Origin of the sequence: Motilibacter peucedani (genome assembly GCF_003634695.1) — a bacterium.
Taxonomy (GTDB): domain Bacteria; phylum Actinomycetota; class Actinomycetes; order Motilibacterales; family Motilibacteraceae; genus Motilibacter; species Motilibacter peucedani.
Genome location: NZ_RBWV01000016.1, coordinates 170,238 through 216,258 on the forward strand (window position 1 = coordinate 170,238; position 46,021 = coordinate 216,258).

The following is a 46,021-nucleotide window of genomic DNA, read 5'->3' on the forward strand; positions in this document are numbered from 1 at the left end:
GATGCTGCCGAAGGTGCCGGTCGCCGAGGCCACGGGGGAGTCGCGCACCAGGATGCGGAACCCGTCGCTCGAGGACTCGATGTAGTCGAGCAGCGCCAGCGCGGCCTGCTCGAGCAGCTCGCGGCTGCGTTCGGTCGCGGTCAGCGCGTTGGTCATCGAGCGCAGCAGGCTCTCGACCTCGCGGTCGACCACGACGGCGTAGAGCCCCTCCTTGCCGCCGAAGTGCTCGTAGACGACCGGCTTGGAGACGCCGGCCTGGGCGGCGATCTCCTCGACCGAGGTGCCCTCGAAGCCCTTGTCGGCGAACAGCTTTCGCCCGATGTCGAGCAGCTGCTCGCGGCGCTCGCGGGCGGTCATCCGCACCCGCGAGGAGGCTCGGGGCGCGCTGCGACCGGCCGCCGCGCCCTTCGCCGGCGACCCGCTGGCGCGTCGGGCGGCGGGCGGGGTCACCTGCTCATCCTCCCACCGGGGCAGGGGTGTGCGATCACCGGGACGCGGCGCGCCGGGCGAAGCCGATGACGAGAGCGGTGTCGCTGCGCACCTTGCGGGACAGGACCCAGGCACCGCCGAGCGCGAGCAGCGCGCCGCACCCCCCGAGCACCAGCTGCACGAACGCCGGCGCGGGCACCAGCGTGCCGAGCCAGGCGCCGACTCCGCACGGCACGGACACCATGCACATGACGCGCAGCGCGTTGAGCAGCAGCGGACGGCTCTCGACCTTCGCCACGCGCCCGACGTGCACGAGGGTGATGACCCAGAGGGCGGCGTAGGCGATCGAGTGCCCGATCGACACGCCGATCGAGCCCCAGGGCAGTCCGGCCAGGATCGCGGCGATGACGAACGGGCCGGTGACCAGGTAGAGCCGGAACTGCGCGCCCGGGACGCCGCGGGCGAGGTAGATCCAGTAGGCGATCTGCGACACCGCGCGGAAGAGCCCGCCGACCGCGAGCACGGCGAAGATCGGCGCGACCTCGTGCCAGCGCTCGCCGAACAGCACCGTCACCAGCGGCTCGGAGACGCCGGCGGCCACGGCGAACAGTGTCGCGGTGAGGTAGCACGCCACGAGCTGCACGCGCGCGAGGTAGCTGGCGAACACCTCGTCGTCGTGCTGGACCCGCGACAGCACGGGCAGCGCGACGTTGGTCATCGGTGCGTTGATCATGTTGAGCGGCATCATCAGCAGCTGGTAGGCCCGCGAGTAGATGCCGAGCTCGGTGGCGCCGAGGTAGGCGCCCAGCGCCACGTTGTCGACGTTGCGCGTCGCGTAGTAGATGGCCTGGGTCCCGAGCAGGCCGCCGCCGAAGCGGAAGAAGTGGCGCAGCGGGACGCCGCGCTGCCACCAGCCGGGCACCCAGCGCGTCGACCAGATGTTGACCGAGAGCTGGACCACGGCCGAGACCACCTGCTGGGCCACGATGGCCCAGAAGCCGGCGCCCGCGACGGCCAGCGCGATGGCGACGACGATGCCGGCGGCCTGCGACCCGACGTCGGAGAGGGCGAGCGAGCCGAAGCGCAGGTTGCGCGTCAGGTCGGCGCGGAACTGGGTGTTGGCCCCGCTGATGACGAAGACGCCGCACAGGCTGAACACGATGGCGCCGAGGGCCGGGTCGCCGTAGCCGCGCACGATCAGCGGCTCGCAGGCGGCCGTCGCCGCGGCCGCAGTCACGCCGAGCCCGAGGTTTGCCCAGAACAGGTTCGTGCGCTCGGCCCCCGACAAGGTCTTGGCCTGCACGGCGGCGGAGGAGAGCCCGGCGTCGCGGAGCAGGTCGGCGACGCCGATGACCGAGACGACCATCGCGATGCGGCCGAAGTCCTGCGGCGTCAGCAGCCGCGCGAGCAGGACGACCGAGCAGAGCTGGAGCAGCACGCGTACGGCCTGGGTGGCCAGCGTCATGCCGGTGCCCCGGGCGGCGGCCTTGCCGAGCGACTGCTGCGGCGGCACCGCCGCCACGGCCGGCTCGCGCGCAGCACCGTCGTCGGAACCGCCGTCTGGGCGGTCGCCAGTAGGCGTTCCGGCGCGGGGGGCCATGCGCAATGCGGCTCTTCCAAGGGGCAGGGTCAGCGGGCCGGAGGCCCCCCGACGCGGGTGTGGTGCGACTAGGTGTAGCAGACCCGCGGTGCAGGACGGGGCCGTGCGCCACCCTTCCGGGTGGTGCACGGCCCCGCGGAGCAGCGCTGCTCAGGCCTTGACGACCCGCTTGGAGTCGACCCGGGCGGTGGAGGGCCAGCGCACGTCGTAGGCCCAGCCGAGCTTCTCGAACACCCAGATCGTGCGGGCGGTGATGTCGACCTGGCCGCGGTCGACGCCGTGGCGGGCCGAGGTCGGGTCGGCGTGGTGCAGGTTGTGCCACGACTCGCCCAGCGACAGGATCGCGAGCCACCAGACGTTGCCCGAACGGTCACGGCTCGCGAAGCCGCGCTCGCCGATCGCGTGGCAGATCGAGTTGATCGACCAGGTCACGTGGTGGAGCAGCGCGATGCGCACGAGGCTCGCCCAGAAGAAGGCGGTCAGCCCGCCCTGCCACGACCAGGTGACGAGCGCGCCGAGGGCGGCCGGCAGCAGCAGCGAGGTGATGACGATGTAGGGGAACCAGCGCGAGACGCGGACGATGTCCTTGTCCTTGAGCAGGTCGGGCGCGTACTGCCGCTGGTTGGTCTGCTCGACGTCGAACAGCCAGCCCATGTGGGCGTGGTAGAGGCCCTTGAGCAGCGCCGGCACGGTCTCGCCGTAGCGCCACGGCGAGTGCGGGTCGCCCTCCTTGTCGGAGAACTTGTGGTGGCGGCGGTGGTCGGCGACCCAGCGGATGACCGGGCCCTCGACGGCCAGGCTGCCGATCACCGCGAGCGCGATGCGCAGCGGACGCTTGGCCTTGAAGGCGCCGTGGGTGAAGTAGCGGTGGAAGCCGCCGGTGATGCCGAAGCCCGACAGGAAGTACATGACGACCGCGATGACGATGTCGGACCAGCCGAGCCCCCAGCCCCAGGCGACGGGCACCGCGGCGACGAGCGCGACGAACGGGATGCCGATGAACAGCCCGAGGGCGATCTGCTCCCAGACCTTCTTCTGGTCATCACCGTGGAACGCGGTCTCGGGGTGCTCGAGCGCGTCGTCGGTGCGGGTGTCGATCAGGGGTGAAGCGGTCACGGAGGGACTCCCTCGAGTGGCGGGCGGCTACGGTTCGCGGCGGGTGGACCGTTCGCGGCGGGGAGGTCCCCAGGAGCGGTCGGTGCGAACCTTCCTACGCAACCGTAACCTACGGCGGCGTAGGGCGCACCCGCCTCGGGCGTGTCGTCCTGCCGCCGGGCGGTGACAGACTGGTCCTGCGCGCGCCCGTGCGCGGTCCGCCGTGGTGTAACGGCAGCACCCAGGCCTTTGGAGCCTCGGAGTCTTGGTTCGAATCCAAGCGGCGGAGCCGAGAGCGGGCAGAGCGGCGGAGCCGGAGTGGCAGGGCTCGATCCCGGGGCCGGTACCCTCGGACCCGCCTGATCCGTCCGGGCACCGACCTCGGAGCCTCCAGTCGCGGGAGCGTGCGTGTCTGTGTCGTCGCCTGTGTCCGAGCCGCCCGCCGTGCCCGTCGCCGCCGTGTCGGCGGTGGTGGTGCTCGCGGCCGGCGAGGGCACCCGCATGCGCTCGCGCACGCCGAAGGTCCTGCACGCCGCCGGCGGCCGCCCGCTGCTCGGCTCGGTGCTGGCCGCGGCGCAGGCCGTGCGGCCCGAGCGCGTGGTCGTGGTGGTGGGCGCCGGGCGCGAGGCGGTCACCGCGTACCTCTCGCAGGCCGCGCCGACCGCGGAGTGGGTGGTGCAGGAGCGCCAGGGCGGCACCGGCCACGCCGTCCGCACCGCGCTCGACACGCTGCCCGAGCTCACCGGCACCGTGGTGGTGACCAGCGGCGACACGCCTCTCCTCCAGGGCGCGACCCTCGAGCGGCTGGTCGCGACGCACGCCTCCTCGGGCGCCTCGGCGACCGTCCTGAGCGCGCTGCTGCCGGACGCCACGGGCTACGGCCGGGTGCTGCGCGACGAGACCGGTGCGGTCACCGCGATCGTCGAGCAGCGCGACGCCACCGACGAGCAGCTCGCGGTGCGCGAGATCAACAGCGGCACGTACGCCTTCGACGCCGCCGCGCTGCGCGGCGCCCTCGCGCGGCTGTCCACCGACAACGCGCAGGGCGAGGAGTACCTCACCGACGTCCTCGCGATCCTGCGCGCCGACGGGCTCCCCGTCGCCGCCGTCGCGGCGGACGACGCGCGCGACGTGGCGGGGGTCAACGACCGCGTGCAGCTGGCGGAGGCCGAGGCGGTGCTGCGCGAGCGCGTGCTGCTGGCGCTGATGCGCTCCGGGGTCACCGTGCGCGACCCCGCGAGCACCTGGGTGGAGGGCAGCGTGCGGGTCGAGCCGGACGCCGTGCTCCTGCCCGGCACGCGGCTGCACGGCTCGACCACCGTCGCGACCGGTGCGGTCGTCGGCCCCGACGCCACCCTGGTCGACACGACGGTCGGCGAGGGCGCGCACGTGCGCAACGCGACCTGCGAGGGCGCGGAGATCGGGCCCGGGGCGAGCGTCGGGCCCTACACCTACCTGCGCCCGGGCACGGTCCTCGGCCGCGGCGCGAAGGCCGGCGGGTTCGTCGAGATGAAGAGCGCGGTGCTCGGCGACGAGGCGAAGGTGCCGCACCTGTCCTACGTCGGCGACGCCGAGATCGGCGAGGGCGCCAACATCGGCGCGGCCACGATCTTCGCCAACTACGACGGCGTCGCGAAGCACCGCTCGAGCGTCGGGCCGCACGCCCGCGTGGGCAGCGACACCGTGCTCGTCGCGCCGGTCTCCGTGGGCGCCGGCGCCTACACCGCGGCCGGCTCGGTGATCACCGAGGACGTGCCCGCCGGCGCCATGGGCGTGGCGCGCGGGCGCCAGCGCAGCGTCGAGGGCTGGGTGGAGCGGCGACGGGCCGGCTCGACCAGCGCCGAGGCCGCCGCCCGCGCACGCACCGCAGACCCCCGAGCCGCAGACGGCGCGGCGGCCGGCACGACAGATGAGGGAGCACCCGCATGAGCGGCATGACCACGGCCGGCGAGAAGAAGATGATGCTCTTCTCCGGCCGGGCCCACCCCGAGCTCGCCGCGGCGGTGGCGAGCCAGCTGGGGGTCGACCTGGTGCCGACGCGGGCGTTCGACTTCGCCAACGGCGAGATCTTCGTGCGCTTCGAGGAGTCGGTGCGCGGCAGCGAGGCGTTCGTGATCCAGAGCCACACCGCGCCGATCAACCAGTGGATCATGGAGCAGCTGATCATGATCGACGCCCTGAAGCGGGCGTCGGCCAAGCGCATCACGGTCGTGATCCCGTTCTACGGCTACGCCCGCCAGGACAAGAAGCACCGCGGGCGCGAGCCGATCTCGGCCCGCCTGATGGCCGACCTCTACAAGACCGCGGGTGCCGACCGGCTGATCGTGGTGGACCTGCACACCGCGCAGATCCAGGGCTTCTTCGACGGCCCGGTCGACCACCTGTTCGCGCTCTCGCTGCTGGCGCGCCACGTCGGCAGCCGGGTCGACCGCAGCCGGCTCACGATCGTGAGCCCGGACGCTGGCCGCGTGCGCGTGGCCGAGCGCTGGACCGACACCCTCAACGCCCCGCTGGCGATCATCCACAAGCGCCGCGACCCGAACATCGCCAACGAGGTGAAGGTCGCCGAGGTCGTCGGCACGGTCGAGGGCCGCGTGTGCGTGCTGGTCGACGACATGATCGACACCGGCGGCACGATCGTGAAGGCTGCCGACGCGCTGTTCGAGAACGGCGCGGCCGAGGTCATCGTCGCCTCGACGCACGGCATCTTCTCCGGCCCGGCGGTCGACCGGCTGCGCAGCAGCCGGATCAGCGAGGTCGTCGTGACCGACACCCTGCCGATCCCGCCGGAGCGCCGCTTCGAGAAGCTCACCGTCCTGCCGATCGCGCCGCTGCTCGCGCGCGCGATCCAGGAGGTCTTCAACGACGGCTCGGTCACCAGCCTGTTCGACGGCGCGGCCTGAGGCTCAGTACGCGCCGCTGCCCTTGGTGACCGCTCCGAGCGTGCGCCACAGGATCGAGGCGTCCAGCGCCGGCGACCAGTTCTCGACGTAGTAGAGGTCGAGACGGACCGCCTCCTGCCACGACAGGTCGGCGCGGCCGCTGACCTGCCACAGGCCGGTGAGCCCGGGCTTGACCATGAGCCGGCGGAAGATCGAGGGCTGGTCGTAGGCGGCCACCTCGCGCGGCAGCGGCGGTCGCGGGCCCACCAGCGACATCTCGCCGCGCAGCACGTTGATCAGCTGCGGCAGCTCGTCGATCGACCAGCGGCGGAGGAAGGCGCCGACGCGCGTGACGCGCGGGTCGTCCTTGCTCTTGAACAGCGGACCCTCGCCGTGCTGGTTGAGGACGCGGACCTCCTCGAGCCGGGCCTCCGCGTCGACGTACATGGAGCGGAACTTCAGCATCGGGAACTCGTGGCCGCCCTGGCCCACGCGCGGCTGGCGGAAGAGCACCGGGCCGGGGGAGTCGCGGCGCACCATCACGGCGACCACGAGCAGCAGCGGGCTCAGCGCGAGCAGGCCGAGCAGCGCGAGCACCCGGTCGCCGGTGCCCTTGACGACCCGGCGCAGCGTGGAGAACTCGGGCTTGGCGATGTGCAGGAGCGGGAGCCCGGCGACGGGCTCGACCGTGATGCGGGGACCCGCGACGTCGACGAGCGCCGGCGCGACGAGCATCTCGACGTGGGACTCCTCGAGCTGCCACGACAGGTCGCGCAGCGCCTCGGAGCTGAGCCCCGGCGAGTGGGCCACGGCCACCACGTCGACGGCCTCGCGGCGGGCGAGCAGCGCCGCGCTCTCGAGCGTGCCGAGCACCCGCGGGGGAGCGTTGCGCCGCCGCTCGGAGCCGGGCCCCGGCTCGCGACCGGCCCGGCGGTCGATGCCGGCGGTCGAGCAGACGCCGACGACCTGCAGCCCCGAGCTGGGCGTGCGCTCCAGCCGGCTGGCGAGCGGGAACGCGGCCGACGGCTCGCCGATCACCAGCACCCGGCGCACCGCGAGGCCGCGCCGCCGCGCGATCGAGAGGGCCATGCGGCAGACGTGGCGCGCGACCAGCACCGCGACCGGCGCCGCCGCCACGAGCGGCAGCACCTCGCGCAGGCTGTGGGCGTCGGGCAGCGTCGAGGCGAGCCCGACCAGCGCGACGAGGTGCAGCCCCGCGTTGAGCACCCGCTTGTGGTCGAGGACGCCCGTGCCCATCGCTCGCAGGTCGTAGGCGCCGTTGAGCGCCGCGAGCACGAGCCAGGCGGCCGGCAGCGCGAGCAGGTCGCGCACGGTCCCGAACGACGGGTCGCGGGCGAACAGGTCGCGGCCCAGCGCGTAGGAGGCCACGACGGCCACCACGTCGGCGCTCAGGACGCTCGCCAGCTGGACGCGCTGCCAGCCGCGCAGCCGCTGCCTCGGCAGCGCCGGCACCCTCGCCCCCGCGAGGTCGACGTCCAGCAGTGCCACCGCAGCGGCAGCGCGGTTCAACGAGATGCTCACAAGCCCCCCCGGGCAACCTTCAGCGACTCACTACGCCGGTCCTCGACCCATTAGAAGGCCTCTGCCCCGGCTGGTCACCCCCCGATAGCCCGAACGGGCGACCGGAGGTCATCTAAACACCCCTCTCAGGGCCAGGTCGGCGTTTCTACTACTCCGTCCGGCGGCGACGCAGCGCCGGCAGCGTGCGCAGCGCCAGCCCCGACAGCAGCAGGCCGCTGCCCACCGCGAGCATCCCCCGCTGCGCCGCCGCGCCGGTGTGCGCGAGGGTGCGGACCGGGGTCCCGGTCGGACCGTCGGCCACCGCGGGCGCCTCGGTCGTCAGCGTGACCGGCCCGGTGCCCGCGGTCCCGGTCGCGACGGCCGGCAGGCTCGCCGGGACCGGTACGGCGGTGGCCGCCGGAGCGCTCGACGCGGTGGTCACGACGACGGCCGGCGTCGAGCTGACCGACGGCGACGGGGCCGGCACGGTCGTCTCGGCGGGCGTGGGAGTCGGCGTCGCAGTGGGAGTCGGCGTCGCAGTGGGAGTCGGCGTGGGCGTGACGGTCGGCGTCTCGCTCGGCGTCGCCGTCTCGCTCGGCGTCGGCGTCTCGCTGGGCGTCGCCGTCTCGCTGGGCGCAGGCGTGGGCGTGGGCGTCGGCTCAGCCACCTCGCTCGGCGTCGGCGTCGGCGTCGGCGTCGGCGTGGGAGTCGCCGTCTCGCTCGGAGCCGGCGTCTCGCTGGGAGCCGGTGCCTCGGTCGGCTCGGCCGTCTCGCTGGCCACGGGCGAGGGCGTGGGCGTGCTGACGGCGCAGGGGGCCGCGCCGGTGACGACGGTGAGCGTCGCAGCGGCGGTCCGCGTACCCGCGCTGGGCGTGCGCCCGCTCAGGACGTAGCGCCACGTGCCCGTCGCGCTCGGCCGCACCGACGCGGCGGCGGAGCCCGTCTTCGTCGCGGTCAGGGCCTGGCGGCTGCCGTCGGTGCCGGTGAGCGACACGGCCGACGAGGGCGCGAAGCCGGTGGCGGAGACCGCGACCGACGAGCCGAGGCAGACGCGCGACGAGCTGGCGTGCGCCGCCGAGCCGTCGGACACGCAGGCGCTGGCGATGCCGCCGGTGGTCAGCGCGAAGCCGACCCCGAGCACTGAGCTGACGAGAACCTTGCGCATGTCGTTGTCCCCCCACAGTCGTCACGGTCCGGCTGGAACGTCGTGTCGACGGTAGGCAGCGGCAGCCCGTGCCGCGATGCCGTGATGACGCTGAGTACGCGGACGGCCCAACACGTCCCCCCGCCCGGCCGTCGATGTTCACCCAGGGTCACGAGCGGTGACAGCAGCTGGCGAGGGCGCGCACCGGATTTCCCGTCGTCGGTGCCCCCGGCGTAGACTCGTCCACTGCCCGGCGAGGGACCGCATGGCTCCGTCATCGACGAGTGGTTCGACTCCTCACGCGCGGAAGCCCCTGGCTCCGAGCACCCGGCGCCCGCAGCCCGCCGCAGACGTACGCATGAGGAGCACCACCGTGTCCGAGGTCCGCATCACCGCCGAGAACCGCACCGAGTTCGGCAAGGGCGCCGCGCGCCGGACCCGTCGCGCGCACCGCGTCCCCGCCGTCGTCTACGGCCACGGCGGCGCCCCCCGCCACATCTCGCTCCCCGGCCACGAGCTGATGCTCGCGCTCAAGACGCCGAACGTCCTGCTCGACGTCGACCTCGAGGGCGAGTCGCTGCTGGTCCTGCCCAAGGACGTCCAGCGCGACCCGATCCGCCCGGTCATCGAGCACGTCGACCTCGTCGTCGTGAACCGCGGCGAGAAGGTCACCATCGAGGTCGCCGTGCACACCACCGGCTCCGTGGCCGCCGACGCCCTGCTGGTCGTCGACGCCCAGACCGTCACGGTCGAGGCCGAGGCCACGCACATCCCGACCTCGGTCGACGTCGACGTCGAGGGCCTGCCTGTCGGCACCCAGATCCACGCCAAGGACCTCGGCCTCCCCGAGGGCACCACCTTCGCCGGCGACCCCGAGACGCTGGTCATCAACGTCGTCGCGCAGCAGTCGGCCGCGCAGCTCGACGCCGACCTGGCCAGCTCGGAGGCCGACCTCGGCATCGTGCACGAGGAGAAGTCGGCCGACGCCGAGGCCGACGCGGCCGACGCCGCGGCACCGAGCGAGGGCTGAGCCCTGACCGAGGCGACCTTCCTCGTCGTCGGCCTCGGCAACCCGGGAGAGGAGTACGCCGCCACCCGCCACAACGCGGGCTGGCTCGTGCTCGACGTCCTGGCGCAGCGGGCCGGGGGGCGCTTCAGCGCCTCCCGGCGCTGCCGTGCCGACGTGCTGGAGACCCGGCTCGGCGGGCCGGGCGGCTCGCGCGTCGTGCTGGCGAAGCCGCGCTCCTACATGAACGAGTCCGGCGGACCGGTGGCGGCCCTGCGCGACTTCTACAAGATCGACCCGGCGCACACCGTCGCGGTGCACGACGAGCTCGACCTGCCGTTCGGCTCCCTGCGGCTCAAGTTCGGCGGCGGCGACAACGGCCACAACGGGCTCAAGTCGATGCGCCGCTCGCTGGGCACCGGCGACTTCTTCCGGGCGCGCTTCGGCATCGGGCGCCCGCCCGGTCGCCAGGACCCCGCCGACTACGTGCTCAAGCCGTTCGCCTCCGCCGAGCGCAAGGAGGTCGACGTGCTCGCCGAGCGCGCGGCCGACGCCGTCGAGGTGCTGCTGGCCCAGGGCCTCGAGCAGGCGCAGCAGCAGTTCAACGACTGAACGGCGCCCGTAGACTGGGCCGCATGTCGACCGCTGCACCGCACGCTCCTGGCCGTCTCGACCGCGACGCCGTCACCTACGTCGCCGGCCACCGCGGGCTGGTGGGCGGGGCGGTGTGGCGCCACTTCGAGGCCGAGGGCTTCACCCGCCTGGTCGGTCGCAGCTCGCGCGAGCTCGACCTGCGCGACCGCGACGCGGTGTTCGCGTTCTTCCGCGAGGTCCGTCCCGAGGTCGTCGTGGTGGCTGCGGCGAAGGTCGGCGGCATCCTCGCCAACGACACCTACCCCGCCGACTTCCTCAGCGAGAACCTGCAGATCCAGGTCAACCTGATGGACGCGGCCCGCGAGCAGCGCACCCCGCGCCTGCTGTTCCTCGGCTCGAGCTGCATCTACCCGAAGTTCGCCGAGCAGCCGATCCGCGAGGACTCCCTGCTGACCGGGGCCCTCGAGCCCACCAACGACGCCTACGCGATCGCGAAGATCGCCGGCATCATGCAGGTCCAGTCGATCCGCCGGCAGGACGACCTGCACTACATCTCGGCGATGCCGACCAACCTCTACGGCCCGGGCGACAACTTCGACCCGAAGGGCTCGCACGTGCTGCCGGCGCTGATCCGCCGCTTCCACGAGGCCGCGGAGGCCGGCGTGCCGAGCGTCACCTGCTGGGGCAGCGGCACCCCGCGCCGCGAGTTCCTGCACGTCGACGACCTCGCGCGGGCGTGCCTGTTCCTGCTCGAGAACTACGACTCGCCCGAGACCATCAACGTGGGCACCGGCGAGGACCTCACGATCCGCGAGCTGGCCGAGACCGTGGCCGACGTCGTCGGCTACACCGGCACCATCGAGTGGGACACCAGCAAGCCCGACGGCACGCCCCGCAAGCTGCTCGACGTCTCGCGCCTGGAGCAGCTGGGCTGGAAGCCGTCGGTGCGCCTGCCCGACGGGCTGCGCTCGACCTACGAGTGGTACCTCGCCCACCTCGAGACGCTGCGCGGCTGAGCCGCCCGCCGGCTCAGCCGGTGTTGCGCAGGCCCGCGGCGACGCCGTTGACCGTGAGCAGCAGCGCCCGGCGCAGCTCGGGGTCGACCGAGTCGCCGGCGGCCCGCGCCCGCTCGAGCAGCGAGACCTGCAGGTAGGAGATCGGCTTCAGGTAGGCGTCGCGCACCTGCAGGGTGCGCAGCAGCGACGGCGACGCGCCCAGCAGCTGGGTCTCGCCGGTGATGGCGAGCACCTCGCGGACCGTGCGCTCGTGCTCGGCCACGATCAGGTCGAAGAACCCGTGCAGCTCGGGGTCGACGAGCGAGTCGAGGTAGTGGCGGGCGATCGTCAGGTCGGTCTTGGCCAGCGTCATCTCGACGTTGCTGAGGAAGTTGCGGAAGAAGTGCCACTGCGACCACATCTCGGCGATGGCGTCGCCGTGACCCGCCTCGCGGGCCGCCTCCAGGCCTGAGCCCACGCCGTACCACCCGGGCACGATCTGCCGGCTCTGGGTCCAGCCGAAGACCCACGGGATCGCCCGCAGCGCCGACAGGCCGGCGTCGGCCGAGGCGCGCCGCGACGGGCGCGAGCCGATGTTGAGGTCGCCGAGGGTGTCGACGGGCGTCGACTGGGCGAAGTAGGTCGCCAGCGCGGGGTCGGTCGTCAGCCCGCGGTAGGCGTCCTGCGCCTTGCCGGAGACCAGGTCCATGACGGGGTCCCAGCGCGAGAGCGAGCCGGCGCTGCTGCGGGGGACCCGGTGCAGCACCGTCGCGGTCAGCGTCGCGGCGAGCGTCAGCTCGAGGTTCTCGCGGGCGAGCGAGGGCAGGAGGTACTTGTCGCTGATGACCTCGCCCTGCTCGGTGACCTTGATCTCGCCGTCGAGCGTGCCCCACGGCTGGGCGAGGATCGCGTCGTAGGTGGGGCCGCCGCCGCGGCCCACGGTGCCGCCGCGCCCGTGGAAGAGCCGCAGGCGTACGCCGTGGCGCAGCGCGGTGTCGCGCAGCCGGCGCTGCGCCCGGTGGATCTCCCACTGCGAGCTCGTGATCCCGGCGTCCTTGTTGGAGTCGGAGTAGCCCAGCATGACCTCCTGCACGTCGCCGCGCAGGGCGACGAGCTGGCGGTAGGAGGGGTCGGAGAGCAGCGCGTCGAGGATCGTGTCGGCGGCACGCAGCTCGGCGACCGTCTCGAGCAGCGGCACGAAGCCGACCTGCGCGACGCCGCCGGGCAGGTCGACCAGGCCGGCCTCCCGCGCGAGGAGCACCGCGGCCAGCACGTCGTCGGCGCCGTGCGTCATGGAGATGATGTAGGACTCGACCACCTGCGGGCCGAAGCGCTCGAGCGCCTCGCGCACGGTCTGGAACACCGCGAAGACGCGGGCGCCGGCGGCGTCGAGGGGCGGCGGCTGGGGCGAGAGCGGGCGCCGGCTCGTGAGCTCGGCGCTCAGCAGCACCATCCGCTGCTCCGCGGTGAGCTCGGCGTAGGGCGTCGCGGACTCCCCGAGCCGGTCGAACAGCTGGGCCAGGGCGCCGTGGTGGGCCTCGGAGTGCTCGCGCACGTCGAGCGTGGCCAGGTGCAGGCCGAAGGCCTCGAGCGTGCGGATCAGCCGCTCGAGCCGGCCGTGGGCGACGCGCTCGCCGCGGTGGGCGAGCAGCGAGTCACGCACCACGACGAGGTCGGCGACGAGCTCGCCGGTGGAGGCGTAGTCGCGGCCGGGCACGTGGGCAGCGCCCGTGGCGTGCCGCCGGCGGGTGGCGGCGATCTTCTCGCGCACGCAGGTGAGCTTGAGCCGGTAGGGCTCGTTGGCGTTGAGCCGGCGGTAGCGCGGCGGCACCTCGGGCAGCAGCTCGAGGTCGGCGGCCAGGCTCGCCTCGAGCTCCGGGCTCACCCCGGCGATGCGCGAGTTCACCGAGATCTCGGCGCGCAGCTGGTCGATCTCCTCGGCGGTGCCGCGGAGGGCGTGCTCGTGCTGGAGCAGGAGGACGTCGTAGGTGACGCGCGGGGTCACGTTGGGGTTGCCGTCGCGGTCGCCGCCGATCCAGGAGCCGAAGCTCAGCGGGTGCGAGAGCAGCGGCACCTCGATGCCGGCCCGGTCGAGCTCGGTGACGAGCTCCTCGAGCACGTCCGGCACGGCCACGGCGAACAGCTCGGAGAGGTAGTAGACGGCGTTGCGCGCCTCGTCGATGACCTCGGGGCGCTCCGAGCGCAGCTCGTCGGACTGCCAGAGCAGGTCGATCAGCTCGGCGAGCCGGCGCAGCGTGCGCGGGTCGTCGCGCCAGTCCTCGCGCTCGAGCAGCTCGCCGATGCGGCGCAGCTTGGTGAGCACCGTGCGCCTGGCCGCCTCGGTCGGGTGCGCGGTGAAGACCGGGCGCACCGAGAGGTGCGCGATCTGCTCCTGGACCTCGTCGTGCGGCAGCCCGGCCGCGGTGATCGCGTCGACCGCCTGGTGGAGCCAGCCGCCCTTGCTCGAGCGCTGCTGGCGCAGGTCGCGGCCGCGGTGCACCTGCTCGGCGACGTTGGTGAGGTGGAAGAACATGGAGAACGCGCGGGCGAGCAGCGAGGCGGTGTGCACGTCGAGCCCGGCGAGCCGCTCGGCGGCCGCGTCGCCGTCCTCGCGGGCGAGGCGGCGGACCTCCTCGACGAGGTCGCGCAGCTCGGGGCCCTCCTGCCCGACCAGCGTCTCGCCGAGCAGGGTGCCGAGCACGCGGATGTCCGCGCGCAGGGCGGCCGGGATCTCGTCGGTCCGGACGTCAGGCTCAGCGGTCACGGCGAGCAGACTACTGGAGCCCTCCCGGGCGGCCCGCTACAGCCGTACGGTCACGGAGGTGGTGACGCGCGCCCCGCGCGGACCGGCGGTCAGGGCCACCACCCAGCGGCCGTGCTTGGCCGGGCGGTGCTTCACCGTGCGGTTCCAGGTGAGGACCCGGGTGCCCCGCGCCAGCGTGCGCGAGACCACCACGGTGGCCGGCGCCGCCTTGGCGCCGCGCGCCGGCACCGGGCGGACGGTCATCGTGACCGTCGCCTTCCGGTCGAGGCGGAACGCGACGCGTACGCTGCGCGCCGCCACGACCGAGCGGCAGCCGGTGCGCCGGGTGCTGACCGCGCACACCACCACCTTGGGCTTTCCCGGCTTGGCGACCGGAGGGGCAGGCGGAGCCGGCGGAGCAGGGGGCGCGGGCGGGGCCGGGGGTGCAGGCGGAGCAGGCGCGGGCGCGTCGGCGGTGGTCGGCAGCACGACCCGACCGACCTGGTTGGAGCCCGGGTCGGTGAACCACAGGGCGCCGTCGGGACCCGCCGCGAGGTCGCCGAGCGTGCGGGGCCCGAGGTCGTAGGACGCCCCCACCGCCTCGCCGTCGACCCGGTTGAGGAAGGTGTGCTTGGTCGAGCGGTCGACGGTGGTGAACCACAGGTGCCCGTCGGAGGCGAGCGTGATGTCGCTCGGGCCCGCGTTGGAGGCCAGCGGGACGGTGTGGGGCGCGCCGGCGGCGTCGAGGTAGCCCAGGGCGCTGTCGTAGGGCGACACCGAGCCCCAGGCACCGCCGTTCCACCAGGCGGTCCACCAGAGCCGGCCGGTCGAGTCGAACGCCATCGAGCGGATGTCGCTGCGCGCGGGGTCGACCGCCACCGAGGAGCCCGCGCCGTCGGGCCCGATGCGGTGCAGCGTCTGGTTGGGTCCCCCGAGCTGGCTGGCGCAGCCGAACCACAGGGCGCCGCCCGCGTCGGCGATGCTCGGCGACGGACCCTCGCAGGTCACCGGGAGCGAGCTCCAGGTGCCTCGCACGCCGGTGGAGAAGCGCAGCACCTCGTCGCCGTAGCGGGTGGTGGCGTAGAGGGAGGACCCCGTCGGCGTGAGCGACTCGAGCGGTGCTACCGGGTCGCCGAGCGGCGAGTCCTTGTAGAGCTCGGGCGCGCCGGCGCCCGCGGCGCTCACGGGCACGCGGAACACCCGGGTGTCGACCTCGTCGGCGAACCAGACGGCGTCGGGCCCTGCGGCGATGAGGTCGGGGCCGGTGTCGTCCACGCTGCTGTCGGACGGGACGGGGACCTCGCTGAGCGTGCCCGCGGCGGTGATGCGGCCGAGCTTGTGGGAGGCCAGCTCGGTGAACCACACCGCGCCGTCGGGCCCGGTCACCAGGTGGCTCGGCTTGGCCCCGCCGGTCGGCAGGTCGACCACCGTGAGGGCGGGCGCGGTGTCCGCCGATGCCGCGGTGGGCGCCAGCAGCCCCGCACCGGCGAGGGCGGCAGCGGTCAGCGCGACGGGGACGGCTCGGGTCACGGACGCACGCATGGGCGCGATCCTAGGCAGACGCCGCGAGCTCTGGCCAGGCCCGCAGGCCCGCCGGACCGTAGGCTGAGAGGCACACCCCCGCTCCGGCCTCGGACGGGGGCTGTCCGTCGTGCGCGAGGAGCGAGTCCCCATGTCGTTGTCCGGCCTGCTCGATGCCGTCGCCGCCGACCCGGGCCTGAAGGCCACCGTCGCCCAGGCGCGCGAGAGGGCGACCCCGACCCTCGAGCTCGGGGCGCCGGGCGCCCTGCGCCCGTTCGCCGTCGCCGCGCTCGCCGCGGACCAGCCGCTCGGCTCCGGCCGTGTGGTGCTGGCGGTGACCGCCACCGGTCGCGAGGCCGAGGACCTGGTGACCGCCGTCGGCTCGCTGCTGCGCCCCGAGGACGTCGCGCACTTCCCGAGCTGGGAGACGCTCCCCCACGAGCGGCTCTCGCCGCGCAGCGACACCGTGGGCCAGCGGCTCGCGGTGCTGCGCCGGCTGGCCCACCCGTCGGCCGACGACCCGTCCGCCGGCCCGCTCAAGGTCGTCGTGGCGCCGGTGCGCTCGCTGCTGCAGCCGCTCGTGCGCGGGCTCGGCGACCTGGAGCCGGTCGCGCTGCACGCGGGCGACGAGCTCGGTCTCGAGGAGGCGGTCGAGCGGCTGGTCGCCGCCGCGTACTCCCGCGTCGACATGGTCGAGAAGCGCGGCGAGTTCGCCGTGCGCGGCGGCATCCTCGACGTCTTCCCGCCCGTCGAGGAGCACCCGCTGCGGGTCGAGTACTGGGGCGACACGGTCGAGGAGGTCCGCTACTTCAAGGTCGCCGACCAGCGCAGCCTCGAGATCGCCGAGCACGGGCTGTGGGCGCCCCCGTGCCGCGAGCTGCTGCTGACCCCGGAGGTCCGCGAGCGGGCCCGCGCCCTCGCCGTCGAGCACCCGAGCCTGCTCGAGGTCCTCGAGAAGGTCGCCGAGGGGACCGCGGTCGAGGGCATGGAGGCGCTGATCCCCGTGCTGGTCGACGAGCTCGACCTGCTGCCCGACGCGCTGCCGGCCGACGCGGTGGTGCTGGTCTGCGACCCCGAGCGCGTCCGCGCGCGGGCCGTCGACCTCGTGGCCACCAGCCGCGAGTTCCTCGACGCCTCGTGGGCCACCGCCGCCTCGGGCGGCGAGGCGCCGATCGACCTCGGCGCCACGTCGCTGCGCGAGCTGGCGGACGTACGCAGTGCGACCCTCGCGACGGGGCGGCCGTGGTGGACGCTGACGCCGTTCGAGAGCGACCTCGAGCTGGTCGAGGGCGACGACGTCGTGCAGTCGGGGGTCAAGGAGGTCGAGGGCTACCGTGGCGACACCCAGCGGGCGATCGCCGACGTCAAGGGCTGGCTCGGCGACGGCTGGCGCGTCGTGCTGGTCACCGAGGGCCACGGCTCGGCCGAGCGCACCGTCGAGCGGCTCAAGGAGGCCGGCATCCCGGCCCGCCTCGACGCCTCGCTCGAGGTCGCGCCCGACCCCGGAGTCGCCGAGGTCGCCACCGGCTGCATCGAGCGCGGCCTGGTCTCGAGCGCCCTGCGCCTGGCGGTGCTCACCGAGACCGACATCGCGGGCCAGCGGGCCTCGACGCGCGACATGCGCCGGATGCCCTCGCGCCGGCGCAACCAGGTCGACCCGCTGCAGCTGAAGGCGGGCGACCCGGTCGTCCACGAGCAGCACGGGGTCGGGCGCTACGTCGAGATGGTGCAGCGCACCGTCCAGGGCGCGACCCGCGAGTACCTCGTCATCGAGTACGCCCCCTCCAAGCGCGGTGCGCCGGGCGACCGGCTCTTCGTGCCGACCGACCAGCTCGACCTGGTGACGAGGTACGTCGGTGGCGAGCAGCCGGCGCTCGACCGCATGGGCGGGGCCGACTGGCAGAAGCGCAAGGGCCGCGCCCGCAAGGCGGTGCGTGAGATCGCCGCCGAGCTGATCAAGCTCTACTCCGCGCGCATGGCGACCACCGGGCACTCCTTCGGTCCTGACAGCCCGTGGCAGCACGAGCTCGAGGACGCCTTCCCCTACAACGAGACGCCCGACCAGCTCTCGACCATCGACGAGGTCAAGCGCGACATGGAGCGCTCGGTGCCCATGGACCGGGTGGTCTGCGGCGACGTCGGCTACGGCAAGACCGAGATCGCCGTGCGCGCCGCCTTCAAGGCGGTCATGGACGGCAAGCAGGTCGCGGTGCTCGTGCCGACGACCCTGCTGGTGCAGCAGCACTTCGCGACCTTCGCCGAGCGCTACGCCGGGTTCCCGGTGACGGTGAAGGCGCTGTCGCGCTTCCAGACCGACAAGGAGGCCGAAGCCGTGCGCGCCGGCGTGGCCGACGGCTCGGTCGACGTGGTCATCGGCACCCACCGCCTGATCAGCGGCGACGTCCGCTACAAGGACCTCGGGCTCGTGGTCGTCGACGAGGAGCAGCGCTTCGGCGTCGAGCACAAGGAGAAGCTGAAGCACCTGCGCACCAACGTCGACGTGCTGACGATGTCGGCGACGCCGATCCCGCGCACGCTCGAGATGTCGATCACCGGCATCCGCGAGATGTCGACGATCCTGACCCCGCCCGAGGAGCGCCACCCGGTGCTCACCTACGTCGGCGCCTACGACGAGAAGCAGATCTCGGCGGCGATCCGTCGCGAGCTGCTCCGCGAGGGCCAGGTCTTCTACATCCACAACCGCGTCGAGTCGATCGACCGGGCTGTCTCGCGCCTGCGCGACCTGGTGCCCGAGGCGCGCATCGCCTTCGCCCACGGGCAGATGAACGAGCACGCGCTCGAGCAGGTCGTGCTCGACTTCTGGGAGCGGCGCATCGACGTGCTGGTCTGCACGACGATCGTCGAGAGCGGGCTCAACATCTCCAACGCCAACACCCTGATCGTCGAGCGCGGCGACACCCTCGGGCTCTCGCAGCTGCACCAGCTGCGCGGCCGCGTGGGCCGCGGGCGGGAGCGCGCCTACGCGTACTTCCTCTACCCGCCCGAGAAGCCGCTCACGGAGACCGCCCACGACCGGCTCGCCACCATCGCCCAGAACAGCGACCTCGGGGCCGGCATGCGGGTGGCGATGAAGGACCTCGAGATCCGCGGCGCCGGCAACCTGCTCGGCGGGGAGCAGTCGGGCCACATCGCCGACGTCGGCTTCGACCTCTACATGCGGCTGGTCGGCGAGGCCGTCGCCGAGTTCAAGGGCGAGGGGGACACCTCGCTCGCCGAGGTCAAGGTCGAGCTGCCGGTCGACGCGCACCTGCCCCACGACTACATCCCGGGGGAGCGGCTGCGCCTGGAGGCCTACCGCAAGCTGGCCGAGGCGGCCAGCGCGGACGACCTCGCCGCCGTGCGCGCCGAGCTGGACGACCGCTACGGCACCCCGCCCGAGCCGGTCGAGAACCTGCTCGCCGTGGCGGCGTTCCGGGTCAAGGCCCGGGCGGCCGGCCTGCGCGAGGTCGCGCTGCAGGGCTCGCAGGTGCGCTTCGGGCCGGTCGACCTGCCCGAGAGCCGCGTGCTGCGCCTCCAGCGGCTCTACCCGAAGACGCTGGTCAAGCCGGCGACCAAGACCGTGCTCGTGCCGCGTCCGGCGACCGCCCGCATCGGCGGGCAGCCGCTGCGCGACACCGCACTGCTCGACTGGGCCGGCCAGCTCATCGACTCGGTCGTCGTGGCCGCGTAGCAGACGCGACAGACGCCCCGGACCCAGCAGGTCCGGGGCGTCTGCGCGTCGAGCGGGAGGTGCTAGCTGGTGCGGCGGCGGCGGGCGACCGTCTGCAGCAGCGCCCCGACGCCGAGGAGCAGGGCTCCCGCGCCGGCGGTCAGCGGGACCTGCGAGGCGCCGGTGTGGGCGAGCTCGCCGGTGCCGGAGCCGGACTGCGCGGCCTGGCCGGTGGTGGGCGCGGCGCCCTCGGCAGCGGTGATCGTGGTCGGCGAGGCGCCGCTGCTGGGCGTGTCAGCGGCGGTCGAGGACTCGGGCGAGGCGATCACGGTCGGCTGCGCCGACGAGCTCGACGCCGGCTTCTCGGACGGTGTCTCCGACGGCGTCTGGACCGGCGACGGCGTCGTGCCGCCCTCGCTCGCCGTCACCGAGCTCGGCGAGACGGACGGCGTGGTGGTGGCGGGGACCGACGGGGTCACCGTGGGGGTCTGCGTCGGCGTCTGGGTCGGAGTGGTGCCGGGCGTCGGCGTCACGGTGTCGCCGGGGGTGATCGGCGTCGGCGTGACGGTCGGCGTCTCGGTCGGCGTCACCGTGGGCGTCACCGTCGGCGTCGCGGTGTCCTCGGGCGTCGTCGGCGTCGGGGTGGGCGTCTCGGCCGGCGTCGTCGGCGTGGGGGTGGGCGTCGGCGTGTCCGCAGGCGTCGTCGGAGTCGGCGTCGGCGTGGCGGTGTCGCACCCGAGCCGCTCGCCCGAGCGCAGCAGCGTCCCGTGCGACGTGAAGTAGTTGTAGGTGAGCGTCGCGGGCGCGCTCGTGCCGTAGATCAGGTCGATCTGGCCGCAGGACGGCACCGTGACCGCCAGCCGGCCGACGCCGCTGCGCAGCTCGACCCGGGTCTGGTGCTTCGCGTCGGGCGCGTAGCGGTAGGACACCAGCGACGCCTTGGTGCCGGCGCACGCGTCGGGCGCCAGCGACACCGTGGCGGTGCCGGCGGCTGCGCTGAAGGACTCGACGGTGATCGCGGCCTTGCCGCTGACGCACGTGGCTGCGGCAGCACTGACGGCGGAGTCCGAGTGCACGGCGGCGAGGGCCACCGACGGGACGCTGACCAGCGGCACGGAGAGCGCTGCTGCAAGGAGTGGACGTCGCATGGGATTCCTTCGTCGGTGACGGTCTCGTACGGTACACGCAGGCCGCGCGCGTATCCGGCGTTTTGCCCTTTTCGCCCTCGTCTACCTCGAGCTGCGGGCACGGGGAGTGTCGTACGCGTTCTTCCACGACTGGAGGGCCTCGAACCAGTCTCGAACGGGTGGAAGCGATGCGGACCGCCACCGTCCGGAACCGAGCACACTGTAGCCGGGCCGTCGCGCTACGCGCTGTAACACGGCCGAGCTCGTCGGACGCACCCGCTCGGGGTCGTGGCCGAGCAGCTCGAAGGTGGCCCGAGCCAGGCCGTACCAGCTCGTCTGCCCGCTGCTCGTGGCGTGGTAGACGCCCGGCGGCGCCTGCTCAGCCAGCCCGACCGCGAGCAGCGCGTCGGCCAGGTCGCGGGTCCAGGTGGGTGCGCCGACCTGGTCGTCGACGACGTCGACGGTGGGCCGCTCCTCGGCGAGCCGTGCCATCGTCGTGACGAAGCTGCGCCCGTGGGTCGCGTAGAGCCAGGCGGTGCGCACGACGTAGCCGGCCTCCGGGTGCAGCTCGAGCACGGCGCGCTCGCCGACGAGCTTCGTGCGGCCGTAGGCGTTGACCGGCGAGGGGGGCGCGTCCTCCGCGTAGGGCTGCGTGGCCTCGCCCGAGAACACGTAGTCGGTCGAGGGCTGGAGCAGCCGGGCCCCGCGCCGCGCGCACTCGCGGGCGAGCACCTCCACCGCGTCGCCGTTGACCCGGCGGGCCGCCTCCTCGGCGGCCTCCGCCCCGTCGACGTCGGTCCAGGCGGCGCAGTTGACCACGACGTCGGCCTCGGCGACGGCCGCCCGCAGCGCCCCCTCGTCGAGCAGGTCGAGCTGCGCACGCGTGCGTGCGTCGACCGTCTGCCCCGGTGCCGCCTCGAGCGCGGTCACGACGTCGCGCCCGAGCATGCCCGCGGCGCCGGTGACCAGCCAGCGGCTCACCCGGCCGCCCCGAGGGCGGCGGCGGCCTTGAGCGGCTCCCACCAGGAGCGGTTGTCGCGGTACCACTCGACCGTCGCTGCGAGGCCCTCGTCGAAGGGCACCCGCGGCGCGTAGCCGAGCTCGGTCGACACCTTCGAGATGTCCACGGAGTAGCGCAGGTCGTGGCCGAGCCGGTCAGGCACCTGGACCACGCGCGACCAGTCGGCGCCGAGGGCGGCGAGCAGCCGCTCGGTCAGCTCGCGGTTGGTCAGCTCGGTGCCGCCGCCGATGTTGTAGACCTCGCCCCCGCGCCCGCGCTCGAGCACCAGGGCGATGCCGCGGCAGTGGTCGTCGACGTGCAGCCAGTCGCGCACGTTGCGGCCCTCGCCGTAGAGCGGCACGCTGCGCCCGTCGAGCAGGTTGGTGACGAACAGCGGCACCACCTTCTCGGGGAACTGGTGGGGCCCGTAGTTGTTGGAGCAGCGCGTGACCGACACGTCGAGGCCGTGGGTGCGGGCGTAGGCGCGGGCCAGCAGGTCGCTCGACGCCTTGCTCGCGGAGTAGGGGGAGTTCGGCTCCAGCGGCGCGGTCTCGCTCCACGAGCCGGTCTCGATCGAGCCGTAGACCTCGTCGGTGGAGACGTGCACGAACTTGCCGAGCGAGTGGCGGCGCGCGGCGTCGAGCAGGGTCTGGGTGCCGAGCACGTTGGTGCGGACGAACTCCGCCGACGCCGCGATGGAGCGGTCGACGTGGGACTCGGCGGCGAAGTGCACCACGGCGTCGGCGTCGGCGACCAGCGCGTCGACCAGGTCGACGTCGCAGACGTCGCCGTGCACGAAGCGCAGCCCCGGCGTCCGCTCGACGTCGGGCAGGTTGGTCAGCGTTCCTGCGTAGGTCAGCGCGTCGAGGACGACGAGCTCGGCACCGGCCAGCGCGGGGTAGCCGCCCGCCAGCGCGGTGCGCACGAAGTGGGAGCCGATGAAGCCCGCACCCCCGGTGACCAGCAGTCTCATGCGGCGAGGCTAGTCGACCGGCCCGGGTGGCGACCGCGGTCGTCCACAGGCCGCCCGTCGCTACTGTGGCGCCCCATGAAGGGCATCATCCTGGCGGGCGGGACGGGCACGCGCCTGCACCCGATCACCCGCGGGATCAGCAAGCAGCTCATGCCGGTCTACGACAAGCCGATGGTCTACTACCCGCTCTGGACGCTGGTCCAGGCAGGCATCCGCGAGGTCCTCGTCATCACCACGCCGCAGGACCGCGACTCCTTCGCGCGCCTGCTCGGCGACGGCAGCGAGCTCGGCATGTCGATCGACTACGCGGTGCAGCCGCGCCCCGAGGGCCTCGCCCAGGCCTTCCTGATCGGCGCCGGCTTCGTCGGCGGCGGCACCGTCGCCCTCGTGCTCGGCGACAACATCTTCTACGGCGCCGGGCTCGACGAGCAGCTCAAGGCCGTGCACGACGTGGACGGCGGGCGGATCTTCGCCTACCGCGTCGCCGACCCGACCGCGTACGGCGTGGTGGAGTTCGACGACGACGGCCGCGTGCTCTCGATCGAGGAGAAGCCGGCGCAGCCGCGCTCGCCCTACGCCGTGCCCGGCATCTACTTCTACGACAACTCCGTGCTCGAGATCGCAGCCGGGCTGACCCCCAGCGCGCGCGGCGAGCTCGAGATCACCGCGGTCAACGCGGAGTACCTCCGCCAGGGCCGCCTGGCCGTCACCGTCCTGCCGCGCGGCACCGCCTGGCTCGACACCGGCACGTTCGACTCGATGGTGCAGGCGACCGAGTTCGTGCGGGCCGTCGAGCTGCGCCAGGGCCAGAAGATCGGCTGCATCGAGGAGGCGGCCTGGCGCGAGGGCTGGATCGACGACGACCAGCTGGCCGGCCTCGCCCAGGACCTGCGCGCGTCGGGCTACGGCGACTACCTGCTGAGCCTGCTCGGCCGGTGAGGACCTGATGGAGATCCGTCGGCTCTCGGTGCCCGACGCCTACGAGGTGACGCCCGTGCAGCACCGCGACGGGCGCGGCGCCTTCCTCGAGTGGTTCCGCGAGGACGTCTTCGAGGCGGAGGTCGGGCGCCCGTTCCGCCTGCGCCAGGCCAACGTCTCGGTCTCGCGGCTGGGCGCGCTGCGCGGCGTCCACTTCGCCGACGTCCCGCCGGGGCAGGCGAAGTACGTCACGTGCCTTTCGGGGTCGGTGCTCGACGTGGTGGTCGACCTGCGCGTCGGCTCACCGACGTTCGGCCGCTGGGACGCCGTGGAGCTCGACGACGTGTCCCGGCGGGCGGTCTTCCTCTCCGAGGGCCTGGGGCACGGGTTCGTCGCCCGCACCGACGGCGCGGTCGTCAGCTACCTCTGCAGCGAGGGCTACGCGCCCGGCAGGGAGCACGGCGTCATGCCCTTCGACCCCGACCTCGGCGTCGACTGGGGGGCTCCGGCGGAGCGCCTGCTCCTGTCGCCGAAGGACGAGGCGGCCCCGACGCTGGCGCAGGCGCGCGCCGACGGGCTGCTGCCCGACTACCGCGCGTGCAGGGCGCTCTACGCCGCGTCTGCCTCTTAGGGCAGGGTGCCGGCACCCCCCGGCGAGGTGGTGGCAGCAGGGGTGACAAGGGCCTCGGCAGTGCGCTGGAATACGCCTGCTGCCGTGCGGAGAGCTCGTCGTTCGCCACATTCGTCCCATTCCGCCTCACAGACACCGTGCGGTAGTGTCGTCGTCACGCGGCTGACACGCAGCAGTGCTGTGCTGGGGCCCGCGGCGACGATGGAGTCCGTGCTCGGGGCGGTGCCGGCGTGCGAGGGGGCGCGCCGGAGGTTGCCCGTCCGACGTCGACCACTCGTCCACCCTGGGGGGACCGTGCCCACACAGCAGGAACTCGTCGCTGCGCGCGCCGACGACCGGCCCACGCTGGTCCACCGCCCGTCGGTGCCCGACGACCGTCCGGTGCTCGTGCCGGAGCCCGCACGCCCCTGGGGCGACCACGTCCTGGGCGCGGGCACCCGCCTGCCGCGCGCCTGGCAGCGCCGCTACACCGCCGCCGTCGTCGCGTCCGACGCCGCCGCCGCCGTCGTCATCTCGCTGGTGCTGGTCGCCTACCTCCTGCACCGCGACTCGGGCTCCGGCGCGGTCGCCGTGGGCGGCCTGCTCGCCTTCCCGGCCGTCTGGATGGCCTCGCTGGCCGTCGGCCGCTGCTACGAGGAGCGCTTCCTGCTCTCGGGCGGCGAGGCGTTCAAGCGGCTGAGCGACACCGGCCTGCGCCTGCTCGCGGTGGCGGCGGTCGTCGCAGCCCTCTCCGAGGGCACGGCCGCGCGGCTGGTCGCGCTGGTCGCCGTCCCGCTCGCCCTGCTCGCCGGAGCGGTGGCCCGCGCGGTCGGCCGGGCCCGCCTCCACGCCCTGCGGGCCAAGGGCGCCGCCATGCACCGCGTCGTGGTCGTCGGCTCCGCCGCCGCCGTGGCCGAGATGGTGCGGCTGTGCCGCACCGACTCCACCAGCGGCTTCTCCTTCGTCGGTGCCCTGGTCGACGGCCCGGCCGTCGCGGGCGCCGAGCTCGAGGGCGTCCCGGTGCTCGGCGAGCCGAGCGCGGCCGGCTCGCTCGTCGCCTCCTCGGGCGCCGACACCCTGCTGGTCGCCTCCGGCGTCGACGCCGAGGCGCTGACCCGGCTGTGCTGGCTGGTCGAGGGCCTCGGGGCCGACGTGTTCGTCGCGCCGAACCTCAGCGGCGTCTCGGGCCCGCGCCTGAGCGTGCACCCCGTCGGCGGCGTGCCGCTGCTCCACGTCGACGAGCCGGAGCTCTCCGGCCCGCGCCGGCTGCTCAAGTCGCTGTTCGACCGCACGATGGCCGCGGCCGGCCTGCTGGCGCTGCTGCCCGTGCTCGCGGCCGTGGCCCTCGCCGTCAAGCTCGACTCGCGCGGGCCGGTCGTCTTCAAGCAGGTGCGCGTCGGCAAGGCGGGCACGCCGTTCACCATGTGGAAGTTCCGCTCGATGGTGCCCGACGCCGAGCGCCGCCGCACCGAGATCGAGCACCTCAACGACCACGGCGACGACCACGTCCTGTTCAAGATGAAGGACGACCCGCGCATCACCCGGGTGGGCAAGTTCCTGCGCCGCTACTCCCTCGACGAGCTGCCGCAGCTGGTCAACGTGCTGCGCGGCGAGATGTCGCTGGTGGGGCCCCGGCCGCCGCTGCCCTCCGAGGTCGAGCGCTACGCCGACTCGAGCACCCGCCGGCTGCTCGTCCGGCCCGGCCTGACCGGCCTCTGGCAGGTCAGCGGCCGCTCGGACCTCTCGTGGGAGGAGTCGCTGCGCCTCGACCTGCACTACGTCGAGAACTGGAGCCTCTTCTTCGACCTGCACATCCTGTGGAAGACCGGCTCGGCGGTGCTGGGGCGCAGCGGCGCCTACTAGCGCACGCGGTACGGTGCACGCGTGCGACGACGCTCACCCCGCTCCCGTCCTGCCGCGCTGGTCGCTGCCGCCCTCTCGGTCGCCGCGCTCGCCGCGTGCGCGCCGGTCCAGGCCGGCTCCGCCGCGATCGTCGGCGACAGGCGCATCACGACCGACTCCGTGCGCTCCACCGTCGACGAGCTGGTGGCCCAGAGCCCCCAGGTCGAGCGCACGCAGGCGCTCGGCGCGACCGTGAGCTCGATGGTCGAGTACGCGCTGGTCGACGAGCTCGCCGCCCGGCAGCGCCCGCCGGTGACCGTCAGCGACGCCGAGATCGCCGCTGCCCGCCAGCAGTTCACCGCGCAGGCCGGCGGCGAGGAGGCGCTGACGCAGGCGTTCCTCCAGCAGCGGGTCCCGCGCAGCGGCGAGTCGACCTTCCTGCGCTCGCTGCTGCTGCGCCAGAAGATCGCCGCCCAGCTCGCCCCCGCCGCGGCCAGCGACGACGAGCGCTCGGCCGCCTTCGCGAAGGCGGCGACCGCCCTGCAGGACGAGCTCGACATCAAGGTCAACCCGCGCTTCGGGCGCTTCGACCCGAAGACCTTCGCGGTCACCCCGCTGGCCAGCGGCGGCCTCGCGACCGCGGCCAGCCCGGCGCCCAGCGCCCCGGCCGCGGGCTGAGCGGCCGCGTGCGCCCTGAGGTCGTCCTCGTCACGGTCTCCCCGCGCGTGGCGCCCGGGCAGCTGAGCTGGCCGGCGTGGCAGGCCCTGCGCGACGCGGCCGTCGTCGTCCTGGGGCCGGGGGCGGAGGGTCACGCCGAGGCGCTGACGGGCGCCGGCGTCGAGGCGCGGGCCGCAGGCGCTGCACCGCTGCCCGACGGCCCGCTCGCGGTGCTCGTCGACGCCGAGCGCGTCGGGCAGGTGCGCGACGGGCTGGGGGACCGCGACGTACGCGTGGTGCCCGGCGTCGCCGAGCTGCCGGGCTCGCGCCTGCTCGACCTGGTCGCGCTGATGGACCGGCTGCGCGGCCCCGGCGGCTGCCCCTGGGACGCCGAGCAGACGCACGCCAGCCTGGTGCAGTACCTCGTCGAGGAGGCCTACGAGGTCATCGACGCCATCGAGCTCGACGACCCGGAGGCGCTGCAGGAGGAGCTGGGCGACCTGCTGCTCCAGGTCGTCTTCCACGCCCGCATCAGCGCCGAGCGCCCCGACGGCCCGAGCACCATCGACGACGTGGCGGCGGGCATCGTCGACAAGCTCGTGCGGCGCCACCCGCACGTGTTCGCGCCGGCCGACGAGGCGGCGGCCCCCGCGGCCGCGCACACCGAGCGCGGCTGGGACGCCATCAAGCGCGCCGAGAAGGGCCGGGCCTCCGCCGTCGACGGCGTGCCCATGGGACAGCCGGCGCTGCTGCTTGCGGCCAAGCTGGTCGGCCGCGTCGAGCGCGCGGGGCTGCAGGTGCCGCTGGCGGACTCGGCGGAGGTATCCGACGAGGTGGCCGCCGGCGACGCGCTGCTCGGGCTGGTCGCCGAGCTGCGGCGCGCGGGCGTCGACCCGGAGGCCGCACTGCGCGCCGCGGTGCGGCGCTACGCCGAGCGCGTGCGCGAGGTCGAGCGCGCGTGACCGGCTTCGCCGCCGCCGCGACGGCCGCGGTCGACGCGCTGCTCGCCGCGTCGCCGGAGTCGGCGACCAGCGCGGGGGACCACCGCTTCGACCACCTGCTTCCAGACAGGTCGCCCGAGGGGCTGGCGAGCACGGCGGCGGCCCTGCACGGCGCGCGCGACGCGGTCGCAGCCGTCGAGCCCGCCGGGCTCGAGCCGGAGGACGCGGTCGACCGCGAGGTGCTCCTCAACGGGCTCGACTCGGCGCTGTTCCGGCTGGAGCAGCTGCGGCCCCACGAGTGGAACCCGCTCGAGGCCAACCCGGGCGGGGCGCTCTACTCCCTCGTCGCCCGCGACTTCGCGCCCGAGGAGGAGCGGCTGCGTTCGGCCGCCGCGCGGCTCGCCGCGGTGCCGGGCGCGCTGGACCAGGCGCGTACGTCGCTGGGCCCCGCCCCGCGCGTGCACCTGGAGACCGCGGTCGGGCAGTTCACCGGCACCCGCGCGCTCGTCGCGCGCGAGCTGGCGCAGGTGACCGGGAGCGAGGCGGCGCTCTCAGCGCTCGACGAGCACGTCGACTGGCTGCGCGCCCGGCTGGCCGCCACCGACGGCTCCGCCGACGCCGACCCGCGGCTCGGGCCCGAGCGCTTCGCCGCCGCGCTCGCGCTCAGCCTCGACCTCGACGACGGCACCGGTCCCGACGACGTGCTCGCGGCGGCGGAGGCGAACCTCGCGCGCGTCGAGGAGGAGATCGCCGAGGTGGCCGGTCGGCTCGGCGGCACCGGAGCGCGCGCCGTCCGCGACGTGCTCGACCGGCTCGCCGCGCAGGGCGAGGTGGGCGACGCGACGGTGGTGGCCCTGTGCCGCGACGCGCTGGAGCAGACGACCGAGTGGGTGCGCACGGCGCAGCTGCTCACCGTGCTCGACGACCCGGTCGAGGTCATCGTCATGCCCGAGGTGCACCGCGGCGTGGCGGTGGCCTACTGCGACCCGCCCGGACCGCTCGAGCAGCGGGCGCTGCCGACGTGGTTCGCGGTGTCGCCGACCCCGGCCGACTGGCCGGCGGAGCGGGTCCGGTCGTTCTACCGCGAGTACAACGCCCACATGCTGCACGACCTGGCGGTGCACGAGGCCTCGCCGGGCCACGTCCAGCAGCTGGCGCACTCGCGCCGCTTCGCCGGCTCGACGCCCGCGCGGGCCGTGCTGTGGAGCGGGGCGTTCGCCGAGGGTTGGGCGGTCTACGCCGAGCAGCTCATGGTCGAGAGCGGCTACCCCGGCGCCGGCGACCCCGAGGGCCCCGACGCGCTGCGGATGCAGCAGCTCAAGATGCAGCTGCGCATGACCATCAACGCGGTCCTCGACGTCCGCGTCCACACCCGAGGCATGACCGAGGCCGAGGCGATGGACCTCATGACCCGCCGCGGGCACCAGGAGGAGGGCGAGGCCCACGGCAAGTGGCGCCGCGCGCTGCTCACCGCGGGCCAGCTCTCGACCTACTTCGTCGGCTGGACCGGCGTCAGCGGCCTGGTGGCCGACTTGCGCGCGGCGCGTCCGGGCGCCGGCCTGCGCGAGGTGCACGACGAGCTGCTCGCCCACGGCACCCCCGCGCCGCGGCACCTGCGCGCTCTGCTGCTGGCGCGCCGCTAGGCTCTAGCCGCACCCCGCTCGGAACGCAGAGGAGTACCACAGTGGCCAGCATCGACGCCGTCGGAGCCCGGGAGATCCTGGACTCGCGAGGCAACCCCACCGTGGAGGTCGAGGTCGCCCTCGACGACGGGACGATCACCCGCGCGGCCGTCCCGAGCGGCGCGTCCACCGGCGCGTTCGAGGCCAGCGAGCTGCGCGACGGCGAGGCCCGCTACGGCGGCAAGGGCGTCGAGAAGGCCGTCACCGCGGTGCTCGACGAGATCGGCCCCGAGCTGCTGGGCATCGAGGCCAGCGAGCAGCGCATCATCGACCAGACGCTGATCGACCTCGACGGCACGCCCAACAAGAGCCGCCTGGGCGCCAACGCCATCCTCGGCGTCAGCCTCGCGGTCGCCAAGGCCGCGGCCGAGTCGGCCCAGCTGCCGCTGTTCCGCTACCTCGGCGGCCCCAACGCCCACACGCTGCCCGTGCCGATGATGAACATCCTCAACGGCGGGGCGCACGCCGACACCGGCGTCGACATCCAGGAGTTCATGGTCGCGCCGATCGGCGCACCGACCTTCCGCGAGGCCCTGCGCTGGGGCGCAGAGGTCTACCACTCGCTCAAGTCGGTGCTCAAGGCCGAGGGCTTCGCCACGGGCCTGGGCGACGAAGGCGGCTTCGCCCCCGACCTGCCGAGCAACCGCGCGGCGCTCGACCTCATCGGCCGCGCCGTCGAGAAGGCCGGCTTCCGCCTGGGCAGCGACATCGGGCTCGCGCTCGACGTCGCCGCCACCGAGTTCTTCGAGGACGGCAGCTACTCCTTCGAGGGCAAGAAGGCCTCCGCGGCCGAGATGACGGCCTACTACGCCGAGCTCGTCGCGGCCTACCCGCTCATCTCCATCGAGGACCCGCTCTCCGAGGACGACTGGGACGGCTGGAAGACCCTCACCGACCAGCTCGGCTCCAAGGTCCAGATCGTCGGCGACGACCTGTTCGTCACCAACCCCGAGCGGCTCGGCCGCGGCATCGGGCTCGGCACCGCCAACGCGCTGCTGGTCAAGGTCAACCAGATCGGCACCCTGACCGAGACGCTCGACGCGGTGAGCCTGGCCCACCGCAGCGGCTACCGCGCGATGATGAGCCACCGCTCGGGCGAGACCGAGGACACCACGATCGCCGACCTCGCCGTCGCCACCGACTGCGGGCAGATCAAGACCGGTGCCCCGGCCCGCTCCGAGCGCGTCGCCAAGTACAACCAGCTCCTGCGCATCGAGGAGGAGCTCGACGACGCGGCTGTCTACGCCGGCCGCTCGGCGTTCCCGCGCGCGGCCCAGGGCTGAGCGGCGTGACCGCCCGCCGGAGCCCGTCCCGAGCCGCCCGCACGCGGCCCGGGACGGGTCCGGCGCGCGGCCCGGTGGCCCGTCCGGCGGCACGTCGTGACGCGCCGCCGCCCCGCCCCCGGGAGCCCGCGACCCGGACGCGGCGCACCGGCGGGCTCACCACCCGGGCCGCCGTCCTGGCGCTCGTCGTCTGCGCCCTCGCCGTCTCGCTCGCCTACCCGCTGCGCGAGTACCTCCAGCAGCGGGCGCAGACCGCGAGCCTGGCCGCCCGGGTCGCCGAGCAGACCCAGCAGGTGCAGGCCGAGCGCGAGCAGGTCGCGCGCTGGCAGGACCCCGCCTACGTCCGCGCGCAGGCCAAGGCGCGGCTGCGCATGGTCGACCCCGGTGAGCGCCAGTACGTCGTGGTCGAGCCCGAGCGCCCGGCCCGCGCCAAGGCGGCGGGTGCCGCGGCCGCGACGCAGACCCGGCCCTGGTTCGGCTCGCTGTGGGCCTCGGTGGAGGAGGCCGACGCCTCCCGACCAGCCGCCCGACCCGCTGCCGAGTGAGCGGCCCCGCCGAGGCGGACCTCGAGGCGGTCCGCCGCCAGCTCGGCCGTGAGCCCCGCGGCGTGCGCCGGGTGGCGCACCGCTGCCCGTGCGGCCAGCCCGACGTCGTCGAGACCTCCCCGCGCCTGCCTGACGGCACCCCGTTCCCGACCTTCTTCTACCTCACCTGCCCGCGGGCGACCGGAGCCGTGAGCACCCTCGAGACCGGCGGGCTGATGCGCGAGATGACCGAGCGGCTCGCGGGCGACCCCGAGCTGGCCGCCGCCCACGCCGCCGCGCACGAGGACTACCTCGCCCGCCGCGACGCCGCCGAGCGGGTGCCCGAGATCGAGGGCGTCAGCGCCGGCGGCCTGCCCACGCGGGTCAAGTGCCTGCACGTGCTGGTCGCCCACTCCCTGGCGGCGGGGCGCGGCGTCGACCCGCTCGGCGACGAGGCGCTCGACGCGCTGCCCCCGTGGTGGGCGGCCGGCCCCTGCGCGCAGCAGGCGGACGCCTCGTGACCCGCCGGGTGGCCGCCATCGACTGCGGCACCAACTCCATCCGGCTGCTGGTCGCCGACGTCGACCCGCAGGCCGGCACGCTGGTCGACCTCGACCGCCGCATGGAGGTCGTGCGCCTGGGCCAGGGCGTCGACCGCACCGGCCGGCTCGCGCCCGAGGCGCTCGACCGCACCCTGGACGCGACCGTCCGCTACGCCGGGGCGATCGACGCGTTCGGCGCCGACGCCGTGCGCTTCGTGGCGACCTCCGCCAGCCGCGACGCCGAGAACCGCGACGATTTCGTCGACGGCGTCCGCGCGATCCTCGGCATCGAGCCGGAGGTCGTGTCGGGGGAGGAGGAGGCGGCCCTGAGCTTCGCCGGCGCCACGCGCGAGCTGGCGGCCGACGGCGTACCCGGCCCCTACCTCGTCGCCGACATCGGCGGGGGCTCCACCGAGCTGGTGCTCGGCGACGGGTCCGGGGTGCGCGCCGCGCGCTCGGTGGACGTGGGCTGCGTACGCCTGACCGAGCGCCACTTCGCCGCCGACCCGCCGACGCGGGCCCAGGTGGCCGCGGCCCGCGAGGACGCCGAGGCCGCCATCTCGCTCGCCGCCCAGACCGTGCCGCTGCGGGAGGCGCGCACGCTCGTCGGCGTCGCGGGCTCGGTGACCACCGTCGCCGCGATGGCGCTCGACCTGCCGGGCTACGACTCGCGCGCCATCCACCGCGCGCGCATCAGCGCCGACGACGTCCGCGACGTCACCGAGCGCTTGCTCTCCTCGACCGCGGCCGAGCGCGCAGCACTGCCCTTCATGCACCCGGGGCGGGTCGACGTCATCGGCGCCGGCGCCCTGCTGCTCGCCGCGCTCGTGGACCGCCTGGCGGCCGGAGAGGTGGTCGTCAGCGAGCACGACATCCTCGACGGCATCGCCTGGTCGCTCGCCGGCGCGTGACGGCGAGGCCGACGGGGCAGGAGCCTGTCGACAGCGTCGACTCGAGGAGGAGGAGCGTGCGATGACAGTCCCAGCTGACGAGCCGCAGACGAACCAGGACGCCGGCAGCGAGCAGGACGGCCGCGAGGCCGGGCTGGCCGTGCCGGCCGCCGGTCTCGCCGGCGGAGCCGGGACGGGCGGCGGCGGAGGCCTCGGCGTCCCGCTGGTCGCCGGCCTCATGGGCGCCGATGACGAGGAGCGCACGACCGACGAGGCGGCGCAGGACGCCGGCGAGCGCGAGGTCGGCGGCAGCGACGGCCCCGTCGGCGGCACCACTCCGCCCCGCTAGTGGTCGCGGCCCCCGGGTCGGGCTGGCCCGGGGACCCCGCCACCCCGCTCACGCCGGTCGCGCGCCAGGCGGCCGAGGTCCGCGCACTCGCGTCCGAGGCGCCCGGCCTCGACGAGCTCTCGGCGCGCGTCAGCGTCTGCCGCGCGTGCCCGCGCCTGGTCGCGTGGCGCGAGGAGGTCGCGCGCACCAGGCGCCGCGCGTACTCCTCCGAGGACTACTGGGGCCGCCCGATCCCCGGCTGGGGCGACGAGGACGCGCCCGTCGTGGTCGTGGGCCTGGCCCCGGCCGCCCACGGCGGCAACCGCACCGGTCGCATCTTCACCGGTGACGCCAGCGGCGACTTCCTCTTCGCCGGGCTCCACCGCGCCGGCCTGGCCGTCCTGCCCACGAGCACCTCGGCCGACGACGGCCAGCGCCTGGTCGGGGTCCGCATGCTCGCGGCCGTGCGCTGCGCACCGCCGGACAACCGGCCCACCCCTGCCGAGCGGGACGCCTGCGCCCCCTGGATGCACCGCGAGCTGGCGCTCCTGCGCGCCCGTGTCGCGCTCGTGCTGGGCGGCTTCGCCTGGCAGGCCCTGCTCTCGTCGCTCGCCGCGCAGGGGGTGGCCGTGCCCCGCCCACGGCCCCGCTTCGGCCACGGAACCGAGGTGCGGGTCGGCGCGTTGACCCTGGTGGGCAGCTACCACCCCAGCCAGCAGAACACCTTCACCGGGCGGCTGACCGCCGCGATGCTGGACCGGGTGCTCGAGCAGGTGCTGGCGCACGCCCGGTTCGGGCCGGACGGCGACGGCGCGATACCGTGAGGCCATGACTGCTCCGCAGACCTCGGGCCGCCCCCGCATCGTCATCGTCGGTGGCGGCTACGTCGGCATGTACACCGCTCTGCGCCTGCAGAAGAAGCTGCGCAACGACGAGGCCGAGGTCGTCGTGATCGACTCCCGGTCCTACATGACCTACCAGCCGTTCCTGCCCGAGGCCGCGGCCGGCAACATCGAGCCGCGCCACATCGTCGTGCCGCTGCGGCGCGTGCTGCCCAAGCTCAAGGTCGTGACCGGCGACGTCACCGGCATCACCCACGCCCGCAAGACCGTCACGGTCAAGCCGCACGACGGCGACGCCTACGAGATCGCCTACGACCACGTCGTGGTGGCGCTCGGCTCCGTGCCGCGCATCCTCCCCATCCCCGGCCTCGCCGAGCAGGGCATCGGCTTCAAGCGCGTCGAGGAGGCGATCTTCCTCCGCAACCACGTCATCGACCAGCTCGACATGGCCGAGTCGAGCGACGACCCCGAGCTGCGCCGCCGCGCGCTCACCTTCTGCTTCGTCGGCGGCGGCTACGCCGGCATCGAGGCGTTCGCCGAGCTGCAGGACATGGCGCGCTACGCGACCAAGCTCTACGACTCGATCTCGCCCGAGGACCTGCGCTGGGTGCTCGTCGAGGCCGCCGACCGGATCCTGCCCGAGGTCGGGCCCGAGATGGGCGTCTGGACGCTCGAGTCGCTGCGCAAGCGAGGCATGGAGCTCAAGCTCAAGACCTTCCTCAACTCCTGCGTCGACGGCCACGTCGTGCTCTCCGACGGCACCGAGTTCGACACCAACACCGTCGTCTGGACCGCAGGCGTCAAGGCCAACCCGGTCCTCGGCTCCAGCGACCTCCCGCTCGACGAGCGCGGCCGGCTCAAGTGCACCGCCGCGCTGCAGGTCGAGGGCGTCGAGGGCGCGTGGGGCGCGGGCGACTGCGCCGGCGTCCCCGACCTCACGAAGGGCCCGGGCGAGTTCTGCAGCCCCAGCGCCCAGCACGCCGTCCGCGAGGCCCCGGTGCTCGCCGACAACCTGATCGCCACCCTGCGCGGCGAGACGCTGAAGAACTACGAGCACAAGTACGCCGGCTCGGTCGCCGGCCTCGGGCTGCGCAAGGGCGTCGCCAACGTCTACGGCGTCAAGCTCAAGGGCTGGCCGGCGTGGATGATGCACCGCATCTACCACATGAGCCGCGTGCCCACGCTGCGCCGCAAGCTCGAGGTCCAGGCCGACTGGGCCGCCGCGCTGGTCTTCCGCCGCGACGTCGTCTCGCTCGGCTCGCTGCAGCGCCCGCGCCGCGAGTTCACCGAGTTCGCCCCGCGCCCGAAGGTCGACCCCCCGGCTGCGGCTCCGGTGTCCACGACGAAGTGACGCCCCTGCTCGCCGTCACCGTCCTCGGTGACGACCGGCCGGGCATCGTCGCCGAGACCACGGCCCTGCTCGCCGGGCTCGGGGGCAACCTCGAGGACTCGACGATGACCCTGCTGAGGGGCCACTTCGCCATGGTGCTCGTGGTCCGGGTCGACGCGTCCGCGGGCGAGCTCGAGGCGGCGCTCGCGCCGCTGGCCTCCGACGGCTCGCTCGACGTCGCCGTGCGCGCCGTCGCCGAGGGTGCCGCCGCAGCGGGGGGCGGCACCGCGTACCTCCTCTCGGTGCACGGCGGCGACCGGCCCGGCATCGTCTCGGCGGTGATGGCGCAGGTCGCCCGGGTGCGCGGCAACGTCACCGACCTGACGACGCGGCTCTCGGGCGAGCTCTACGTCCTGCTCGCCGAGCTCGACCTGCCCGCGGGCGCCGACGTCGAGGCGCTGCGCGCGTCGCTGGCCGCGGTGTCGCGCGAGCTGGGCGTCGACGCCTCGCTGCGCGAGCTCGACGCCGACGTCCTCTGAGCGCGGCCGTGCTGCCCGAGCTGCCCGAGGGGCGCGTCCTCGAGGTCGTGCGCGCCCCGGCGCACGTGCTCTCGGCACCCTCGCCCGAGGTCGACCCCCTCGACCCGGCCGTGGTGCAGCTGGCGGCCGACCTGCTCGCCACCCAGCGGGTGTCGCCCGGCTGCGTAGGCCTCGCCGCCCCGCAGGTGGGGGTGGCCGCCCGCGTCTTCTCCCTCGACGTGACGGGCCATCCGAAGGCGCGCACGGTCCACGGGCCGGTCGTGCTGGTCAACGCCGAGGTGCTCGTGGCCAGCCGCTGGGAGAAGGGCCGCGAGGGCTGCATGTCGGTGCCCGACCTGACCGGCGACGTGAAGCGGGCGGGCCGGCTGCGGGTCGCCGGCCTGGTGCCGGGCACGGGGGAGCGGCTCGAGGTCGAGACCGACGCCTTCGAGGCCCGTGCGTTCCAGCACGAGATCGACCACTGCGCGGGGCTGCTGTTCCTCGACCGGGTCGCCGGCGCCCACGCGCTGCACCAGCGCAGGACCTACCTGTGAGCGGGGTCCTCCAGCGGGGCTAGGCGTAGGCCAGGTCGTCGGCCCAGTCCTCTGCGCGCACGCCCGCGGGCGCCGCGAGCTTGCGCTTGCCGATGTCGGCGTTCGAGGTGAACAGCACCTGCATGAGCAGGCGCTCGCTCGTGCGCGCCCAGCCGCCGCGGTGGTAGCCCAGCGTGTCGGCGAACAGCACGGTGCCGGCGGGACCGGTCACGGCCTCGACGCGGTCGCCGACGCCGACCTGCTCCGGCGCGTCGACGCTGCCGCGCATCTGCTGGCCGTCGTCGTGCTCGGGCAGGCGCAGGTCGCGCAGGTCGCCGCGGCGGTGGCTGCCTCGCAGGTAGGTGAAGGGCCCGCCGCCCTCGTCGACGTCCTCGAGGTAGACGAACATCTTGAGCACGAAGAAGTCGTCGGCGAGGTCCTTGTGCCACAGCTGGGACGACTCGGCCGGCTTGGAGGTGCGCAGCGAGCGCCAGATGTTGATGTCGCTGACCCGCACCCGCAGCCCGAAGTAGGTGTCGGCGATGCCGCGCAGCTGGGGGTGGAGGGCGACGGACGCGAGCAGGCCGTCGGGCTCGACCTCGGGGCGACGCTTGTCGAGCAGCTCCACGACGAAGGGCTTGTCCCACACGTCGGCCTTGACGCCGGAGTCGAGCCGCGCCTTGTGCTCGGCGATCAGCCGGGCGTTGCCCTGCTCGAGCGAGTGCGCCAGCTCCTGGAGCCGCGGCAGCAGCGTCGCGTCGCCGGTGAGCGCCTCGAGGCTGCTCTTCGCGAAGCCGTCACGGGCGAGGTCGGCGCTCAGCCGCTGGCCCTCGGCGCAGAGCTGCGGGGGAGCGGCGCGGAAGGCCTTCGTGCGCTGGGCGTTGAAGACGTGGCGCCAGACCGGCTCGAAGCGGCGCTTGGCGAGCTGCGTGCCACGCTTCTTGACGTCGGACAGTGCTGGTCGTGCGGCGGCCACGTGCGTCCCTCCCCGGACGGGGCGTCGGTCGACTGCCCCGGGAAACCCTCTCCCACGCCTGCGCGCCTGGTCAACCGCTGGACGGGCGTCGTTCGTCACGTCACGAACCGTGTCGATATGAGCACAGTTCACCCGATCGTCACCCGTACGCTGCACCGCGCTGGTCACAATCGCCGGGTGCACCGCCGTCTCGCCGCCCTGCTCGCCGTCCTGCTCGCCTTCCTGCTCGCCGCGACCCTGCCGGTGCCGCCGGCGTCCGCCGGGGCGGCGGCGCTGCCGCTGGAGACCAGCCGCAGCACCGTCGACCTGCTCGCCCCGCGGGGCGGGTCGGCGGCCGCGACCTTCAGCATCACGACCCCGGACGAGCTGCCGGCCACCGTCTCGCTCAGCAGCAGCCAGCCCTGGCTCAGCGTCCCGGCCACCGCCGCCTCGTCGGCAGCGGTCGTGGCCAGGGCGAGCGCCGCGTCCCTGCGCGGCGGCCTCTTCACCGGCGTCGTCACCGCCAGCGCGCCGGGGTACGCGGTGGTGCGCCTGACCGTGCACCTCTCGGTGCCGGGCGGGCTGGTGACCGCCATCGACTTCGCGCCGGCGGCCTCCCCGGTGCAGGCGGCCTACTACGCCGACTCCGGCGCGGGCTTCGGCGTGCGCACCGGCGCCAAGGAGGGTCCGGGGCTCAGCTACGGCTGGGTGGCGCCGGGCACGTCGACGCCGCTGAGCCTGGTCGGCAGCGCCTACGACCGCGGGCGCCCAGGGGTGGACGACCGCGACGACAGCGTCGTCGTGGCGCAGGGCGGGTCGTGGGAGCTCGCGGTCCCCGACGACCGCTACACCGTCGTCGTCGGTGTGGGCGACGCGCCCGTCGACGGCGCCTACGCCAGCAGCTCCGTGGGCGTCGAGGGCGTGCCCGCCGTCACCGGCTTCACCGGCACCGCCGCCCAGGAGTACGCGCAGGGCACCGCGGTCGTCGACGTGCACGACGGGCGCCTGACGCTCACGACCAGCGGCACCGGCGCGACCGTCGACTGGGTCACCGTCACGACCGCCCCGACCTCGCTCAAGGTCGACTTCGCCACCGGCGCGACGGTGCCCCCGCCGGGCTACCTGCGCGACACCGGCCAGGCCTACGGCGCGCGCGGCAGCGGCTACCAGGGCATCGGCCTGGTCTACGGCTGGGTCGCGCAGGGGAGCGCCGCACCGCTGGACATGACGAAGCAGACCCGCCTGCGCAGCCCGGCTCCGGGCGGCGACGTGCGGCTCGCCGGTCTGCTGCAGATGCAGCCGGCGGGCGGGCCGGCCGGCACCTGGCAGGTCGCGGTCCCGGACGGGACCTACGCGGTGACGGTCGCCGTGGGCGACGCGACCTACCTCGACAGCAGCCACACGGTCAACGTGGAGGGCAGGAGCGTCGTCAACGCGTTCCGTCCGACGGCGGCGAGCCCCTTCACCACGGCAACGGCCGCCGTCGAGGTGACCGACGGAGCGCTGACGGTCGACGCGCTGGGCGGCACCAACACCAAGATCGACTACATCGACGTGGCGTCGACGACCGCGGCCGCGCACCCCACCGTCCGGTCGGTCCGCCCCGCGCCCGGCGCCACGGGGGTGCGCCGCGACACCTCGGTGGCCCTGGAGCTGGTGCTGCCGGGTCTCGGCGGCGTCGACGAACGCACGCTGAGCGCCGACACGGTGCAGCTCCTGCGCACGGCCGACGGCGTGCCGGTGGCCACGCTCGCGAACACCAGCGGCGGCGGCGACGTCGTCGTCGCGCAGCCGCTGGCGCCGCTGGAGGCGCGCACCGCGTACACCGTCCTGGTCACCGCGGGCGTCCGGGACGTGGGCGGCGCCACGCTCGTGCCCTTCACCAGCAGCTTCACCACCGGCGACGACGGCGGGCCGGCCGGCGGGGGCGTCGGCTTCACGCAGGTCCCGCAGCCGACGGCGACGGGCAAGCCCTTCACCTCGGTGACGTTCGGCAAGGACGGGCGGCTCTACGCCGCGACCCTGGACGGGGAGATCGACCGCTTCCCGGTCGCCGCCGACGGCACCCTCGGCACGCCCACCGTCATCACGACGGTGCCGGACCACAACGGCGGTCCCCGCACGGTCATCGGGCTCGCCTTCGACCCGGCGTCCACGGCGAGCGCCCCCGTGCTGTGGGTCACCCACAACGCCGACGTCCTCACCGATGCGCCCGACTGGACCGGCACGGTCAGCCGCCTCAGCGGACCGGACCTCGGCACCTACGAGGACGTGGTCGTGCACCTGCCGCGCTCGATCCGCGACCACGAGACCAACAGCATCGTCGTCGGCCCCGACGGAGCGCTCTACTTCCCGCAGGGCGCGATGAGCTCCGGTGGCGCCCCCGACCGGGTGTGGGGCATGCGCGCCGAGCACCTGATGACCGCGGCGGTGCTCCGCCTCGACCCGGCGCGCCTCGGCGCGCTGCCGCTCGACGCGAGGACGGAGGGCGAGGGCGCCTACGACCCCTACGCCCCCGGCGCCCCGCTCACCATCTGGGCGACGGGCGTCCGCAACGCGTTCGACCTGGTGTGGGCGGACAACGGGCACCTCTACGCGCCGACCAACGGCTCGGCGACGGGCGGCTACACCCCGGCGGAGCCGTCGACGGCGGACGCCTCGTGCGCGCGGCGACCGGACGTCGGCCGGCTGGGCGCCTACGTGCCGCGCGGCACACCGGCGATCAAGGACATGGGCGTGGCCGAGGACGACTGGCTCCTCGACGTCGTCCCGGGCGGCTACTACGGCCACCCCAACCCGACGCGGTGCGAGTACGTCTTCAACGGCGGCAACCCGACCGCCGCCACCGACCCCGCCGAGGCGCCGGGCTACCCGGTGGGCGTGCACCCGGACCGCAACTACCGCGGCGCCGCCCGCGACCTCGGTGCGCACTACTCGCCCGACGGCGCCCTGCAGTACCACGGCAGCGCCTTCGGCGGCGCGCTCGACGGCACCCTGCTGGTCACGCGCTACAGCTCGGGCAAGGACGTCGCCGCCTACGGGCTCGCGCCGGGCGGCGCGGTGACGGCGCAGCTCCCGCCGGTCGTGGGGCTCTCCGGGCTGGCCGACCCCCTGGACCTCGCCGAGGACGTGCGCAACGGCGACCTGTACGTCACCGAGCTCGCCGCCGGGCGCATCACGCTGCTGCGCCCCGGCCTCCAGACCGGCGGGGTGCCGGTGGCGTCGGTCACACCGACCGAGCTCGCGCAGAACACCGTCGTCGGGCGCACCAGCACCCGGGTGGTCACCGTGACCAACACCGGCAGCGGCCCCCTCCACCTCACCTCGCTCGCGCTGACGGGCACCGACGCCGGGCGCTTCGTGCTCGACGCCCCGCCCGTGCTGCCGGCCGAGCTCGCGCCGGGGTCCAGCCTGGCGCTGCGCGTGACGTTGCGGGCAGAGGCGCCGGGTACGAGTGCGGCCACCCTGACGCTGACGACGGACGACCCCGCGCGCGGCGGCGTCGCTGTCCCGCTCCGCGGGCTCGCGGCCCTCGGCACCGCCGAGGGGAGCGAGGCGTCGCTGCAGCGGGTGCTCGTGGCCCTCGGGCTGGGCACCCGCACCGGCGACCCGGACTGGTCGACGCCCGCCCTGCCGGCCGACGTGCGCGGCGACGAGGTCGTGGCGCCCGCGTTCGTGCGGTCCGGGACCGGCCCGGTCGTGCTCTCGGTGCTCGCCGTCTTCACCGGCGGCGGTGGCCCGGTGCTCGACGCCGGGTGGTACGCCGGTGGCGCCCGCCGGCACCTGACCGCGGTCTACGACAAGGGGCCGTCGTCGTACCAGACGCTGTCGCCGGCGGCCGCGCCCGTGCGCTTCGACCCCGGCTCCGGGCCCTTCGGCATCTGGACCCGGTGGGCCGGCGCGAGCGGGCCGCTGGCCTTCCAGGCCGACGCCGCGAACCCCTCCGGGAGCGCGCCGCGGCACCACCAGGTGAAGGTCTTCGCGGTGCGGACGGCCGCCGGCGCCGTGGTGCCCGGGTCCTACCTGCTGGCGTTCGAGCAGGGCTGCTGCGACTGGAACGACACGGTCTACCGCATCGACGGAGTGGCCCCCGCCGCTGCGTGAGCGGGCGACCGGGGCCGCGGACCCGGCTACTATTCGAACGATCCGCCTGTCTAGGCAGCGCAGCCGCAACAGGATCCACGCCTCATGCGTTCTTCCTCGTCAGCGCCTCTCTCGACAGCGAAAGGGACCTCCCCGGTGACTCGGCTCTCCCGATCCCCGCTCGCCCAGCGCCTCGCGCGCCGGTCGTGGATCGTGCTGGTGTGCGTGGTGGTGGCTGCGGCCGTCGCCGCCGCGCTGCACTCCCGCGAGACCACCTCCTACAGCTCGTCCGCCACGCTCATCGTGCCCAGCGGCAACGCTGCGGGCGCCGCGCCGGGCGCGGCCAGCGAGGCGCAGAAGCTCGCCGTCACCTACGCGGCCGGCCTCGGCGAGGACGACGCGGTCGCCGACGCGGTCGCCGCTGCGACGCACCGCACGCGCGGCTACGTCGACGACCACCTGGTGGTCAGCAACGTCCAGGACACCTCGCTGGTGCAGATGAAGTACACCGGCGACAGCCGCGCCGAGGTGACCGCCGCCGGCCACGCCTTCGTGCAGGCGGTGTCCGGCAGCTCGCCGGCCAGCAAGACGGTGCGTCCCGGCACGCTGTCGCTGATCAAGGAGCTCTCGGTCGACTCGGTCGCCCCGAGCAGCTCGGCGATCCCGCTCGGCATCATCCTGGGGCTCGTCCTCGGCGCCGCGCTCGCCGTCGCGGCCGACCGCGCCGACCCGCGCATCTACACCACCAACGACCTGAGCGCGCTGCTGCACTGCCCGGCGACGCGGGTGAGCCCCACGGCCCCGGGCTCGGTGGCCACGCTGGTGCCGCGCTGGCTCGGGCGCAGCTCGAGCGGCGTGACGCTGCTGCCGGTGCTCGACGCCGACCGGCCGGCCGCGGCGCTCCTGCAGGGCCACCTGCGCGCCGCCGGCGACCTGGCCGCCTCCACCTCGGTGGCGTCCAGCAGTCTCGAGCAGCGGCTGGTCGGGGACCTCACGCCGACCCCGGGCGCGCTCGTGCTCGTCGCCCGCGAGGGCGACTCGCTGCGCGCCGTCAGCGACGCGCTGCTGGCGACGGGCTCGCTCGAGACCCAGCCGGTGTGGTTCCTGCTCGTCCCCCGCAGCGTCGGCCGCCGGCGCCGTGCCGAGGAGCCGGCGCGCACCCCCGACCTCGCCCCCCTCGCCGAAGGCCACCGGTGACCGCGCTGGTCGTCTCGTGGATCCCGTTCCACGGCCGCAGCGAGGGCCTGGCCCGGGCGCTGCGCGCGCAGACGCTCTGGACCCCGTGGGCGAAGTCCGGCCAGCCGCGCTCCCGCACGATCCTCGGGTGGGTGCGCAGCGGCGTCGTCACGGTCGCCCGGGTCGCCCGGCTGCCGCGCGGCAGCGTCGTCGTCGTCATGGTGCCGCCGGTGTTCGCGCTGGTGGCCGTGCTGCTCGTGGCCCTGCCGAAGCGGCTGCGCGTCGTCGCCGACATCCACTCCGCCGCGCTCAACGCGCAGGGCTGGGCCTGGAGCCACCCGCTGCTGTTCCGGGCGCTGAAGCGCTGCGAGCTCGTGCTGGTCACCAACGCCGAGCTCGTCGAGGGCCTCGACCTGGGCGACGTGCCGGTGCTGGTGCTCCACGACCCGACCGACGAGCTCGACCCGTCCGCGGTCGGCGAGCTGCCCCCGCTGCCCGAAGGCCGCATCGCGGTGTTCCCCGCCTCCGGCGCCGACGACGAGCCCGTCGAGCAGCTGGCCGCCGCCGCCGCCCTGCTCGAGGGCGAGGTGACCGTGGTCATCACGGGCCGGCGCCCCGGCGTCGCCCCCGGCCCCGGGCTGCTGCTGCCGGGCTTCCTGCCCGACGCGCAGTTCAACGCGCTGATGGTCCGCGCCGACGTCGTGCTCGCGCTGACGACCCGCGAGGCCACCATGCAGCGCGCCGGCTACGAGGCGCTCGCCCTGCGCAAGCCGCTGGTCTGCTCCGGCACCGCGGTGCTGCGCTCCTTCTTCGGCGACGCGGCCGTCTACACCGACCACGAGCCGGCCGACCTGGCCGCCGCGGTGCGCCGCGCGGTCGAGCAGGGGCCGGCCCTGGTCGCCGCGGGCGAGACGGTGCGTGCCCAGCAGGCCGAGCAGCTCGTCGTCGCCGTGCGCGCGATCCGCCCGGACCTGGTGGACGCCGCCAGTGACGCCACCGTCTGAGCGCAGACGGGGCAGAGGTCCGCTCGTCGCCCTGGTCGTCGTGCTCCTCGGCGTCCTCGCCGCCGCAGCCGGAGCCGGCACCGTCCTGCTGCTCCACGACCCGGCCGACGCGCCGCGCACCGACGCGCAGGGCGTCGTGCACCTGGCGCCGGGCGACTCCTGGGCCGGGGCGCTCAGCCGTGCCGCCGCCGGCGCGACGCTGGTGCTCGACCCCGGCAGCTACGACCACCAGGTGCTCACCGGCGTCCACGCGAGGGACGTGACCCTGCGGGGCGCCGACCGCGCCGGCGTGGTCGTCGACGGCATCGAGCTCGACGGCTCCTCCGGCGTGACCCTGCGCTCGATGACCGTGCGCTCGCGCGACGGCCGCGACGAGAGCGCCGTCCAGCTGGGCGGCGGCAGCAGCGACGTCACCGTCGCCGACTGCACGATCCTGCCGCTCGCGCGCTCGGGGGTCGACCTGTTCGGCCGGACGCACGGCGTACGCATCACCGGCAACACCATCGACGGCAGCGGCACCACGGGGGAGGCCGCGACCAACGGCACCTCGCGCGGCATCCACCTCAACGGCGCCCCCTACGACCGCGCCAGCTGGGTGGCCGACGTCACCATCGAGGACAACGACATCTCGCACGCGGGGTCGGACCTGGTGCTGATCGCCGGAGCGCGGCAGGTGGTCATCAGGGGCAACACGCTGCACGACCCGCAGCCCAACGACGACCACAACGACGGCATCCAGGACTACGGCTCCGACGGCGTCACGATCGAGGGCAACACCTTCAGGTCGCACGGCGACAACGGGCCCGACCAGGGCATCATCCTGGGCCGCAACCCGCGCGTCCCCGATCTCACGGTCACCCGCACCGTCGTCAAGGACAACGTCGTAGAGGACTGGCGTGGTACGGGCATCCTGCTCGCGGGCACCGACGACACCGTGGTGACGGGGAACGTGGTGCGGCGCACGGGCACCGACGCCAAGCCAGGCTCGAGCTTCGCCCTGCAGACGCCCGACGGGCTGCAGAACACGCGCGTGCAGCTGAGCGGGAACGACTTCGTGAAGGTCTACGACTCCGGCTCCTGAGCCCTCCGCTGCGCGGCTGGGGCTGAGCGGGTGAAGTCTGCGGCCGTTCGGGTTGTCGGAGCGCGACGCTTCAAGATGGCGGGTCGCCGACCCCGACCACTCTTGCATGACCCGCTACCGCTCACTCCCCAGCTACCTCTCCCGCGGTGTGCTCGCATCCCTCTCGGTCACCGCACTGGCGTTCACCTACCCCGCAGTCTCCTCGGCGACCGTCCGTGTCGCCGCTCCCACCAACCCGGGCGGCACCGTCCACGTCGCCCCCGGTGGCGACGTCGCCGCCGCCATCAGCACCGTGACCCCTGGTGGCACGGTCATCCTCGACGCCGGCCGCTACGACGCGGTGTGGCTCGACAACCGCGCCGTCGCGAACGTCGACCTCGGCGGCGTCACGATCCGCGGCGCGTCGCGCGACGGTGTCGTCGTGAACGGCTTCACCTTCAAGGGCATCGACAACGCCACGCTCGCCGACATGACCCTCACCAACGACGCCACCTCGACCCAGAGCGTCGTACGCATCAGCGACGGCAGCGAGAACGTGACCGTCGACTCGGTGACCGTCAAGCCGAAGACGCTCTCCGGCGTCGACGTCTGGAAGCAGACGAGCGGCATCACCGTGAAGAACAGCACCATCGACGGCACCGGCGTGACCGGCGTCGCGGCCACCAACGGCACCGCGCGCGCCATCCGCATCAACGGCGCGCCCTACGACCTGGCGAGCTGGCCCTCGGACATCACGATCGCCGACAACGACCTCTTCGGTGCAGGCTCGGACATCATCAACATCGCGGGTGCGACGCACGTGTCCATCACGGGCAACGACATCCACGACCCGCAGGTCAACGACGACCACAACGACGGCATCCAGTCCTTCGGCTCGGACGACCTCTCGATCGTGGGCAACACGTTCTCGGCCCCCGGGCCGAACGGCCCGGACCAGGCGGTCATGCTCGGCCCCAACCTCGCCGTCGCCACCCTGCGCGTCAGCAACACCTACCTGGCCGACAACCTGGTCTCCACCTGGCGGGGCAGCGGCTTCAACCTCGGCGGCACCACCGGCACCCAGGTCGTGAACAACACCATCCCGGCGACCGGCACCGCCGCCAGCCGTGGCTCGAGCCTCGTCATCGGCTCCAGCAACCCCGGCGCACACGTGTGGAACAACATCTTCTACAAGGTCAACGCAGCCGTCCCGGTGCCCGAGGACCACAACTGCGTGAACCAGGGCGGTTCGGCCGACGACCTGAAGGTCAGCGACTTCGGCTACGCCAACGCCACTGACTACCAATTGGCACCCGACAGCCTGTGCCGCGACAACGCCGCACCCGGTGGCCCGAGCTCCGACCTCGGCGGGAACGCGCGCGACAGCCGGCCCGACCGCGGTGCGTGGGAGTACAGCGGCTCCGTCGGCGCCAGCGTCTACCTGGGCGACCTGCCCTTCGCCGCGTCCACCAACGGCTACGGCCCCGCCGAGCACAACAAGGCCAACGGCGGCCCGGTCGCCAACGACGGCAACCGCGCACGCCTGCGGTCGGTCATCTTCGAGAAGAACGTCGGCGTCCAGGCGATGAGCACCGTCGACTTCGACCTCGACGGGACCTGCACCACCCTCGAGAGCTCGATCGGCATTGACGACGAGACCGGCGGCAAGGGCACGGCGGTCTTCGAGGTGTGGCTCGACGGCGTGCGCGCCTACCAGAGCCCCGTCCTCAAGGGCACCAGCCCCGCTCTGCCCATGAGCGTGGACATCACGGGCGCGAAGTCCCTGCGCCTCGCCGTGACCGACGCCGGTGACGGCGGCGCCAACGACCACGGCGACTGGGCCGGCGCCAAGCTCATCTGCTTCGCCCCCGGCTCGCGCCAGCTCTCCGGCATCTCCGGCGGCCCGGTCGTGACCCCGCTGCCGCTCCCGACGCCCACCCCCACACCGACGGACACGCCCACCCCGACGCCCACCCCGACCCCGACCCCGACGCCCACCCCGA

Annotated in this window: 39 protein-coding genes and 1 tRNA gene (1 of these 40 running past the window's edge); 29 read left to right on the plus strand and 11 right to left on the minus strand. The window is 74.4% G+C overall.

Features of this window, described 5'->3' with window-relative positions; genetic code table 11:
• The 3 genes from CLV35_RS18445 to CLV35_RS18455 form a co-directional block, all read right to left on the minus strand.
• A protein-coding gene (locus tag CLV35_RS18445; RefSeq protein WP_121195024.1) for a TetR family transcriptional regulator crosses the window boundary here: on the minus strand, window positions 1-357 show its 5' portion. Its footprint begins 240 nt before the window's first position; the window shows 357 of its 597 coding nt (coding positions 1-357); it begins with the start codon at window positions 355-357; the stop codon falls past the left edge of the window.
• 127 nt (window positions 358-484) lie between these two features.
• Entirely contained in the window at window positions 485-1,951 is a 1,467-nt protein-coding gene (locus tag CLV35_RS18450) for a lipopolysaccharide biosynthesis protein (protein ID WP_183062063.1), read from the minus strand.
• Window positions 1,952-2,179: 228 nt separating this feature from the next.
• Window positions 2,180-3,145, minus strand: coding sequence for an acyl-CoA desaturase (locus CLV35_RS18455; protein WP_121194965.1), 966 nt, complete (start codon window positions 3,143-3,145; stop codon window positions 2,180-2,182).
• Window positions 3,146-3,341: 196 nt separating this feature from the next.
• Here CLV35_RS18455 and CLV35_RS18460 point away from each other — a divergent pair.
• The 3 genes from CLV35_RS18460 (at window position 3,342) to CLV35_RS18470 (ending at window position 6,027) form a co-directional block, all read left to right on the plus strand.
• Window positions 3,342-3,413, plus strand: a tRNA-Gln gene (locus CLV35_RS18460).
• Between the two features lie 119 nt (window positions 3,414-3,532).
• Window positions 3,533-5,053: a bifunctional UDP-N-acetylglucosamine diphosphorylase/glucosamine-1-phosphate N-acetyltransferase GlmU gene (glmU, locus tag CLV35_RS18465; RefSeq protein WP_231122040.1), complete on the plus strand. Its 1,521-nt coding sequence runs from the start codon at window positions 3,533-3,535 to the stop codon at window positions 5,051-5,053.
• Complete coding sequence (locus CLV35_RS18470) at window positions 5,050-6,027, plus strand: ribose-phosphate diphosphokinase (protein ID WP_121194966.1); 978 nt, start codon at window positions 5,050-5,052, stop codon at window positions 6,025-6,027. The genes glmU and CLV35_RS18470 overlap by 4 nt, the downstream gene beginning before the upstream one ends.
• Before the next feature lie 3 nt (window positions 6,028-6,030).
• Here the strand turns inward: CLV35_RS18470 and CLV35_RS18475 are convergent, their stop codons facing one another.
• The gene (locus tag CLV35_RS18475) at window positions 6,031-7,548 is read right to left on the minus strand and encodes a sugar transferase (protein WP_121194967.1); all 1,518 of its coding nucleotides are present in this window, start codon (window positions 7,546-7,548) and stop codon (window positions 6,031-6,033) included.
• 148 nt (window positions 7,549-7,696) lie between these two features.
• Window positions 7,697-7,849: a hypothetical protein gene (locus tag CLV35_RS20225; protein WP_183062064.1), complete on the minus strand. Its 153-nt coding sequence runs from the start codon at window positions 7,847-7,849 to the stop codon at window positions 7,697-7,699.
• A 22-nt stretch (window positions 7,850-7,871) separates the two neighbouring features.
• Between CLV35_RS20225 and CLV35_RS18485 the strand changes: the two genes are divergently transcribed.
• The 5 genes from CLV35_RS18485 (at window position 7,872) to CLV35_RS18505 (ending at window position 11,287) form a co-directional block, all read left to right on the plus strand.
• Window positions 7,872-8,420, plus strand: a complete 549-nt coding sequence (locus CLV35_RS18485) for a hypothetical protein (protein ID WP_147432013.1) — start codon at window positions 7,872-7,874, stop codon at window positions 8,418-8,420.
• A gap of 6 nt (window positions 8,421-8,426) precedes the next feature.
• Window positions 8,427-8,747 carry a hypothetical protein gene (locus tag CLV35_RS18490; protein ID WP_121194970.1) on the plus strand — a complete coding sequence of 107 codons (321 nt, stop codon included), beginning with the start codon at window positions 8,427-8,429 and terminating at the stop codon, window positions 8,745-8,747.
• A 297-nt stretch (window positions 8,748-9,044) separates the two neighbouring features.
• Window positions 9,045-9,701 carry a 50S ribosomal protein L25/general stress protein Ctc gene (locus CLV35_RS18495; protein ID WP_121194971.1) on the plus strand — a complete coding sequence of 219 codons (657 nt, stop codon included), beginning with the start codon at window positions 9,045-9,047 and terminating at the stop codon, window positions 9,699-9,701.
• 3 nt (window positions 9,702-9,704) lie between these two features.
• Window positions 9,705-10,289 (plus strand): aminoacyl-tRNA hydrolase, encoded by a 585-nt coding sequence (gene pth / locus CLV35_RS18500; protein ID WP_121194972.1) that lies wholly within the window; start codon window positions 9,705-9,707, stop codon window positions 10,287-10,289.
• Between the two features lie 23 nt (window positions 10,290-10,312).
• Window positions 10,313-11,287 (plus strand): GDP-L-fucose synthase family protein, encoded by a 975-nt coding sequence (locus tag CLV35_RS18505; RefSeq protein WP_121194973.1) that lies wholly within the window; start codon window positions 10,313-10,315, stop codon window positions 11,285-11,287.
• Window positions 11,288-11,300: 13 nt separating this feature from the next.
• On the opposite strand, the gene ppc is transcribed toward CLV35_RS18505, so the two are convergent.
• Both ppc and CLV35_RS18515 read right to left on the minus strand, forming a co-directional pair.
• Window positions 11,301-14,030, minus strand: a complete 2,730-nt coding sequence (gene ppc / locus CLV35_RS18510; protein ID WP_231122041.1) for a phosphoenolpyruvate carboxylase — start codon at window positions 14,028-14,030, stop codon at window positions 11,301-11,303.
• Between the two features lie 36 nt (window positions 14,031-14,066).
• Window positions 14,067-15,551, minus strand: a complete 1,485-nt coding sequence (locus CLV35_RS18515; RefSeq protein ID WP_121194975.1) for a virginiamycin B lyase family protein — start codon at window positions 15,549-15,551, stop codon at window positions 14,067-14,069.
• A 130-nt stretch (window positions 15,552-15,681) separates the two neighbouring features.
• Between CLV35_RS18515 and mfd the strand changes: the two genes are divergently transcribed.
• Window positions 15,682-19,221, plus strand: a complete 3,540-nt coding sequence (mfd, locus tag CLV35_RS18520; RefSeq protein WP_121194976.1) for a transcription-repair coupling factor — start codon at window positions 15,682-15,684, stop codon at window positions 19,219-19,221.
• 62 nt (window positions 19,222-19,283) lie between these two features.
• On the opposite strand, the gene CLV35_RS20230 is transcribed toward mfd, so the two are convergent.
• The 3 genes from CLV35_RS20230 to rfbB all read right to left on the minus strand — a co-directional run bounded on the left by CLV35_RS20230 (window position 19,284) and on the right by rfbB (window position 22,300).
• The gene (locus CLV35_RS20230) at window positions 19,284-20,348 is read right to left on the minus strand and encodes a hypothetical protein (protein WP_183062065.1); all 1,065 of its coding nucleotides are present in this window, start codon (window positions 20,346-20,348) and stop codon (window positions 19,284-19,286) included.
• An 81-nt stretch (window positions 20,349-20,429) separates the two neighbouring features.
• Window positions 20,430-21,308 (minus strand): dTDP-4-dehydrorhamnose reductase, encoded by an 879-nt coding sequence (gene rfbD, locus CLV35_RS18530; RefSeq protein ID WP_121195026.1) that lies wholly within the window; start codon window positions 21,306-21,308, stop codon window positions 20,430-20,432.
• The gene (rfbB, locus tag CLV35_RS18535) at window positions 21,305-22,300 is read right to left on the minus strand and encodes a dTDP-glucose 4,6-dehydratase (RefSeq protein WP_121194977.1); all 996 of its coding nucleotides are present in this window, start codon (window positions 22,298-22,300) and stop codon (window positions 21,305-21,307) included. The genes rfbD and rfbB overlap by 4 nt, the downstream gene beginning before the upstream one ends.
• Before the next feature lie 75 nt (window positions 22,301-22,375).
• On the opposite strand from rfbB, the gene rfbA reads away from it, so the two are divergent.
• The 15 genes from rfbA (at window position 22,376) to CLV35_RS18605 (ending at window position 35,761) form a co-directional block, all read left to right on the plus strand.
• Complete coding sequence (gene rfbA, locus CLV35_RS18540) at window positions 22,376-23,239, plus strand: glucose-1-phosphate thymidylyltransferase RfbA (protein WP_121194978.1); 864 nt, start codon at window positions 22,376-22,378, stop codon at window positions 23,237-23,239.
• 7 nt (window positions 23,240-23,246) lie between these two features.
• The gene (locus CLV35_RS18545; protein ID WP_121194979.1) at window positions 23,247-23,849 is read left to right on the plus strand and encodes a dTDP-4-dehydrorhamnose 3,5-epimerase family protein; all 603 of its coding nucleotides are present in this window, start codon (window positions 23,247-23,249) and stop codon (window positions 23,847-23,849) included.
• 294 nt (window positions 23,850-24,143) lie between these two features.
• The gene (locus CLV35_RS18550) at window positions 24,144-25,691 is read left to right on the plus strand and encodes a sugar transferase (RefSeq protein WP_231122042.1); all 1,548 of its coding nucleotides are present in this window, start codon (window positions 24,144-24,146) and stop codon (window positions 25,689-25,691) included.
• A gap of 21 nt (window positions 25,692-25,712) precedes the next feature.
• On the plus strand, window positions 25,713-26,348 hold the full coding sequence (locus tag CLV35_RS20235) for a SurA N-terminal domain-containing protein (RefSeq protein ID WP_183062073.1): 636 nt from the start codon (window positions 25,713-25,715) through the stop codon (window positions 26,346-26,348).
• Between the two features lie 8 nt (window positions 26,349-26,356).
• Entirely contained in the window at window positions 26,357-27,289 is a 933-nt protein-coding gene (locus CLV35_RS18555) for a MazG family protein (RefSeq protein WP_231122043.1), read from the plus strand.
• Complete coding sequence (locus tag CLV35_RS18560; RefSeq protein ID WP_121194980.1) at window positions 27,286-28,911, plus strand: DUF885 domain-containing protein; 1,626 nt, start codon at window positions 27,286-27,288, stop codon at window positions 28,909-28,911. The genes CLV35_RS18555 and CLV35_RS18560 overlap by 4 nt, the downstream gene beginning before the upstream one ends.
• Window positions 28,912-28,952: 41 nt before the next feature.
• Complete coding sequence (gene eno / locus CLV35_RS18565) at window positions 28,953-30,233, plus strand: phosphopyruvate hydratase (protein ID WP_121194981.1); 1,281 nt, start codon at window positions 28,953-28,955, stop codon at window positions 30,231-30,233.
• Between the two features lie 5 nt (window positions 30,234-30,238).
• Complete coding sequence (locus tag CLV35_RS18570) at window positions 30,239-30,778, plus strand: FtsB family cell division protein (protein WP_183062066.1); 540 nt, start codon at window positions 30,239-30,241, stop codon at window positions 30,776-30,778.
• Complete coding sequence (locus tag CLV35_RS18575; RefSeq protein WP_231122044.1) at window positions 30,775-31,278, plus strand: DUF501 domain-containing protein; 504 nt, start codon at window positions 30,775-30,777, stop codon at window positions 31,276-31,278. The genes CLV35_RS18570 and CLV35_RS18575 overlap by 4 nt, the downstream gene beginning before the upstream one ends.
• The gene (locus CLV35_RS18580; protein ID WP_121195029.1) at window positions 31,275-32,210 is read left to right on the plus strand and encodes a Ppx/GppA phosphatase family protein; all 936 of its coding nucleotides are present in this window, start codon (window positions 31,275-31,277) and stop codon (window positions 32,208-32,210) included. Before CLV35_RS18575 ends, CLV35_RS18580 begins: the two co-directional genes overlap by 4 nt.
• 61 nt (window positions 32,211-32,271) lie before the next feature.
• A complete protein-coding gene (locus CLV35_RS18585) occupies window positions 32,272-32,538 on the plus strand; it encodes a hypothetical protein (RefSeq protein ID WP_121194984.1) in 267 nt (88 codons plus the stop codon).
• Window positions 32,538-33,341 carry a uracil-DNA glycosylase gene (locus CLV35_RS18590; RefSeq protein ID WP_121194985.1) on the plus strand — a complete coding sequence of 268 codons (804 nt, stop codon included), beginning with the start codon at window positions 32,538-32,540 and terminating at the stop codon, window positions 33,339-33,341. The genes CLV35_RS18585 and CLV35_RS18590 overlap by 1 nt, the downstream gene beginning before the upstream one ends.
• A gap of 4 nt (window positions 33,342-33,345) precedes the next feature.
• Window positions 33,346-34,710 carry an NAD(P)/FAD-dependent oxidoreductase gene (locus CLV35_RS18595; RefSeq protein WP_121194986.1) on the plus strand — a complete coding sequence of 455 codons (1,365 nt, stop codon included), beginning with the start codon at window positions 33,346-33,348 and terminating at the stop codon, window positions 34,708-34,710.
• Window positions 34,707-35,228, plus strand: a complete 522-nt coding sequence (locus CLV35_RS18600; RefSeq protein ID WP_231122045.1) for a glycine cleavage system protein R — start codon at window positions 34,707-34,709, stop codon at window positions 35,226-35,228. The genes CLV35_RS18595 and CLV35_RS18600 overlap by 4 nt, the downstream gene beginning before the upstream one ends.
• Window positions 35,229-35,236: 8 nt before the next feature.
• Window positions 35,237-35,761, plus strand: a complete 525-nt coding sequence (locus CLV35_RS18605) for a peptide deformylase (RefSeq protein ID WP_231122046.1) — start codon at window positions 35,237-35,239, stop codon at window positions 35,759-35,761.
• Window positions 35,762-35,780: 19 nt separating this feature from the next.
• Here the strand turns inward: CLV35_RS18605 and CLV35_RS18610 are convergent, their stop codons facing one another.
• Window positions 35,781-36,716, minus strand: a complete 936-nt coding sequence (locus CLV35_RS18610; RefSeq protein WP_121194988.1) for a phytanoyl-CoA dioxygenase family protein — start codon at window positions 36,714-36,716, stop codon at window positions 35,781-35,783.
• A gap of 177 nt (window positions 36,717-36,893) precedes the next feature.
• Here CLV35_RS18610 and CLV35_RS18615 point away from each other — a divergent pair, with 177 nt between their 5' ends.
• The 5 genes from CLV35_RS18615 to CLV35_RS18635 form a co-directional block, all read left to right on the plus strand.
• On the plus strand, window positions 36,894-40,799 hold the full coding sequence (locus CLV35_RS18615) for a choice-of-anchor D domain-containing protein (RefSeq protein WP_231122047.1): 3,906 nt from the start codon (window positions 36,894-36,896) through the stop codon (window positions 40,797-40,799).
• Window positions 40,800-40,934: 135 nt separating this feature from the next.
• Window positions 40,935-41,975 (plus strand): hypothetical protein, encoded by a 1,041-nt coding sequence (locus CLV35_RS18620; protein ID WP_121194989.1) that lies wholly within the window; start codon window positions 40,935-40,937, stop codon window positions 41,973-41,975.
• A complete protein-coding gene (locus CLV35_RS18625; RefSeq protein WP_121194990.1) occupies window positions 41,972-42,958 on the plus strand; it encodes a glycosyltransferase family protein in 987 nt (328 codons plus the stop codon). Before CLV35_RS18620 ends, CLV35_RS18625 begins: the two co-directional genes overlap by 4 nt.
• A gap of 40 nt (window positions 42,959-42,998) precedes the next feature.
• Window positions 42,999-44,039 carry a right-handed parallel beta-helix repeat-containing protein gene (locus tag CLV35_RS18630; RefSeq protein WP_183062069.1) on the plus strand — a complete coding sequence of 347 codons (1,041 nt, stop codon included), beginning with the start codon at window positions 42,999-43,001 and terminating at the stop codon, window positions 44,037-44,039.
• Between the two features lie 106 nt (window positions 44,040-44,145).
• A partial coding sequence (locus tag CLV35_RS18635) for an NPCBM/NEW2 domain-containing protein (RefSeq protein ID WP_183062070.1) occupies window positions 44,146-46,021 on the plus strand: 1,876 nt, incomplete at its 3' end.

Coding starts and splice junctions, on each gene's coding strand:
- CLV35_RS20230 (WP_183062065.1), bottom strand. CDS start 20,348: ATGCGACGTCCACTCCTTGCAGCAGCGCTCTCCGTGCCGCTGGTCAGC.
- CLV35_RS18585 (WP_121194984.1), top strand. CDS start 32,272: ATGACAGTCCCAGCTGACGAGCCGCAGACGAACCAGGACGCCGGCAGC.
- CLV35_RS18505 (WP_121194973.1), top strand. CDS start 10,313: ATGTCGACCGCTGCACCGCACGCTCCTGGCCGTCTCGACCGCGACGCC.
- CLV35_RS18515 (WP_121194975.1), bottom strand. CDS start 15,551: ATGCGTGCGTCCGTGACCCGAGCCGTCCCCGTCGCGCTGACCGCTGCC.
- CLV35_RS18595 (WP_121194986.1), top strand. CDS start 33,346: ATGACTGCTCCGCAGACCTCGGGCCGCCCCCGCATCGTCATCGTCGGT.
- rfbB (WP_121194977.1), bottom strand. CDS start 22,300: ATGAGACTGCTGGTCACCGGGGGTGCGGGCTTCATCGGCTCCCACTTC.
- mfd (WP_121194976.1), top strand. CDS start 15,682: ATGTCGTTGTCCGGCCTGCTCGATGCCGTCGCCGCCGACCCGGGCCTG.
- CLV35_RS18545 (WP_121194979.1), top strand. CDS start 23,247: ATGGAGATCCGTCGGCTCTCGGTGCCCGACGCCTACGAGGTGACGCCC.
- rfbA (WP_121194978.1), top strand. CDS start 22,376: ATGAAGGGCATCATCCTGGCGGGCGGGACGGGCACGCGCCTGCACCCG.
- CLV35_RS18470 (WP_121194966.1), top strand. CDS start 5,050: ATGAGCGGCATGACCACGGCCGGCGAGAAGAAGATGATGCTCTTCTCC.